At 72.1% G+C, this 55,765-nt stretch carries 51 protein-coding genes and 1 pseudogene (1 of these 52 cut by a window edge); 22 read left to right on the top strand and 30 right to left on the bottom strand.

Going from position 1 to position 55,765, the window contains the following annotated elements:
- The 7 genes from ACIRR8_RS32550 to ACIRR8_RS32520 all read right to left on the bottom strand — a co-directional run.
- Window positions 1-81, bottom strand: partial view of a GNAT family N-acetyltransferase gene (locus ACIRR8_RS32550; RefSeq protein WP_404071616.1) — the beginning only. It extends 510 nt beyond the left edge of the window; the window shows 81 of its 591 coding nt (coding positions 1-81); its start codon is at window positions 79-81; the stop codon falls past the left edge of the window.
- A gap of 63 nt (window positions 82-144) precedes the next feature.
- The gene (locus ACIRR8_RS32545; protein ID WP_404071614.1) at window positions 145-384 is read right to left on the bottom strand and encodes a LapA family protein; all 240 of its coding nucleotides are present in this window, start codon (window positions 382-384) and stop codon (window positions 145-147) included.
- A 109-nt stretch (window positions 385-493) separates the two neighbouring features.
- Window positions 494-2,251, bottom strand: coding sequence for a CocE/NonD family hydrolase (locus tag ACIRR8_RS32540; RefSeq protein WP_404071645.1), 1,758 nt, complete (start codon window positions 2,249-2,251; stop codon window positions 494-496).
- A 160-nt stretch (window positions 2,252-2,411) separates the two neighbouring features.
- The gene (locus ACIRR8_RS32535; RefSeq protein ID WP_404071612.1) at window positions 2,412-3,356 is read right to left on the bottom strand and encodes an LD-carboxypeptidase; all 945 of its coding nucleotides are present in this window, start codon (window positions 3,354-3,356) and stop codon (window positions 2,412-2,414) included.
- A gap of 17 nt (window positions 3,357-3,373) precedes the next feature.
- A complete protein-coding gene (locus tag ACIRR8_RS32530) occupies window positions 3,374-5,389 on the bottom strand; it encodes a prolyl oligopeptidase family serine peptidase (RefSeq protein ID WP_404071611.1) in 2,016 nt (671 codons plus the stop codon).
- Window positions 5,390-5,453: 64 nt separating this feature from the next.
- Window positions 5,454-6,797 carry a M20/M25/M40 family metallo-hydrolase gene (locus ACIRR8_RS32525; RefSeq protein WP_404071609.1) on the bottom strand — a complete coding sequence of 448 codons (1,344 nt, stop codon included), beginning with the start codon at window positions 6,795-6,797 and terminating at the stop codon, window positions 5,454-5,456.
- Entirely contained in the window at window positions 6,790-7,623 is an 834-nt protein-coding gene (locus ACIRR8_RS32520) for a M55 family metallopeptidase (protein WP_404071607.1), read from the bottom strand. Before ACIRR8_RS32520 ends, ACIRR8_RS32525 begins: the two co-directional genes overlap by 8 nt.
- Window positions 7,624-7,905: 282 nt before the next feature.
- On the opposite strand from ACIRR8_RS32520, the gene ACIRR8_RS32515 reads away from it, so the two are divergent.
- On the top strand, window positions 7,906-8,274 hold the full coding sequence (locus ACIRR8_RS32515; RefSeq protein ID WP_404071605.1) for a hypothetical protein: 369 nt from the start codon (window positions 7,906-7,908) through the stop codon (window positions 8,272-8,274).
- A 22-nt stretch (window positions 8,275-8,296) separates the two neighbouring features.
- Here ACIRR8_RS32515 and ACIRR8_RS32510 read toward each other — a convergent pair whose 3' ends face one another.
- The gene (locus ACIRR8_RS32510) at window positions 8,297-9,301 is read right to left on the bottom strand and encodes an aldo/keto reductase (protein WP_404071604.1); all 1,005 of its coding nucleotides are present in this window, start codon (window positions 9,299-9,301) and stop codon (window positions 8,297-8,299) included.
- A 113-nt stretch (window positions 9,302-9,414) separates the two neighbouring features.
- Here ACIRR8_RS32510 and ACIRR8_RS32505 point away from each other — a divergent pair, with 113 nt between their 5' ends.
- Complete coding sequence (locus tag ACIRR8_RS32505) at window positions 9,415-10,341, top strand: LysR family transcriptional regulator (RefSeq protein WP_404071602.1); 927 nt, start codon at window positions 9,415-9,417, stop codon at window positions 10,339-10,341.
- A 52-nt stretch (window positions 10,342-10,393) separates the two neighbouring features.
- Here the strand turns inward: ACIRR8_RS32505 and ACIRR8_RS32500 are convergent, their stop codons facing one another.
- Entirely contained in the window at window positions 10,394-12,796 is a 2,403-nt protein-coding gene (locus ACIRR8_RS32500; RefSeq protein ID WP_404071601.1) for an MFS transporter, read from the bottom strand.
- Window positions 12,797-13,017: 221 nt separating this feature from the next.
- On the bottom strand, window positions 13,018-13,461 hold the full coding sequence (locus tag ACIRR8_RS32495) for an SRPBCC family protein (RefSeq protein ID WP_404071599.1): 444 nt from the start codon (window positions 13,459-13,461) through the stop codon (window positions 13,018-13,020).
- A 149-nt stretch (window positions 13,462-13,610) separates the two neighbouring features.
- Here ACIRR8_RS32495 and ACIRR8_RS32490 point away from each other — a divergent pair, with 149 nt between their 5' ends.
- Window positions 13,611-14,645: an Rv2578c family radical SAM protein gene (locus tag ACIRR8_RS32490; RefSeq protein WP_404071597.1), complete on the top strand. Its 1,035-nt coding sequence runs from the start codon at window positions 13,611-13,613 to the stop codon at window positions 14,643-14,645.
- Between the two features lie 193 nt (window positions 14,646-14,838).
- On the top strand, window positions 14,839-16,431 hold the full coding sequence (locus tag ACIRR8_RS32485) for an alpha/beta hydrolase (RefSeq protein WP_404071595.1): 1,593 nt from the start codon (window positions 14,839-14,841) through the stop codon (window positions 16,429-16,431).
- A 5-nt stretch (window positions 16,432-16,436) separates the two neighbouring features.
- Here the strand turns inward: ACIRR8_RS32485 and ACIRR8_RS32480 are convergent, their stop codons facing one another.
- Window positions 16,437-17,075, bottom strand: a complete 639-nt coding sequence (locus tag ACIRR8_RS32480) for an adenylosuccinate lyase (RefSeq protein WP_404071593.1) — start codon at window positions 17,073-17,075, stop codon at window positions 16,437-16,439.
- Between the two features lie 378 nt (window positions 17,076-17,453).
- Between ACIRR8_RS32480 and ACIRR8_RS32475 the strand changes: the two genes are divergently transcribed.
- Both ACIRR8_RS32475 and ACIRR8_RS32470 read left to right on the top strand, forming a co-directional pair.
- On the top strand, window positions 17,454-19,235 hold the full coding sequence (locus ACIRR8_RS32475) for a 3-hydroxyacyl-CoA dehydrogenase family protein (protein WP_404071591.1): 1,782 nt from the start codon (window positions 17,454-17,456) through the stop codon (window positions 19,233-19,235).
- A gap of 91 nt (window positions 19,236-19,326) precedes the next feature.
- Window positions 19,327-20,142 (top strand): TetR family transcriptional regulator, encoded by an 816-nt coding sequence (locus ACIRR8_RS32470; protein WP_404071589.1) that lies wholly within the window; start codon window positions 19,327-19,329, stop codon window positions 20,140-20,142.
- Here ACIRR8_RS32470 and ACIRR8_RS32465 read toward each other — a convergent pair.
- Window positions 20,129-20,887, bottom strand: a complete 759-nt coding sequence (locus ACIRR8_RS32465; RefSeq protein WP_404071587.1) for a restriction endonuclease — start codon at window positions 20,885-20,887, stop codon at window positions 20,129-20,131. The genes ACIRR8_RS32470 and ACIRR8_RS32465 overlap by 14 nt on opposite strands.
- Before the next feature lie 133 nt (window positions 20,888-21,020).
- Between ACIRR8_RS32465 and ACIRR8_RS32460 the strand changes: the two genes are divergently transcribed.
- From ACIRR8_RS32460 to pssA, 8 genes are all read left to right on the top strand, one after another.
- Window positions 21,021-21,851, top strand: a complete 831-nt coding sequence (locus ACIRR8_RS32460; RefSeq protein ID WP_404071585.1) for a GNAT family N-acetyltransferase — start codon at window positions 21,021-21,023, stop codon at window positions 21,849-21,851.
- 326 nt (window positions 21,852-22,177) lie between these two features.
- Complete coding sequence (gene ccrA, locus ACIRR8_RS32455; RefSeq protein WP_404071584.1) at window positions 22,178-23,515, top strand: crotonyl-CoA carboxylase/reductase; 1,338 nt, start codon at window positions 22,178-22,180, stop codon at window positions 23,513-23,515.
- A 9-nt stretch (window positions 23,516-23,524) separates the two neighbouring features.
- Complete coding sequence (locus ACIRR8_RS32450; protein WP_404071582.1) at window positions 23,525-25,537, top strand: protein meaA; 2,013 nt, start codon at window positions 23,525-23,527, stop codon at window positions 25,535-25,537.
- A complete protein-coding gene (locus ACIRR8_RS32445; RefSeq protein WP_404071580.1) occupies window positions 25,534-26,508 on the top strand; it encodes an HpcH/HpaI aldolase/citrate lyase family protein in 975 nt (324 codons plus the stop codon). The genes ACIRR8_RS32450 and ACIRR8_RS32445 overlap by 4 nt, the downstream gene beginning before the upstream one ends.
- Window positions 26,509-26,510: 2 nt before the next feature.
- The gene (locus ACIRR8_RS32440; protein ID WP_404071578.1) at window positions 26,511-27,014 is read left to right on the top strand and encodes a MaoC family dehydratase; all 504 of its coding nucleotides are present in this window, start codon (window positions 26,511-26,513) and stop codon (window positions 27,012-27,014) included.
- Window positions 27,015-27,056: 42 nt separating this feature from the next.
- Window positions 27,057-28,262 (top strand): acyl-CoA dehydrogenase family protein, encoded by a 1,206-nt coding sequence (locus tag ACIRR8_RS32435; protein WP_404071576.1) that lies wholly within the window; start codon window positions 27,057-27,059, stop codon window positions 28,260-28,262.
- Window positions 28,263-28,442: 180 nt separating this feature from the next.
- On the top strand, window positions 28,443-29,087 hold the full coding sequence (locus ACIRR8_RS32430; protein ID WP_404071574.1) for a phosphatidylserine decarboxylase: 645 nt from the start codon (window positions 28,443-28,445) through the stop codon (window positions 29,085-29,087).
- The gene (gene pssA, locus ACIRR8_RS32425; protein ID WP_404071572.1) at window positions 29,074-29,934 is read left to right on the top strand and encodes a CDP-diacylglycerol--serine O-phosphatidyltransferase; all 861 of its coding nucleotides are present in this window, start codon (window positions 29,074-29,076) and stop codon (window positions 29,932-29,934) included. Before ACIRR8_RS32430 ends, pssA begins: the two co-directional genes overlap by 14 nt.
- Window positions 29,935-30,193: 259 nt before the next feature.
- Here the strand turns inward: pssA and ACIRR8_RS32420 are convergent, their stop codons facing one another.
- From ACIRR8_RS32420 to ACIRR8_RS32410, 3 genes are read right to left on the bottom strand one after another with little or no spacing between them, the layout of a single operon-like run.
- On the bottom strand, window positions 30,194-30,949 hold the full coding sequence (locus ACIRR8_RS32420; RefSeq protein ID WP_404071570.1) for a PIG-L family deacetylase: 756 nt from the start codon (window positions 30,947-30,949) through the stop codon (window positions 30,194-30,196).
- 32 nt (window positions 30,950-30,981) lie between these two features.
- Window positions 30,982-31,593 (bottom strand): papain-like cysteine peptidase, encoded by a 612-nt coding sequence (locus tag ACIRR8_RS32415; protein WP_404071568.1) that lies wholly within the window; start codon window positions 31,591-31,593, stop codon window positions 30,982-30,984.
- 11 nt (window positions 31,594-31,604) lie between these two features.
- A complete protein-coding gene (locus ACIRR8_RS32410; protein WP_404071566.1) occupies window positions 31,605-32,816 on the bottom strand; it encodes a hypothetical protein in 1,212 nt (403 codons plus the stop codon).
- A gap of 431 nt (window positions 32,817-33,247) precedes the next feature.
- Between ACIRR8_RS32410 and ACIRR8_RS32405 the strand changes: the two genes are divergently transcribed.
- The 3 genes from ACIRR8_RS32405 to ACIRR8_RS32395 all read left to right on the top strand — a co-directional run bounded on the left by ACIRR8_RS32405 (window position 33,248) and on the right by ACIRR8_RS32395 (window position 38,878).
- Entirely contained in the window at window positions 33,248-34,096 is an 849-nt protein-coding gene (locus ACIRR8_RS32405) for a hypothetical protein (protein ID WP_404071564.1), read from the top strand.
- A 58-nt stretch (window positions 34,097-34,154) separates the two neighbouring features.
- Window positions 34,155-36,311, top strand: coding sequence for a bifunctional serine/threonine-protein kinase/ABC transporter substrate-binding protein (locus tag ACIRR8_RS32400; RefSeq protein ID WP_404071563.1), 2,157 nt, complete (start codon window positions 34,155-34,157; stop codon window positions 36,309-36,311).
- A 185-nt stretch (window positions 36,312-36,496) separates the two neighbouring features.
- Complete coding sequence (locus ACIRR8_RS32395; RefSeq protein ID WP_404071561.1) at window positions 36,497-38,878, top strand: discoidin domain-containing protein; 2,382 nt, start codon at window positions 36,497-36,499, stop codon at window positions 38,876-38,878.
- A gap of 66 nt (window positions 38,879-38,944) precedes the next feature.
- On the opposite strand, the gene ACIRR8_RS32390 is transcribed toward ACIRR8_RS32395, so the two are convergent.
- From ACIRR8_RS32390 to ACIRR8_RS32370, 5 genes are read right to left on the bottom strand one after another with little or no spacing between them, the layout of a single operon-like run.
- Window positions 38,945-40,195 (bottom strand): ABC transporter substrate-binding protein, encoded by a 1,251-nt coding sequence (locus ACIRR8_RS32390; protein ID WP_404071560.1) that lies wholly within the window; start codon window positions 40,193-40,195, stop codon window positions 38,945-38,947.
- Window positions 40,192-41,376, bottom strand: a complete 1,185-nt coding sequence (locus ACIRR8_RS32385) for a branched-chain amino acid ABC transporter permease (RefSeq protein WP_404071558.1) — start codon at window positions 41,374-41,376, stop codon at window positions 40,192-40,194. The genes ACIRR8_RS32390 and ACIRR8_RS32385 overlap by 4 nt, the downstream gene beginning before the upstream one ends.
- Window positions 41,369-42,259: a branched-chain amino acid ABC transporter permease gene (locus ACIRR8_RS32380; RefSeq protein ID WP_388081908.1), complete on the bottom strand. Its 891-nt coding sequence runs from the start codon at window positions 42,257-42,259 to the stop codon at window positions 41,369-41,371. Before ACIRR8_RS32380 ends, ACIRR8_RS32385 begins: the two co-directional genes overlap by 8 nt.
- Window positions 42,256-43,056, bottom strand: coding sequence for an ABC transporter ATP-binding protein (locus tag ACIRR8_RS32375; RefSeq protein WP_404071556.1), 801 nt, complete (start codon window positions 43,054-43,056; stop codon window positions 42,256-42,258). Before ACIRR8_RS32375 ends, ACIRR8_RS32380 begins: the two co-directional genes overlap by 4 nt.
- Entirely contained in the window at window positions 43,053-43,850 is a 798-nt protein-coding gene (locus ACIRR8_RS32370; protein WP_404071554.1) for an ABC transporter ATP-binding protein, read from the bottom strand. The genes ACIRR8_RS32375 and ACIRR8_RS32370 overlap by 4 nt, the downstream gene beginning before the upstream one ends.
- 318 nt (window positions 43,851-44,168) lie before the next feature.
- On the opposite strand from ACIRR8_RS32370, the gene ACIRR8_RS32365 reads away from it, so the two are divergent.
- On the top strand, window positions 44,169-44,576 hold the full coding sequence (locus ACIRR8_RS32365; RefSeq protein WP_404071552.1) for a helix-turn-helix domain-containing protein: 408 nt from the start codon (window positions 44,169-44,171) through the stop codon (window positions 44,574-44,576).
- Between the two features lie 84 nt (window positions 44,577-44,660).
- Here ACIRR8_RS32365 and ACIRR8_RS32360 read toward each other — a convergent pair whose 3' ends face one another.
- Entirely contained in the window at window positions 44,661-45,776 is a 1,116-nt protein-coding gene (locus tag ACIRR8_RS32360; RefSeq protein WP_404071643.1) for a glycerate kinase, read from the bottom strand.
- 141 nt (window positions 45,777-45,917) lie between these two features.
- Between ACIRR8_RS32360 and ACIRR8_RS32355 the strand changes: the two genes are divergently transcribed.
- Complete coding sequence (locus ACIRR8_RS32355) at window positions 45,918-46,415, top strand: NUDIX domain-containing protein (protein ID WP_404071550.1); 498 nt, start codon at window positions 45,918-45,920, stop codon at window positions 46,413-46,415.
- A 43-nt stretch (window positions 46,416-46,458) separates the two neighbouring features.
- On the opposite strand, the gene ACIRR8_RS32350 is transcribed toward ACIRR8_RS32355, so the two are convergent.
- Both ACIRR8_RS32350 and ACIRR8_RS32345 read right to left on the bottom strand, forming a co-directional pair.
- Complete coding sequence (locus tag ACIRR8_RS32350) at window positions 46,459-46,659, bottom strand: DUF2191 domain-containing protein (RefSeq protein WP_404071548.1); 201 nt, start codon at window positions 46,657-46,659, stop codon at window positions 46,459-46,461.
- A gap of 32 nt (window positions 46,660-46,691) precedes the next feature.
- On the bottom strand, window positions 46,692-47,099 hold the full coding sequence (locus ACIRR8_RS32345; RefSeq protein WP_404071546.1) for a (2Fe-2S) ferredoxin domain-containing protein: 408 nt from the start codon (window positions 47,097-47,099) through the stop codon (window positions 46,692-46,694).
- Window positions 47,100-47,480: 381 nt separating this feature from the next.
- Between ACIRR8_RS32345 and ACIRR8_RS32340 the strand changes: the two genes are divergently transcribed.
- Window positions 47,481-48,065 carry a TMEM165/GDT1 family protein gene (locus ACIRR8_RS32340; protein WP_404071544.1) on the top strand — a complete coding sequence of 195 codons (585 nt, stop codon included), beginning with the start codon at window positions 47,481-47,483 and terminating at the stop codon, window positions 48,063-48,065.
- 68 nt (window positions 48,066-48,133) lie between these two features.
- On the opposite strand, the gene ACIRR8_RS32335 is transcribed toward ACIRR8_RS32340, so the two are convergent.
- From ACIRR8_RS32335 to ACIRR8_RS32315, 5 genes are all read right to left on the bottom strand, one after another.
- Window positions 48,134-48,640, bottom strand: a complete 507-nt coding sequence (locus ACIRR8_RS32335; RefSeq protein ID WP_404071542.1) for a methylated-DNA--[protein]-cysteine S-methyltransferase — start codon at window positions 48,638-48,640, stop codon at window positions 48,134-48,136.
- Window positions 48,641-48,655: 15 nt separating this feature from the next.
- Entirely contained in the window at window positions 48,656-50,128 is a 1,473-nt protein-coding gene (locus ACIRR8_RS32330) for an AlkA N-terminal domain-containing protein (RefSeq protein WP_404071540.1), read from the bottom strand.
- 76 nt (window positions 50,129-50,204) lie between these two features.
- Window positions 50,205-50,741 carry an O-acetyl-ADP-ribose deacetylase gene (locus tag ACIRR8_RS32325; RefSeq protein ID WP_404071538.1) on the bottom strand — a complete coding sequence of 179 codons (537 nt, stop codon included), beginning with the start codon at window positions 50,739-50,741 and terminating at the stop codon, window positions 50,205-50,207.
- A 91-nt stretch (window positions 50,742-50,832) separates the two neighbouring features.
- A complete protein-coding gene (locus ACIRR8_RS32320) occupies window positions 50,833-52,248 on the bottom strand; it encodes a phytoene desaturase family protein (RefSeq protein WP_404071537.1) in 1,416 nt (471 codons plus the stop codon).
- A 122-nt stretch (window positions 52,249-52,370) separates the two neighbouring features.
- Window positions 52,371-53,216, bottom strand: coding sequence for an inositol monophosphatase family protein (locus ACIRR8_RS32315; RefSeq protein WP_404071535.1), 846 nt, complete (start codon window positions 53,214-53,216; stop codon window positions 52,371-52,373).
- A 259-nt stretch (window positions 53,217-53,475) separates the two neighbouring features.
- On the opposite strand from ACIRR8_RS32315, the gene ACIRR8_RS32310 reads away from it, so the two are divergent.
- A complete protein-coding gene (locus ACIRR8_RS32310; RefSeq protein ID WP_404071533.1) occupies window positions 53,476-54,171 on the top strand; it encodes a type 1 glutamine amidotransferase domain-containing protein in 696 nt (231 codons plus the stop codon).
- Between the two features lie 67 nt (window positions 54,172-54,238).
- Here ACIRR8_RS32310 and ACIRR8_RS32305 read toward each other — a convergent pair whose 3' ends face one another.
- Window positions 54,239-54,607 (bottom strand): Zn-ribbon domain-containing OB-fold protein, encoded by a 369-nt coding sequence (locus ACIRR8_RS32305; protein WP_404071641.1) that lies wholly within the window; start codon window positions 54,605-54,607, stop codon window positions 54,239-54,241.
- A gap of 158 nt (window positions 54,608-54,765) precedes the next feature.
- Entirely contained in the window at window positions 54,766-55,494 is a 729-nt protein-coding gene (locus ACIRR8_RS32300) for a TetR family transcriptional regulator (protein WP_404071639.1), read from the bottom strand.
- Window positions 55,495-55,682: 188 nt separating this feature from the next.
- On the opposite strand from ACIRR8_RS32300, the pseudogene ACIRR8_RS32295 reads away from it, so the two are divergent.
- Window positions 55,683-55,765 (top strand): annotated as a pseudogene (locus tag ACIRR8_RS32295) (electron transfer flavoprotein subunit beta); the annotation flags it as partial.

The raw sequence follows: 55,765 nt of genomic DNA, 5'->3' as shown, positions 1-55,765 counted from the left end.
GGAGAAGCGGCGCAGGGCCGTTCGCGGGCCTTCGGTGAGGTACGGGGCGGTCGGCGTCGGGTGAGCGTCGGGATCGGGCATCGCCCCAGCGTACGACGCGTACGAGGGGGCGGCGGGGAGGGACGGTCCCGTCGACACGGGGTGTCACTTTCCCTTGCGGCGGAACAGGTAGCCGCCGCAGACCAGCCCGATCAGGAACATCGCGAGCAGGGCCAGCCAGAGCGGCATGGTCACTTCGGGGATCAGCACCCGGATGGTGACCTTCTGGGTGTTCACGCAGATGAACACGACCACCAGCACGACCAGCACCGCGACGGCGATGCGCCCCGGGGTCCACAGCCCGCTGCCGCGCCTGCCGTCGCTCGTCACGTCCTTGGGACTCATGGTCCGGTCCTTCCGCCGCCGTCCCCCGGGGTGTCCCCAGCATGGATCGTCGCCGGGCCCGGGGGGCGGTGATGTTGGACCGTTCGGGTGAACGCGGGAAGGGCGGCGGTCAGCCGGCCGGGACCACCGGGAGTTCCAGTACGCCGGTGTCCTCGGGCGCGCTGACCACGGTGACGGGCTTGATGCCCCGGTTGCCGAAGTACGCGGTGTCGCTGGCGGCGATCACGAACTCCAGCCGGTGCCCCTTCCCGTACCGGTGGACGATGCCGGGCAGCTCCACCGTGAACGGCCGGGTGACATCGGGGACCCGGACCGGTGAGACGAGGCGGTTCACCAGGGTCCGGGTGCCGTCGGGGGCGACGTCGTACACCTTGGCGAAGAGGACGAGCTTGTCGGAGGCGTCCCCGCTGTTCTGGACCCGCTCGGCCTTCGGTGAGACGACCTTCAGCGTGGCCTTCGGGGCGCCGACGACGTCGAGGGGTGCGGTGAGCGGGGTACTCCGCCAGCCGAGGTAGGTGCCCTTGGTGTCGTACGGCTTCGGGTCGGGCAGTCCGATGAGCGGGGCGATCGAGCTCTCCGAATGGCTCGTCGGGATGAGCCAGTTGGTGTACTGGCGGCTGCCGCGGATCACCTTGGAGCGGTTGTCGACGAGCTTGCCGTCGCCGGAAAGGTACATCTTCCGGGAGAGGGCGGGCAGTTCGGCCGCCGTGCCGTAGCTATCCCGCCAGGAGCGGTAGTAGGAGAACTCGGGCCCGGTGTCGGTGTCCGTCTTCCTCTGGAGGTACCGGTCGAACCAGGCGAGCACCCGTCGGCCCACGTAGCTGCTCTCCAGGTTGCCTTCGCTCAGGTCGAGTTCGCCCGGAACCTGGCCGCCGCTGTGGCCCCAGGACTGCCAGATCATCTTGGCCGTGGTGCCCTGCGCCTTGAGCGTCTTGTACGTGGCGGTGGCCTCGTTCAGGTTGAAGAGGCTGTCGGCCTGGCCCTGGACGACCAGGGTCGGGGCCTTGACCCGGTCGAGGTAGGAGACGGGCGAGACGCTGCGCGCGTACGCCAGCATGGCCTCGGTCTTGTCGGCCGGGTAGCGGCCGGAGTTGAGGAGGCGGATGGTCTCGCAGGCCTGTGTGGCGAAGTGCAGGCAGTCGAGCCGGTTGAAGCGGGAGGGGTCGAGGCTCGGGTTGAGGAGCGGCTGGCCCTCGCCGATCAGGTAGAAGCCGTTGGTCCACTGCCACTTGAAGACGCCTGGCGTGTCGGAGGTGACGCCGGTGCGCGCTCCGGTGTTGTTGGGGGCGAGCGCGTAGGCGAGGTCGTTCCAGGTGATGAGCGGGACGAGGGCGTCGACACGGGGATCGGCGGAGGCGGTGGCGAGCTGGATGGCACCGCCGTAGGAACCGCCGATCATGCCGACGCGCGGGTCGCCCTCGCCGTCGCGGACGACGTAGTCCGCACGGGTGCCGTCGTCGGCGGCCCGGATGCCGCCGAGGAAGTCGAGGAGGCCGCTCGCCGCCTTTCCGTCGACGGCGGGGTCGTCCAGGGTGATCAGGCAGCCGGACCTGCCGAAGCCGAGGCCGGAGTAGACGAGGCCGACGTAGCCCCGGGCGGCGACGGCCTTGCCGATGGCGTCGGTCGACCCGTCGGACTTGGAGCCGCCGAAGCCGTTGGTGGCGAGGACGGCGGGGGCCGGACGGTCCGCGTCGACACCGGAGGGGCGGTAGAGGTCGGCGTCGACCACACAGGAGCGGCCGCCCGCCTGGACGGTGAACTTCAGCGGGGTGACGGTGTACGGGACGGGCTCGGCGTGGGCCGGGCCGGAGAGGACGAGGGGGGCGGCAAGGGCGGCAGCCGCCACCGCGACGAACGGGTGGCGCAAGCCGGAAACAGCACCTGACACGAAGACCTCCACACCGAGGACACCTTACCGACCGGTAAGTACTGGGCCGCGCTCATGGTGTGACACGTGTCATAGCCGTGTCAACGCTCAGGGCGGCGGTTGTTGACGGATGTTCAGACGGGAACGGCCCGGCGTGCGGTCAGGCCGGGAGGAGCGCGGGGACCTCGACGGTCAGCGTGCAACGGCCGCCGCCGGCAGGGGCGTCGACCACGGCAGGCACTCCCAGCGGGACCGTCAGCGTGGTCGGGCCGTGGCCGAACCCCAGCTCCTCGATCACGGGTATCTCCAGCGGGCCGAGCCGGTCGGCCAGCACCGCGCGGATCTGCTCGTACGGCCCGCACTCCTGCCAGGAGCCGCAGACCACTCCGGCCACCCCTTCCAAGGCGCCGGTGCGCAGCAGCCGGGTGAGAATCCCGTCGAGCCGGTAGGGCTCCTCACCGGTGTCCTCGATGACGAGGAGGCCGCCCCGGGCGCCGGTCCGGGCGTGCGGGGTGCCGGTGGCCGCGGCGAGGAGGCTGACGCAGCCGCCGTACAGGATGCCCCGGGCCTGGCCGGGGACGAGGGCCGCGGCCGTGTCCAGGCCGAGGGTCAGGACCGTCTCCGGCTCGAAGAGCGTGGCGCGCAGGTGCTCGCGGGTCGGCGCGTCGGCGAGGAACGTCTCGGTGGCGACCATCGGGCCGTGCAGGGTGGAGAATCCGGCGCGCAGCGCGAACGCCTCGTGCAGCGCGGTGATGTCGCTGTAGCCGACGAAGGCCTTCGGCCCGGCCGCCCGGATCGCCGGCCAGTCGAGCAGGTCCACCATCCGGTGCGCGCCGTACCCGCCCCGGGCGCAGAACACGGCGTCCACCGACGGATCGCACCAGGCCGCCTGGAGGTCCGCCGCCCGGTCCGCGTCCGCACCCGCCAGGTAGTCCAACTCCGGATGCACGTCGAGGACATGAGGCGCCACAACGGGTTCGAGCCCCCAGTCGCGCAGCACCGCGAGCCCCGCCTCCAGCCGGTCGGCGGGAACGGGGCCGCTGGGTGCGACGACGGCGACCCGCGCCCCGGCGCTCAGCCGGGACGGCCGGGCGGGAGGGGCCATCCGTGAAGCGCCCTTCGTCACGTCCGCAGCTCCAGCGGCTCCACATCGCTCCGATCGATACCGAACGTCTGCACGTAGAGGGAGAGTTCGGCCTCCAGCGCCCGGATCAGGGTCTCCGCCCGCCGGAACCCGTGCCCCTCCCCCGCGAAGGCGATGTACGCGTGCGGCACTCCACGTCCCTCGACGGCGGCCAGGAACCGGTCGCACTGGGAGGGCGGGCAGACCAGGTCGTCCAAGCCTTGGAGCAGCAGGAACGGGGCGGTGAGCCGGTCGGTGCCGTTGATCGGCGCGCGATCGCGGTAGCGCTCGGGCACCTCGGCGGCCGGTCCGATCAGCGACTCCAGGTACTGCGACTCGAAGTCGTGCGTGCCCTCCGTCGACCATCCCTCCAGGTCCAGGACCGGGTAGAGGATCGTGCCGCAGGCGTACCGGTCGGTCGTGGTGAGCGAGGCGGCCGCCGTCCAGCCGCCCGCGCTGCCGCCCCGGACCGCCAGCCGGCGCGGGTCGGCCGCGCCCTCGGCGACCAGCGCGTCGGCGACGGCCGCGCAGTCCGCCACGTCGACGACTCCCCACTGTTCGCGGAGCCGTTCGCGGTAACGGCGGCCGTAGCCGGTCGAGCCGCCGTAGTTCACCACGGCGACCCCGATGCCGCGCGAGGTGAAGTAGGCGATCTCCAGGTCGAGGACGAGCGGCGCGTGCCCGGTGGGTCCGCCGTGCGCGGCCACGAGGTAAGGGGGCAGTTCGCCTTCGGGCGCGGTGCGTTCGGGGTGGTGCGGCGGATAGATGTGGGCATGGATCTCGCGGCCGTCGGAGCCGGTGAACGTCCGGTCCTGCGGTTCCGGCAGGAAGGCCGGGTCGACGGCGTCCTGGTGGGCGGAGCCGATGACGCGGGTGCGGCCGGTCGCCGTGTCCAGCTCCACGACCTCGTGGCCGGTGCGCGGGCTCGCCGCGACGCCGACGACCCGGCTGCCGTGCACGGCGAGGGTGTCGGCCCAGGTGGTCCAGTATCCGGGGACGTCGGCGAGTTCGCCGGTCTCCGGGTCGAGGATGCCGAGCCGCTGGGAGCCCCGGCCGTGCAGGACGGCGATCAGCCCGTTCTCCAGCGGATGGAACCAGCGCAGCCCGATCTTCCACAGCGGCCCGCCGAACTCCTCGCCCCGGGGCGGCAGAAGACGGCTGCTCGGGACCGCGCCTCCGGCCACGGCGTCGGGCCGGATGCGCTGGAGCTCCCACCAGTCGGCCAGGTCGGAGACGAACAGGAGGCTGCCGTCGCGGTCCCACTCGATCTGGCAGACCGACTCGTCGACATCGCCCACCAGAGGCCGTACGCCGGTGAATTCACCGCTCTCCGTGATCTCCGCCAGCATCACCACCGTGCCGTCCCACGGCATCCGCGGGTGGTCCCAGGCGATCCAGGCGGCCCGCCGCCCGTCGTCCGAGACCCGGGGTCCGGTGACGAACCGGTGCTGCCCGTCGGAGAGTTCACGTACGGCGGAGCGGTCGTCGGCGGCCGAACCGTCCAGCGGCACGGCGGCGATCACGCGGCGTACGTCGGTGGGACCGGGTCCGGTGAACTCCTCCAGCACGCACCACACTTCACCGCCGGCGCCCTGTTCCGGGCGCACCTGCGGGTCCACCCAGCGCAGCCCGCCGCCGACGTCCGAGAGCGGGGTCAGCGGCCGGGGCGCGTCCGGGCCGTCGGGGGCGTACGCGTACAGCCGCTGGTCGGTGAAGTCGACGAACACGACGAGCGGCCCGCCCTCCGCGCGCGCCACACCGGCCCAGGGCTGTCCGCCGTACTCGATGACCCGGCTGCGCGGGTTCCACGGGGCCGGCAGCACGGGCTCGGTGTTGCCGTCCGGGCGGCGGCGCACCAGGGCGCGGCGGCCGCCTTCGGCCGGGCGCGGCTCGGTCCACCACACCTCGTCGCCGACGGTGGCGAGGTGGTCGGGCCGCCCGTCGTGCGAGGCGGCCAGCGCCGCGTCGATCGGTGACGGCCAGGAGCCGTACGGCGCTTCGGGCACGGTGTTCACGGTGGGTCCCCCCAGGGTCCGGTCGAACGATACCGGTCGGACAGTGCTGGTCAGGCGGTGCTGGTCAAGCGGTACGCAGATAGTGGTCGAGGACGCGGACGCCGAAGTGCAGGGCGTCGACCGGGACGCGCTCGTCCACGCCGTGGAAGAGCGCCTGGTAGTCGATCCCCGGCGGCAGCTTGAGCGGTGAGAAGCCGTAGCCGGTGATGCCGAGCTTGGCGAACTGCTTGGCGTCGGTGCCGCCCGACATGCAGTACGGCACGGTGTGCGCGCCCGGGTCGAACTTCTCGACGGCGGCGCGGAGTTTGGCGTACGTCGGTGAGTCGACCGGGGCCAGGAGGGCCTGCTCGCGGTGGTAGAACTCCCAGGAGACGTCAGGGCCGGTGAGGCGGTCCAGGGTCGCGTGGAACTCGTCCTCGCCGCCGGGGACGAACCGGCCGTCGATGAAGGCGGTGGCGTTGCCCGGGATGACGTTGACCTTGTAGCCGGCGCCGAGCATCGTCGGGTTGCTGCTGTTGCGGACGGTGTTCTGGACGAGCGTGGCGGCCGGGCCGAGCTTGGCGAGGAGCTGCGGGACGTCGAAGCCGGGGTCGTCCAGGTCGACGGAGATGCCGTGCAGGGCAGCGATCTCGGTGATGGCGGCGCGGACGGTCGGGGTGAGGCGGACGGGCCACTCGTGCTCGCCGATCCGGGCGACGGCGGCGGCGACGGCGGTCACCGCGTTCTCCCGGTTGACCTTGGAGCCGTGTCCGGCCCGGCCCTCGGCAGTCAGCTTCAGCCAGCCGGTGCCGCGCTCGCCCGCCGCGATCGGGTAGAGGGAGAGGCCCTGGTCGGCGTGGAAGGTGAACGCGCCGGACTCGCTGATGCCTTCCGTGCACCCTTCGAAGAGCTCCGGGTGCTGTTCGGCGAGGAAGCCGGAGCCGTCGGCGGCGCTGTCCTCCTCGTCGGCGGTGTACGCGATGACGATGTCGCGCGGCGGCCGGAACCCTTCGCGGGCCCATCCCCTTACGACGGAAAGGATCATCGCGTCCATGTTCTTCATGTCCACGGCCCCGCGCCCCCACACCACGCCGTCCCGGACCTCGCCGGAGAACGGGTGCACGGTCCAGTCGGCGGGTTCGGCGGGCACCACGTCCAGGTGACCGTGGACGAGCAGCGCGTCGGCGGACGGGTCGGTGCCGGGGATCCGGGCGACGACGTTGGTCCGGCCGGGGGTGCGCTCCAGCATCACCGGTTCGAGACCGGCCCCGGCCAGCCGCTCGGCGACGTATTCGGCGGCCGGGCGCTCCTGGCAGTCGCCGCCGCCCCGGTTGGTGGTGTCGATCCGGATCAGCTCGGAGGTGAAGGTCACCACCTCGTCGAGCGCCTGCCGGTCAACGGGTCCGAGCGGGTGGGTGGCCTCAGCCATATTGTTCCTCCACGGCGGCCGACACGATCGTCGTCACCGCCTTGAACGTGCGAATACCTTCGTACATCGTCGCGCTGGTGTAGGCGACGCGCCTCTCACCGCTGGGCGCCACGCCGGGCACCACGGTCGCGGCGGCGGCCAGATGCTCGGCGTCGAACTCCAGCTCCACGGCGTACGTCCCACCGGTGACGGGCGCCTGACGGCCGGCGAGCGCGGTGGCCTCCCGCGCGGCGGTGCGGATGTCGGCGGCCGTTCGGGCGGGAGTGCGGCAGACGGCCGCGTACCGCGAGACGTAGTCCTTGACGGCCACCTTGCGGGCCTCTGGAGCGTATCCCCCGGCGTCCACGCAGGTGAGGTCGTCGCCGGTGACGAGGACGACCGGCACGCCGTACTCGGCGGCCACCTGCGCGTTGAGCAGACCCTCGCTGGCGCGGACGCCGTTGAGCCAGACGCCGGTGATGGAGTTGGCGAGGTAGGTGTGGGCGAGGACGCCTTCCGTACCGGCTCCGGTGTGGTAGCCGACGAAGGCGACCGCGTCCACGTCGCCGTGCTGGATGCCCTCCACCATGGAGAGCGACTTGTGCCGGCCGGTCAGCATCTGCACCCGGTCGTCCAGCTGTTCGAGCAGCAGGTTCCGCATCGACCAGTGGGCCTCGTTGATCAGGACCTCGTCGGCGCCGCCGTCGTAGAAGCCGAGGACGGCGGCGTTCACGTCGGAGGTGAACATCGGCCGGCAGCGCTCCCACTGCGGAGTGCCCGGCAGCACATCGGCCGGCCAGGTCACGCCGGTGGCGCCCTCCATGTCGGCGCTGATGAGGATCTTCATGCCGCCTCACCGTACGCCCCGCGAGCGGCGGGGGCCAGGAGAGGGGTCGCTCGCCGGAGGTCGGGGCCGCCGAAGGTCCCTCCAGTGGGCTCTAGCCGACTCGGGGCCGGCCGTCGGGAGCGGCCAGGCTGTCCCCTACGGCCAGGGTGCCGGCGCCGCCTTCGCCGCCCCCGCCGCCCTGGCCCTCGCCGTCTTACTCCACCACACACCGCGGGCCCGCACCCGGGCCATGAGCGTCTGGGGCGCGGCGGTCGGCACCCTCGTCTCCGGGGCCGCGACCGTGTGGCTCTCCTGGCGCTGGACCTTCCTCGTCCCGACGCTGGTGGCGGCGGTCGCCGTGCTGTTGGCGCCGCCCTGCTCGCCGGCATCGCCCTGGCCTTCTCCGCCGCCACCATCACCCTGCTCGACGACGCTCCGGCCGATCAGTCCGGCCTGGCCGGAGGCGTCGTCAACACGGCGCTGGAGACCGGACCGACGATCGGCCTCACCGTACTGGTCTCCCTGGCCGCCTCGCACACCGGCGGCCTCACCGGCGGAGCCACCGCCCGTACGGTGGCGGAGGCGTCGGGCTACGCCTTCGCCTTCACCACCGCGGGCGTCGTCTTCGCGGTCTCGGCGCTCGCGGCCGTACCGCTGCTGCGGTCCCGGTGACCACCGGGCCCGGCGGCACGCGCTACACGCCGGTGCCGGCCTCGCTCAGCAGCTCCTCGATCCGGTCCAGCTCGTCCGCCGTGAACTCCAGGTTCCGCACGGCCTCCACGCTGTTCTCCAGCTGCGTGACGCTGCTCGCGCCGACCACGGCGGAGGTGAGGCGGCCGCCGCGCAGGACCCAGGCCAGGGCCAGCTGGGCGAGGGACTGGCCGCGCTCCTCGGCCGCGGCGTCCAGCGCGCGCAGCCGCTCCACCAGCTCCGGCGTGACCGCGTCCGCCGTGAGGAACGGGCTGGCGCCCGCCGCCCGCGAGCCGGCCGGGATGCCGTGCAGATAGCGGTCGGTGAGGATGCCCTGCTCCAGCGGCGAGTAGGCGATGGAGCCGACGCCCAGCTCGTCGAGCGCGGTGAGCAGCCCGTCCTCGGGACGCCGGTCGAGCATCGAGTAGCGGGGCTGGTGGATGAGGAGCGGCGTGCCGAGGTCCGTGAGGATCGCGGCGGCCTGCCGGGTCTCCTCGGCGCTGTAGTTGGAGAGGCCGACGTAGAGCGCCTTGCCCTGGCGTACGGCGGTGTCGAGCGCGCCCATCGTCTCTTCGAGCGGGGTGTCGGGGTCGGGGCGGTGGGAGTAGAAGATGTCGACGTACTCGACACCCAGGCGCTTGAGGCTCTGGTCCAGGGAGGAGCGCAGGTACTTCCGCGAGCCCCACTCCCCGTACGGGCCGTCCCACATGTGGTAGCCGGCCTTGGTGGAGATGACGATCTCGTCGCGCAGCGCGGCGAAGTCGCCGGCGAGCGCGCGGCCGAGCGTGAGTTCGGCGGAGCCGGGCGGCGGGCCGTAGTTGTTGGCCAGGTCGAAGTGGGTGATGCCCAGGTCGAAGGCGCGGCGCAGGATGCGGGCCTGCTCGTCGGGGGTGCGGTCGCCGCCGAAGTTGTGCCAGAGACCGAGGGAGAGGGCGGGCAGCAGGAGGCCACTGCGGCCGGTGCGCCGGTAGGGCATGGCCGAGTAGCGGTCGGCGGACGGCAGATACATGGGAGAAGGCTCCGCGGGGAGAGGGCCGGAAGGACGGAGTCCAGGCTTCCGCAGATCGATCCAGCAGTCCAACAGGAGATTCCGCTCGGATTCATCGCCTACAGTCCTCAATCATGGAACTGCGTCAGCTGGAGCACTTCGTCGCCGTCGCCGAGGAGCAGCACTTCACCCGTGCCGCCGAGCGCCTCGCCGTCTCCCAGTCCGGCCTCTCCGCCTCCGTACGCGCTCTGGAGCAGGAGCTGCGCACGCCGCTGTTCTCCCGCACCACGCGGTCGGTCCGGCTCACCGAGGCGGGCCGGGCGCTGCTGGTGGAGGCCGAGCGCACGCTGGCGGGCGCGCGGGCGGCGCGGGACGCGGTCGATGCCGTACGGGGGTTGCTGCGCGGGACACTGACGGTGGGGGTCGAGCAGTGTGTGGCGGGGGTGAGCCCGGCGCGGCTGCTGGCCGCGTTCCACCGGGAGCACCCGCAGATGGAGCTGCGGCTGCGCCAGGAGGGGACGAGCAGCCTGCTGGACGGTGTGGCGGGCGGGCGGCTGGACCTCGCGTTCGCGGCCACCGTCGGTCCGGCGGAGTGGCGCGGGGAGTTGGTGGAGCTGGCGCGGGAGCGGATGGTGGTGCTGTGTGCGGCGGGCCACCGGTTCGCCGGGCGGGCCGAGGTGGCGTGGGAGGAGCTGCCGGGTGAGTCGTTCATCGACTTCCACCCGGACTGGGGGCCGCGGCGTGCGGCGGACCAGGCGTTCGCGGCGGCGGAGGCCCGGCGGACGGTGGGCCTGGAGGTGAACGACGTGCACAGCCTGCTGGAGCTGGTGCAGGAGGGGCTGGGGATCGCGGTGGTGCCGCACCACTTCTCCCGCAAGCCGGAGGCGGCCCGGCTGGTGGCGGTGGAGGTGGCGCCCGCGGGTGCGCGGCGGGCGGTGTACGAGAGCGTGGTGGTGCTCCCGGTGGCGCGGAGCCTGAGCCCGGGGGCGCGCGCGCTGATGCGGCTGGTGCGGGAGGACGCGGTACGGGAGGCGGCGGTGCCGAGGGCTGTGGTGGGCTGAGCCCGTCCGGAGCCCGTACCGGACTCGTAGGCTCAGCTCACCCCCGTACGCCTCAGTCCTCGTGGCCCAGCTGGAGGTCCCGTTCCGTGCGGCCGCCGCCCGCCACCTGGAGCACGGTGGCGACCGGCGGGTAGCCGGCGGCGATCACCGTGTACTCGCCGGACGACAGGTCGACGAACCGGAACGAGCCGTCGGGCCCGGTGGTGAGCGTGTCCACCACGTTGCCCGCCGCGTCCAGCAGCGTGACCCGGGCGTCCTCCACCGGCCGGCCGCCGGTGGCCCGGACGACGCCGCGCAGCACGGCCCCGCCCGCCAGCTCGATGTCCTGCCGGGTCTCGCGGGCCGCCTGGACGCTGACCGGGAGCGCGGTGGGGCGGTAGGCGGGGGCGCTGGCGGCCAGGGTGTACTCGCCGGCGACGAGTTCGCCGATGACGTAGCCGCCCTCGCGGCCGGTGCGGGTGGAGGCGACGACCTCGCCGCGTACGTCGGTGAGCGTGACGGCCGCGTCCGGTACGGGCACACCGTCGGCCGTCAGGACGGATCCGGCGAGCCGTCCGGCGCCGCCGAGGACCAGGTCCAGCTCGACCGGCCGGTCGCCGACGGTGACGCTGACGGCCTGCGGCTGGTGGCCGCCCGCCGCCGCGATGAGGACGTAGTTCCCGGCGCCCGGGACGCTCAGCGCGTACCGCCCGTCGCCACCGCTGGCACCGCGTCCGATCTGCCGGCCCTGGACGTCGATGAGCGTGAGGGCGGCCCGGTCCACCGTCGTACCGTCCGGGTGCTGGACGCTGCCGCGGACGGGCACGCCGGAGAGCCCGGCAGGTGCGGTGCGGGCGGCGGGAACGGGCGAGTGCTCGGTGGCGGCTTCGGGGCTGTGGTGGGACACCAGCGGTTTCTCCTTGAGGAAGAAGGCGAGGACCAGGCCGAGGACGAGCACCGGCACGAGGTAGAGGAAGATGCGCGGCATCGCGTCGACATACGCCTGCACGTAGGCGTCCCGCAGCGCCGGTTCCATCGCGTGGACGAGCTGCGGAGTGATCGACTCCGGCGGAGGCAGCTCCACGCCGGTCGGCAGGCGGACGCCGAGGGAGTCGGAGAGCCGGCCGGCGAAGAGCGTGCCGAAGATGGCGGCGCCGACGCTGCCGCCGATCTGCCGGAAGTAGTTGTTGGCGCTGGTGGCGGTGCCGAGGTCGGCCGGGCGTACGGAGTTCTGCACGGCGAGTACGAGCACCGACATGACCAGGCCGATGCCGGTGCCGAGGACGGCTTGCCAGAGGCTGTACTCCAGGCGCGAGGTGCCCGCCTCCAGACCGGAGAGCAGCCACATGCCGACGACGGAGACGGCGCCGCCGACGATGGGGTAGATCCGGTAGCGGCCGGTACGGGTGATGAGCTGGCCGGAGACGATGGAGCCGCCGACGATGCCGAGCATCATCGGGAGCATCAGCAGCCCGGACTCGGTGGCGCTGGCCCCGTCCACCATCTGGAGGTAGGTCGGCAGATAGCTGGCGGCGCCGAAGAGCGCGATGCCGACGACGGCGCCGATGAGGCCGGTGATGTTGAAGATCGAGTCGCGGAACAGCCGCAAGGGGATGATGGGTTCGGCCGCGCGGTGCTCGACGGCGACGAAGAGCAGCGTCGTGACGACGGCCCCGGCCGCCAGGCCGAGGATCGTCCGCGAGCCCCACGCGTACTCCGTTCCGCCCCAACTGGTCACCAGGACCAGGCAGGTGGAGGCGGCGGCCAGCAACACCGCGCCCAGCACGTCGAGTCGGGGCCGTACGGCGGGCTTCGGAAGCTTCAGCACCACCGCGATCACGGCGAACGTGACCAGTCCGAACGGCACGTTGATGTAGAAGCACCAGCGCCAGGAGGCGTGGTCGGTGAAGAAGCCGCCGAGCAGCGGCCCGGCCACCGAGGCGAGGCCGAAGACCGCGCCGATGAGCCCCATGTACCGGCCGCGCTCCCGGGGCGGGACGATGTCCGCGATGATCGCCTGGACGCCGATCATGAGCCCGCCGCCGCCGATGCCCTGGAGCGCGCGGAAGGCGATCAGCTCGTCCATGGTCCGTGACCATCCGGCCAGCGCGGAGCCGATGACGAAGACGACGATCGCGAACTGGAAGACGCCCTTGCGGCCGAAGAGGTCGCCGAGCTTCCCGTAGAGCGGCAGGACGATGGTGGAGGCGAGGAGGTAGGCGGTGACCGCCCAGGACATCTTCTCCAGGCCGCGCAGCTCACCGACGATCCTCGGCAGGGCGGTGGCGACGATCATCTGGTCGAGCGCCGCGAGGAGCAGGGTGAGCATCAGCCCGAGGAAGACCATCCGGACCCGTCGGGGGCTGATCTCCTCGGCCGCCGGGTGCGGTCGGGCGTCGGCCGGTGGCGGCGGATCTCCCACGGCAGCCGCCGTACGGTCCGGCTCGTCCTTCAGCAGCGTGATTCCGCCCACCACGTATCGCTCCCCTTCGTCGCACCTGCGCCGCCCATTTCTCGCACCGCGCGGCAAGGCGGGGCAAACGGGATGCGGGGCGCGCAGGCGCGTACGGAGGGCTTATGCGCCGGTGGGAGCCACTACGGCGCACAACCGGCCGGACCGGAAAACCACCCGTTCCGGTGAGGCCGGCAGAACCGGAGCACGCCGGGCCGTCCGACGGCCCGGCGCAGGCGGATGAGCTACTTCTCGACCTCGGTGGCGAGGTTCTGCAGCAGCTCGTCGTAGATCCGGCCGAGGCCCTTGGGTGCGAAGGTGCGCTCGAAGAAGCCGCCGATGCCGCCGGCGCCGTCCCAGACGGTGGTGACGACGGCCTTGGACCTCCCCTCACCGGCCGGGGTGACGGTCCAGGTGGTGACCATGGAGGAGTTGCGGTCCTTCTCGACGAGCTGTCCGTCGGTCGGCTCGGTGACCTCCAGCAGGCAGTCGCGGACCCGCTTGCTGGTCGCCTGGAGCTTCCAGTGGACGAGGGTGCCCTCGCCGTCGCCGCCCTCCCGGACCTCGTACTCGCTGTAGTGCGGGGTCAGCACCTTGCCGCGGACGTCCTTGTAGTCGGCCAGCGCGTCGAACACCGCCTCTGCGTCCGCCGCGATGATCCGCTCCGTGGTGGCCTCGACCTGCGCCATGGCTGTTCCTCCAGCAGTCCGTGATTCCGGGGGGTGAGCTGAGCCAACCACCTCAGGTGCGCCGTTCAAAATCGGGGCCGTCGGACCGGTTCGCACGATCAAGGGAACAAGTGTTCTATTCTGTGGCCAGTGCTACCGAGGAGGCGTCCATGCGCTGGAACAATCTGGTCGAAAACCGCCCCATGACCGGCAACAGCGCGCTCTTCGCCGCGGACGCGGTGACCACGCGCACCTTCGACACCCCGGAATTCCGGGGCATCACGTTCCACGAGATCCGGGCCCGTTCGATCCTGAACCGGGTGCCCGGGGCCTCGCGGATGCCGTTCGAATGGACGGTGAACCCCTACCGGGGCTGCTCGCACGCCTGCGTGTACTGCTTCGCCCGCAAGACGCACAGCTATCTGGACCTGGACACCGGCATCGGGTTCGACTCCCAGATCGTCGTCAAGACCAACGCCGCCGAGCTGCTCCAGCGGGAGCTGGCCTCGAGGCACTGGCAGGGCGAGCACATCGCGATGGGCACCAATGTCGACTGCTACCAGCGGGCGGAGGGCCGCTACCGGCTCATGCCGGGCATCATCACCGCCCTGCGCGACCGCGCGAACCCCTTCTCGATCCTGACGAAGGGCACGCTGATCCTCCGCGACCTGGAGCTGCTGCGGCAGGCCGCCGAGGTCACCGAGGTCGGCGTCTCGGTCTCCGTCGGCTTCACCGACCGCGATCTGTGGCGCACGGTCGAACCCGGCACCCCCTCCCCCGGTCGCCGCCTCGACGTCGTCCACGCGCTCACCGAGAGCGGGATCGGCTGCTCGGTCCTGATGGCCCCGGTGATCCCGTTCCTCGGCGACAGCCCCGAGCAGTTGCGCGCCACCGTCTCGGCCATCGCGGCGGCCGGGGCGACCTCGGTGACCCCGCTGGTCCTGCATCTGCGCCCCGGCGCGCGCGAGTGGTACCTGCGGTGGCTCGGGCTCCACCATCCGCATCTGGTGCCACGGTACGAGCGGATGTACGCGGACGGCGCGTACGCCCCCACCTGGTACCAGCGCCGGATCACCCGTCAGGTGCACGAGCTGGCGGACGAGTTCGGGATCGGCCCGGCGCACCGGGGCGAGGCCCGCCGGATCACCCCGGTACGGACACCGGAGGAGCCGGAGCCGGGACCCACCCAGCTCACCCTGCTCTGACGCCGTGAAGCTCTGACGACACCAAGCACGCCCTGCACGCCCCTGCACTCCCTCCGCACGCCTCCCGCAGACCCGATCGCGTGACCGTACGGGTCAACTCCGCGCGGAATCGGCTCCCGGCCGGTGGATCTCGGGGACCATGCGGCGGGGACCGGCCGACCGCCGCCGCGTCCCCTCCACCTCGGGAGGCCCCATGACGAAACGTGCAGGAATCCTGGTCGCCGCCGGTGCGACGGTCGCCGGTCTGCTGGCCGCCGCTCCGGTACCGGCCGCCGCCTCGCAGGCGAGCGCGCCGCCCGCCCCGGAGCTCGCCTGGACCGACTGTCCGACGGAGAACCATCCGACGCTCCAGTGCGCCAAGGTCCGCGCCCCGCTGGACCACACCGACCCCGCGGGCCGCCAGGTCACCCTCGCCCTGTCCCGGATCCCGCACACCGCGAAGACCTACCAGGGCCCGCTGCTGGTCAACCCGGGAGGGCCGGGCGGCAGCGGCCTGTCGATGGCCGGGTTCGTGGCGTCGGCGCTGCCGAAGAAGGTGGCGTCCCAGTACGACGTGATCGGGTTCGACCCGCGCGGGGTCGGGAAGAGCGGCCCGCGCCTTGACTGCCTGCCCGGCCACGCCGACCCGGTCCGCCCGGACTCGGTGCCCGCCTCCTACCGCGACGAGCGGATCAACCGCGACCGGGCTGCCGCCTTCGCCCGCGCCTGCGGCGAGAAGCACGGCGATGTACTGCCGTACATGGACACGGTCAGCGCCGCGAAGGACCTCGATGTGATCCGGCGGGCGCTGGGCTCGGAGCAGATCAACTACTTCGGCTACTCGTACGGTACGTATCTCGGCGCCGTCTACGCGAAGCTGCACCCGGAACGGGTGCGGCGGCTCGTCCTGGACTCGGTGGTCGGCCCGGACGACGTCTGGTACGAGGGCAACCTCAACCAGGACTACGCCTTCGACGACCGCCACAAGGCCTTCGCGGCGTGGGTGGCGAAGCACGACGCGGCGTACGGGCTCGGCACGGACCCGGCGGAGGTCGAGGCCGCCTGGTACCGGATGAGGGCAGCCGTCGCGGCGGAGCCGGTCGGCGGCAAGGTCGGCGCGAGCGAGCTGGAGGACACCTTCCTGCCGGGCGGGTACTACAACGGCTACTGGCCCTACCTCGCCGAGGCGTTCGCCGCGTACGTGAACGACCGGGACGACCAGGCGCTGGTGAAGGCCTTCGAGAACTTCGGCGCCACCGGCACCGGCGGCGGCAACAGCTACTCCGTCTACACCGCCGTCCAGTGCCGCGACGCCGGTTGGCCCCGCCACTGGTCCACCTGGCGCAACGACACCCGCCGCATCCACGACAAGGCGCCCTTCATGGCGTGGAACAACACCTGGTACAACGCGCCGTGCGCCAGCTGGCCGGTCGGGCCGCTCACCCCGGTCCAGGTCACCAACCACCGCCTCCCGGCGACCCTGATCCTCCAGGCGACCGGCGACGCGGCGACCCCGTACGCGGGCGCGGTCTCGATGCACCGCAAGCTCAAGGGCTCCAGCTTCGTGGTGGAGGAGGGCGGCGGCAACCACGGCATCACGCTGAGCGGCAACGCCTGCCTGGACCGGCACCTGACGGCCTATCTGACCGACGGGACCGTCCCGCGCGGCCGGGGCGAGGGCGAGGCGGACGCGGTCTGCGCCGCGCTCCCGGACCCGAAGCCGCTGCCGGCCGCGAAGGCGGCGGCCCAGTCGGTGGACAACAGCGCGGGCAGCCGTCTGCACGGGCTGCTGGGGCCGCGCCACTGAAGGCCTTACGGCAGCCGCTCCAGCGCCTGCGCCGCCGCCTTCGCCAGGCGCGGGTGCGGGAGGGCCGCCGTGAGGACCGGTCGGGCCCGCCGGTCGCCGAGCTGGCCGAGGCCCTCGACACAGGCCAGCGCCACCCTCCAGTGCTTCTCGCCCGGGGCCAGCAGGCGGTGGAGGGTGGCGACCAGCGCGGGGACCGCCTCCGGAGCGCGCAGCGTGGTGAGCAGACGGACCGGGTGCAGGGCGTACGCGGTGCGCAGCGTGTTGGTGGCGAGCGCGGCGGCGGCCCGGGGCGTACGCGGGTCGTTCAGTCGGGCCAGGGCGTGGGCGGCGGAGACGCAGCGCTCGGGGTCGCGGTGGTTGAGCAGGAGCACCAGCGCCTCGAAGGCCCGCCGGTCGCCCGCGCAGCCGAGCCGGAAGGCGGCGATCTCCCGGGCCCAGAGCGGACGCCCGGGCTCCACCAGGATCCGAGCCAGCAACTCGTGGTCGTGGGTGGCCACCAGCACGTCGTACACGGCCAAGGCGTGCGCGGCCGGGTCGCACGTGGCCGAATCGTGCGCGGCCGACGCCTGCGTGGTCCACTCGGCCGGCGTGGCCGCCGCCTCGTCCCGCAACCGGTCCACGAGCGAACGGAGTTCCTCATCCATGACGCTCAGCGTATCCATGGACACGCTACGTGCGGGACGGGCCGGTGGAGCCGATGTGGTCCAGCGCACAAAGACTCAGGGGTGGCGCGCTCGTTACTCGCCGGTTACTCTCATCTGAGCGGGAACACACTCCCCGCGACTCCGGTGGCCTGGTGACGCAGCCATCCGGAGTGCTTGTCGGTTCGGCAGTTCTCCGTGCGACGCGGCTCCGGGACAGAGTCGCTCACCTATCACGGCCAGGCGTGCTTCCCGCGCCCCGGCCTCATGCTCCACGACACGCATCGCGCCGTACGCCACGCGCCCCGCATGCCTCGCGCCGCTCCCTCATCGCCGCGCGCCGCCTGCTCCCACAGTCGTCACTCACCCTGGAGTCCCGTGATGGACACCCCGCTCTCCACCATTGCCGTCGTCGGCCTCGGCACCATGGGCACCGGCATCGCCGAGGTCCTGGCTCTCGCGGGCCGCGAGGTCATCGGCATCGACATCAGCGAGGCGGCCGCCCGGCAGGCCGTCACCTCTCTCGAAGCGTCCACCGCACGGGCCGTCGGACGCGGTCGGATCACCGAGCAGGAGCGGGCCGACGCGCTCGCCCGGTTCCGTACCCACGACACCCTCCAGGCCGCCGCCGAGGCCGAACTGGTCATCGAGGTCGTGCCGGAGACGTACGAGATCAAGCAGCAGGTGTTCCGGGAGCTGGACGCCGTCGTCTCCCCCACCGCGATCCTCGCCACCGGGACGAACGCGCTGTCGGTGACCCGGCTCGCCGCGGAGTCGCAGCGGCCCGAGCGCGTGCTCGGCCTGCACTTCTTCAACCCGGCGCCCGCGATGAAGCTGGTCGAGGTGGTCTCCTCGGTGCTCACCGCGCCGCCGGCCGTCGAGGCCGTCACCCGGCTGGCCCGGGAGCTGGGCAAGGAGCCCGTCGCGGTCGGGGACCGGCCGGGGTTCGTCGCGGACGGGCTGCTCTTCGGCTATCTCAACCAGGCCGCCGCGATGTACGAGGCGAACTACGCGTCCCGCGAGGACATCGACGCGGCGATGAAGCTGGGCTGCGGCCTGCCGATGGGCCCGTTGGCGCTGCTGGACCTGATCGGGATCGACACCGCGCGTACGGTCCTGGAGGCCATGTACGCCGCCTCCCACGACCGCCTCCACGCCCCGGCCCCCGTCCTCGGCCAGCTCAGCGAGGCGGGCCTGACCGGACGCAAGGCCGGCCGCGGCTTCTACACGTACGACGCACCCGGCGGCCAGAGTGTCGTGGCCGACGCGCTGACGCCGTCCGCCGGGGCGGCGGCCGGTGACGGGCGCTCCATCGCCTCCGTCGGCGTCGCAGGTTCCGGAACCATGGCCTCCGGGATCGCCGAGGTCTTCGCCAAGGCCGGATACACCGTGGTCCTGGCGGCCCGTGGCCAGGAGAAGGCGGACCTCGCCAAGGCCCGGATCGCGAAGTCGCTGGAGCGCTCGGTGACCAAGGGGCGGCTCACCGCCGAGGCGCGGGACGAGACGCTCGGCCGGATCACGGCGGCCGGTTCGCTGGACGCCTTCGCCGAGGTCGACCTGGCCGTGGAGGCGGTCGCCGAGGACCTGGAGATCAAGCAGCAGCTCTTCGCCACGCTGGACAAGGTCTGCCGTCCGGGCGCGGTCCTCGCCACCACCACCTCCTCGCTGCCGGTCATCGCGATCGCGCGGGCCACCGGGCGGCCCGAGGACGTCATCGGGATGCACTTCTTCAACCCGGCGCCCGCGATGAAGCTGGTCGAGGTCGTCCGTACGGTCCTGACCGCCGAGGACGTCCACGCCACGGTCCGTACGGTCTGCACGAAGATCCGCAAGCACCCGGTGGACTGCGGGGACCGGGCCGGGTTCATCGTGAACGCGCTGCTCTTCCCGTACCTCAACAACGCGATCAAGATGGTCGAGGAGCACTACGCCTCGCTGGACGACATCGACGCGGCGATGAAGCTGGGCGGCGGCTACCCGATGGGCCCGTTCGAACTGCTGGACGTGGTCGGGCTGGACGTCTCGCTCGCCATCGAGAAGGTGCTGCACAAGGAGTTCCGCGACCCGGGACTGGCTCCGGCGCCGCTGCTGGAGCACCTGGTGGCCGCGGGCTGCCTCGGCCGCAAGACGGGCCGTGGCTTCCGCGAATATGCCCGTCGCTGACCGGGGAGCCGGGTGGGGCGGGCTGCTGGGACCCTCCGGCGGTCCGCCCCCGAAGGCGCGCTCTCCTGCACCGATGCGTTACGTTCATGCCATGTCCCAGCCCGCCAAGTCACCCCGTGCCACCGCCGCGCCCGACGCCCCGGAGACCACCGCGGGAACGCGTGCGGCCGCCCAACGGCTCAAGATGCGCCGTGAACTGGCCGCAGCCGCGATGGAGCTCTTCGCCACGAAGGGGTACGAGGCGACGACCGTCGACGAGATCGCGGGCGCCGCGGGCGTCGCCCGCCGGACCTTCTTCCGCCACTTCCGCTCCAAGGAAGAGGCCATCTTCCCGGACCACGACGACACCCTCGTCAGGGCCGAGGCCGTCCTCAACGCCGCACCCGCGCACGAGCATCCGCTCGACACGGTCTGCCGCGGCATCAAGGAGGTCATGAAGATGTACGCGGCCAAGCCCGCCGTCTCCGTGGCCCGTTACAAGCTCACCCGGGAGGTACCGACCCTCCGCGAGGCCGAGATCGCGTCGGTGGCCCGCTACGAGCGGCTGTTCACCCGCTATCTGCTGGGCCACTTCGACGAGCGCGACCACCACGTGGGCAACGACGACCCGCTGCTGGCGGAGGTGGCCGCGTCCGCCGTGGTCACCGCGCACAACCATGTGCTGCGGCGCTGGCTGCGGGCGGGCGGCCAGGGCGACGTGGAGGCCCAGCTCGACCGGGCCTTCGCCATCGTGCGCGACACCTTCGGCACCGGCATCGGGGCCGGCCGCACCGCCCAGGCCGAGCCCGCCGCTACCCCGGCGGCGACGGTGGCGACCGAGGGCGAGGTGCTGGTCGCGGTGGCGCGTACGGACGCTCCGCTGGACGAGGTCATGCGGACGATCCAGCAGGCGCTCAAGGAACGCTGAGCCCGGAGACCGCCGCCGTCTCCCACGGCGGCGGTGCGCCGCCCCCGCTCCAGCCGGCCAGTTCCTCGGGGCCGTAGCAGAGGATGGCGCACCGCTCGGCGTACTCCAGCGCGGGTTCGGTGAAGCCGCCGGTGGAGACGACGAGCGCGATGTCCGCCTCGTGCACCGCGTAACAGGTGCCGCCGAAGCGCTGGAGGTCCTGCGATCCGGCCCGGTTGTCGGCCCCGTACCGCTTGCACTGGACGACCAGGCGGCGGCCGTCCGGCGTGGTGGCCAGCACATCGGCACCCAGGTCCCCGGCGCCGCCCACCACCGCGGCGTCCGCGCAACCGTCACGCCGGCAGAGCTCGGCCACGGCCTCCTCGAAGGCGTACGGGTCCAGCTGCGCGTAGTCGACCGGGTGGGCGGCCTCCGGGGATGCCGAGCGCCGCTCCGCGCGCGCCGCCTCGGCGGCGTCCAGCTCCGCGATTCCGGCGTCGACGATCCCGTACGCGGCATCCGTGACGGTCTCCGCGATCCGCCGGGCCCTGCGGCGGCGCAGCACCTGGAGAGCCGCAGGGACGAGCAGGGCGATCACCAGCCCGGTGACGACCGGATGGCGGCCGGCGCTCTGCCAGGCGGCCCGCAGCGCCATGCCGCCGCTCGCGAGGATGAGCGCGACCAGGGCGAAGCCGAAGGTGGTGCGGCGGATGTCGAAGGGGCCGCGGCGCCGGTGGACGCTCCCTCTGCGGATCGGTATCGCCATCGGTGCCCCACCCCTTGTCTTCCGGACCACTTCAAGATCACTTGGTTCCGCACACCTGCCCCGGGCCGGTCTTTCGACGCGCGCGGGCCGAAAACCGCTGGTCCGCCGGTCACCGCTGTGCTGAGGTGCGCGGATGCCGCATACAGAGACACGTGACCTGTTCGACCGCGAGATGCGGGAGCACGCCCGCCCCGACGGACCCGGCGTACGCGTGGAGCGCGCCGGTCCCGTCGTACGCCAGGTGGGCGGGCCGGATGACTGGAACGGGGTGGTGTGGTCGGACCCGGGACTGGACGCGGCCGGGGCCGATGCCGCCATCGCCGCGCAGATCGAGCACTGCACGGCGCTCGGCCTGCCGGATTTCGAGTGGAAGCTGTACGCCCACGACCGCCCCGCCGACCTCGGCGACCGGCTGCGGGCGGCCGGATTCGTGCCGGAGGAGCCGGAGACGCTGCTGGTGGCGCCGGCCGGGCTGCTGGCCGGGCCGGTCGAGCTGCCGGAGGGGATCACCCTGCGGCCGGTGACCGACGCGGCGGGCGCGGAGCTGATGGCCCGGGCCCATGAGCGGGCGTTCGGGACGGACGGGACCCGCCTCCTCCACCAGGTGGTGCGGCGGCTGGAGGAGGCGCCGGAGGACTTCGTGGCGGTGATGGCGGTGGACGGCGAGGGGGAGCCGGTCTGCTCCGGGCGGATGGAGCTGTACCCGGGCACGGGCTTCGCGGGGCTCTGGGGCGGCGGGACGGTGGCCGCCTGGCGCGGGAGGGGCGTCTACCGGGCGCTGGTGGCGTACCGGGCCCGGATCGCCGCCGAGCGCGGCTACCGCCACCTCCAGGTCGACGCGACCGACATGTCCGCGCCGATCCTGCGCCGGCTCGGCTTCACGGAGCTGGGGACGACGACGCCGTATGTGTACCGACCCGAGCACCTCCCCTGTCGCACGCCAGCAGGACAGAACGTCTCGTAACGCCCATCGTGTTGCTCATGCGTGCCTACGAGATGACAAGTGAGAGAAATTGTTGGCACTGGGTGCCTTGTCAGGTGTCACGGAGTGCCATACGTTGAAGGTGTCCGGGCGGCCGGCGTGCTGGGATCTCACGTACGCCGGCTGTCCCCGCAACCACCGTGCTGCGCGCCCGGACGCCTGCGTCACAGGCACCCTTCCGCTCCACCCGAGCGAAGCCGAAGCTCCACCCGCCGAACCGACGGCAATACACCTCCACACCGCACCGCTCCCCTGCCAGCAGGGCCCCTCAAGCGTTCCCTCGACGCCGCATCACCGGAGGCAACACCGTGAAGGAAATCCTGGACGCCATCCAGTCGCAGGACAGCACGGCCGCGGACTTCGCGGCCCTGTCCCTCCCCGAGTCCTACCGCGCGATCACCGTGCACAAGGACGAGGCGGAGATGTTCGCGGGTCTCGAATCCCGCGACAAGGACCCGCGCAAGTCGATCCACCTGGACGAGGTCCCGGTCCCCGAACTCGGCCCCGGCGAGGCCCTCGTCGCCGTGATGGCCAGTTCGGTGAACTACAACTCCGTCTGGACCTCCATCTTCGAGCCGGTCTCCACCTTCGGCTTCCTGGAGCGGTACGGACGGCTCAGCGAGCTCACCAAGCGCCACGACCTCCCATACCACGTCATCGGCTCGGACCTCGCGGGCGTCGTCCTGCGGACCGGCCCCGGAGTGAACGCCTGGAACCCGGGCGACGAGGTCGTCGCGCACTGCCTCTCGGTCGAGCTGGAGTCCTCCGACGGCCACAACGACACGATGCTCGACCCCGAGCAGCGCATCTGGGGCTTCGAGACCAACTTCGGCGGCCTGGCGGAGATCGCACTCGTCAAGTCCAACCAGCTGATGCCGAAGCCCAAGCACCTCAGCTGGGAGGAGGCGGCGGCTCCGGGCCTGGTCAACTCGACCGCCTACCGCCAGCTCGTCTCCCGCAACGGCGCCGGTATGAAGCAGGGTGACAACGTCCTGATCTGGGGCGCCAGCGGCGGACTCGGCTCCTACGCCACGCAGTTCGCGCTGGCCGGCGGCGCCAACCCGATCTGTGTCGTCTCCTCCCCGGAGAAGGCCGACATCTGCCGGGCCATGGGCGCCGAGGCGGTCATCGACCGCAACGCCGAGGGCTACAAGTTCTGGAAGGACGAGCGCACCCAGGACCCGAAGGAGTGGAAGCGCTTCGGCAAGCGCATCCGCGAGTACACCGGCGGCGAGGACATCGACATCGTCTTCGAGCACCCGGGCCGCGAGACCTTCGGTGCGTCGGTCTACGTCACCCGCAAGGGCGGCACGATCACCACCTGCGCCTCCACCTCGGGCTACATGCACGAGTACGACAACCGCTACCTGTGGATGTCGCTCAAGCGGATCATCGGCTCCCACTTCGCCAACTACCGCGAGGCGTGGGAGGCCAACCGCCTCATCGCCAAGGGCAAGATCCACCCGACGCTCTCCAAGACGTACACGCTGGAGGAGACCGGCCAGGCCGCCCACGACGTCCACCGCAACGCCCACCAGGGCAAGGTCGGCGTCCTGGCCCTGGCACCCCGCGAGGGCCTGGGCGTCCGCGACCAGGAAATGCGCGAGCAGCACATCGACGCCATCAACCGCTTCCGCAACGTCTGAGGTTCTCCCATGACCGAACGTCAGAAGGACCGGCCCTGGCTCATGCGGACGTACGCCGGTCACTCGACCGCCGAGGCGTCCAACGAGCTGTACCGCCGCAACCTCGCCAAGGGCCAGACGGGTCTCTCGGTCGCCTTCGATCTGCCGACGCAGACCGGATACGACCCGGACCACATTCTCGCCCGCGGCGAGGTGGGCCGTGTCGGTGTGCCCGTCTCACACCTCGGTGACATGCGCCGGCTGTTCCAGGACATCCCCCTGGAGCAGATGAACACCTCGATGACGATCAACGCGACCGCCATGTGGCTGCTGGCGCTCTACCAGGTGGTCGCGGAGGAGCAGGGGGCCGACCCCCGCAAGCTCCAGGGGACCACGCAGAACGACATCGTGAAGGAGTACCTCTCGCGCGGGACGCACGTCTTCCCGCCGGTGCCCTCGCTGCGGCTGACCACGGACATGATCACGTACACGGTCAACCGCATCCCCAAGTGGAACCCGATCAACATCTGCAGCTACCACCTCCAGGAGGCGGGGGCCACCCCGGTCCAGGAGATCGCGTACGCCATGTCGACCGCCATCGCGGTGCTCGACGCGGTCCGCGACTCGGGCCAGGTGCCGCAGGAGAAGTTCGGTGACGTGGTCGCCCGCATCTCGTTCTTCGTGAACGCGGGCGTCCGCTTCATCGAGGAGATGTGCAAGATGCGCGCCTTCAGCCGCATCTGGGACCGCGTCACCCGCGAGCGGTACGGCGTCACCGACGCCAAGCAGCGCCGCTTCCGCTACGGCGTCCAGGTCAACTCCCTCGGCCTGACCGAGGCGCAGCCGGAGAACAACGTCCAGCGCATCGTCCTGGAGATGCTGGCCGTCACCCTCTCCAAGGACGCCCGTGCCCGTGCCGTACAGCTGCCGGCCTGGAACGAGGCGCTGGGTCTGCCCCGGCCCTGGGACCAGCAGTGGTCGCTGCGGATCCAGCAGGTGCTGGCGCACGAGAGCGATCTGCTGGAGTACGAGGACATCTTCGCCGGGTCGCACGTCATCGAGGCCAAGGTGGACTCCCTGGTCGAGGAGTCGCTGGCGGAGATCGACCGGATCCAGCAGATGGGCGGCGCGATGGCGGCCGTCGAGTCCGGCTACCTGAAGTCGGAGCTGGTCTCCTCGCACGCGGCGCGGCGGGCCCGGATCGAAGGCGGCCAGGAGAAGATCGTCGGCGTCAACATCTACGAGACGACCGAGCCCAACCCGCTCACCTCCGACCTGGACGGCGCGATCATGACCGTCGACCCGGCGAACGAGGCCCGGGTCGTCGCCGCCCTCCACGAGTGGCGCGACAACCGCGACGAGGCCCGCGCGACGGAGGCGCTGGCCGCGCTGAAGAAGGCCGCCGCGGGCACCGAGAACATGATGGAAGCCACCGTCGAGTGCGCCCGCGCGGGCGTCACCACCGGCGAGTGGTCCTGGGCGCTGCGGGACGTCTTCGGCGAGTTCCGCGCGCCCACCGGAGTCTCCTCGGCCCCGGTGGCGGTCACCGCCGAGCCGGGCAGCACGCTGGCGCTGGTCCGCGAGAAGGTCACCCGTACCGCCGGCGACCTGGGCGTGGGACGGCTGCGTCTGCTGGTCGGCAAGCCGGGTCTGGACGGGCACTCCAACGGGGCCGAGCAGATCGCCGTACGAGCCCGTGACGCCGGGTTCGAGGTGGTCTACCAGGGGATCCGGCTGACCCCGGAGCAGATCACCGACGCGGCGCTCGCCGAGGACGTGCACTGCGTGGGGCTCTCCATCCTCTCCGGCTCGCACGCGGAGCTGGTGCCCGACGTCCTGCACCGGCTGCGCGAGGCCGGGGCGCCGGACATCCCGGTGATCGCGGGCGGCATCATCCCGCCGGCCGACGCCGCGGCGCTCATCGAGGCCGGTGTGGCCGCCGTCTTCACCCCGAAGGACTTCGGTATCACGGAGATCATCGGCCGTATCGTCGACGAGATCCGGAAAGCGAACAAGCTCGACCCTCTGGAGGTCTCCGCATGACCACGCCCACCACCCCCGTGAACCGGCTGCGCCCCCGGCGTTCGTGTCTGGCCGTGCCGGGCTCCAACCCGCGCTTCCTGGAGAAGGCCCAGGGCCTCCCGGCCGACCAGGTCTTCCTGGACCTGGAGGACGCCTGCGCGCCGCTCGCCAAGGAGGGCGCCCGCCACCACATCGTGGACGCGCTGAACAACGGTGACTGGAGCGGCAAGACCCGGGTCGTGCGGGTCAACGACTGGACGACGCACTGGACGTACCGGGACGTCATCACGGTCGTCGAGGGCGCGGGTCCCAACCTCGACTGCATCATGCTGCCGAAGGTCCAGGACGCCCAGCAGGTCGTGGCGCTGGACCTGCTGCTGACCCAGATCGAGAAGACGATGGGCTTCGAGGTCGGGAAGATCGGCATCGAGGCCCAGATCGAGAACGCCAAGGGCCTGGTCAACATCGACGACATCGCCGCCGCCTCGCCCCGCCTGGAGACGCTGATCTTCGGCCCGGCCGACTTCATGGCCTCCATCAACATGAAGACCCTGGTCGTCGGCCAGCAGCCGCCCGGCTACCCGGCGGACGCCTACCACTACATCCTGATGCGCATCCTGATGGCGGCCCGCAGCCACGACCTCCAGGCGATCGACGGCCCGTTCCTCCAGATCCGTGACGTGGACGCCTACCGCGAGGTGGCCGGCCGCGCCGCCGCTCTCGGGTTCGACGGCAAGTGGGTGCTGCACCCCGGCCAGGTCGACGCCGCCAACGAGGTGTTCTCGCCCTCGCAGGAGGACTACGACCACGCCGAGCTGATCCTCGACGCCTACGACTGGTGCACCTCGGAGGAGGGCGGCAAGAAGGGCTCCGCGATGCTCGGCGACGAGATGATCGACGAGGCCAGCCGCAAGATGGCCCTGGTCATCGCGGGCAAGGGCCGGGCCGCCGGAATGCAGCGTACCTCCAAGTTCGAAGCCCCGGAGGCCTGATCATGCAGTTCGGACGCACTTTTGAGGAGTTCGAGGTCGGTGCCGTCTACAAGCACTGGCCGGGAAAGACGGTCACGGAATACGACGACCACCTCTTCTGCCTGCTGACCATGAATCACCACCCGCTCCACATGGACAGCAACTACGCGGAGAAGACGACCGATTTCGGGAAGAACGTCGTCGTCGGCAACTACATCTACTCGCTGCTGCTCGGCATGTCGGTGCCGGACGTCTCCGGAAAGGCCATCGCCAACCTGGAGGTCGAATCGCTCAAGCACATCGCGCCGACCTTCCACGGCGACACGATCTACGGCGAGACGACCGTCCTGGACAAGACCCCGTCGAAGTCCAAGAACGACCGCGGGATCGTGTACGTGGAGACCAGGGGCTACAAGCAGGACGGCACTGTGGTCTGCGTGTTCCGCCGCAAGGTGATGGTCCCCACCGAGACGTACATCGAGGAGCGGGGCGGCGAGCAGCCGGGCCGCCCGACGCCCGCCATCTAGGCGCGATCAACCAACCCGCGTGAAGCCACAGGAGAAGCAGCCATGACGCGACTCGCCCAGACCGCCGGTCTGAACGACATCCAGCGGGAAATCCTTTCCACGGTCCGGGATTTCGTCGACAAGGAGATCATTCCGGTCGCGACCCAGCTGGAGCACCGCGACGAATACCCCACGGAGATCGTGGAGGGGCTCAAGGAACTCGGCCTGTTCGGGCTGATGATCCCCGAGGAGTACGGGGGCCTGGGAGAGTCGCTGCTCACCTACGCGCTGTGCGTGGAGGAGATCGCGCGCGGCTGGATGAGCGTGTCGGGGATCATCAACACGCATTTCATCGTGGCCTACATGCTCAAGCAGCACGGCACCCAGGAGCAGAAGGACACGTTCCTGCCGCGCATGGCGCTCGGCGAGGTGCGGGGCGCGTTCTCGATGTCGGAGCCGGCGCTCGGCTCGGACGTCTCGGCGATCTCGTCCAAGGGCGTCAGGGACGGCGACGAGTACGTTCTCAACGGCCAGAAGATGTGGCTGACGAACGGCGGAACCTCTACATTGGTGGCCGTTCTGGCCCGAAGTGACGAAGGCCACCCCGAAGGCACCGCGCCGCACAAATCGATGACGACCTTCCTCATCGAGAAGGAGCCCGGCTTCGGAGAGGTCCGGCCCGGCCTGACCATCCCCGGAAAGATCGACAAGATGGGGTACAAGGGCGTCGACACGACCGAACTCATCATGGACGACCTGCGCATTCCGGCCAATCGGGTTCTGGGGGGCACGACCGGCCGAGGGTTTTACCAAATGATGGACGGTGTCGAGGTCGGCCGGGTGAATGTCGCAGCGCGTGGCTGCGGCGTCGCACAGCGTGCATTCGAGCTGGGTGTTTCGTACGCCCAGCAGCGCCACACCTTCGGCAAGCCGATCGCGCAGCACCAGGCGATCCAGTTCAAATTGGCCGAAATGGCCACCAAGGTCGAAGCCGCCCATGCGATGATGGTCAATGCAGCTCGCAAAAAGGACTCCGGGGAGCGCAACGACCTGGAGGCAGGGATGGCGAAGTACCTCGCCTCCGAGTACTGCAAGGAAGTCGTCGAGGACGCCTTCCGCATCCACGGCGGCTACGGCTTCTCCAAGGAGTACGAGATCGAGCGCCTCTACCGTGAGGCACCGATGCTGCTGATCGGTGAAGGTACCGCCGAGATCCAGAAAATGATCATTGGCCGGCGACTCCTGGAGGAGTACCGATTCCAGGGCTGATTGTCCCCTTCCTGGTGATTTGGTGGCGAAGAACATCACACCGGGTCACCTTCGGCGGGGGTCGTCCGACAGTCCGACTCGGCTGCTGGCTTGCCCAGTTGCGCCCGGCAACCGATACCATCTACGGAAAGCCGCCGTCCCCCGTTGCCAGCGCGGCATCATCCGCTACGAAGGTCATTCATGCCCGACAGCCCTATCTCCGCCCGCGGCGGGGTCCGCATCGCACGCGGAGCATCGCCGTGGCTCCTCCCGACCGTCGCCACCGCGGCCCTCAGCCTGGTCCGCGCCCGCAAGTCCGGGCGCTGGGCAGCAGCGGCCGTGCCTACCACCGCGCTCGCGGCGGGCATGCTGTGGTTCTTCCGTGACCCCGAGCGCGAGATCGCCGAAGGCCGGGTCATCTCCCCGGCCGACGGTGTGGTGCAGAGCATCATGCCGTGGAAGGACGGGCGCACCCGGGTCGCGATCTTCATGAGCCCGCTCAACGTCCACGTCAACCGCGCGCCGCTGGCGGGCACCGTGACGTCGGTCGAGCACATCCCGGGCGGGTTCGTCCCGGCGTTCAACAAGGAGAGCGAGAACAACGAGCGCGTTGTCTGGCACTTCGACACCGAGCTCGGCGACATCGAGATGGTGCAGATCGCGGGAGCGGTCGCCCGTCGGATCGTGCCGTACCTCCCGCAGGGCACGAAGGTGGAGCAGGGCGAGCGCATCGGCCTGATCCGCTTCGGCTCGCGCGTCGACATCTACCTTCCGGAAGGTATCGATGTCGCGGTCGAGGTCGGCCAGGCCACTACCGCGGGGGTGACTCGAATTGACCGTAGTTGATCCCAATACCCAGGCCGACTGGGTTCCGGAAGCCGACGAGGCGAGCGACAACGACGCGGAGGACATGCCGCTGTCGATGCGGCTGTCGATAGCGGACACGCTCACCCTCGGTAACGCCACGTGCGGATTCATGGCGGTGTACTTCACCACCACCGGGATCCTCATCCCGCACCTCACGGGCAGCGAGGAGACGGGCATGGCCCGTCACTCGGCGGCCACCGCCGTGATCCTCATGCTGATGGCGGCGATCTTCGACCTCTTCGACGGGCTCGTGGCACGGAAGCTGCGCTCCTCGCCGATGGGGGCCGAGCTGGACAACCTCTCCGACCTCATCAGCTTCGGGCTCGCCCCGGCCTACTTCGTGCTCGTGTACGGGATGGTCGCGGACGACGCCCACCAGCGGGTGTCGGCGCTGGCGGCGATCGTCGTGCTGCTCGCGGTGGTGCTGAGGCTGGCGAGATTCTCCTGTGTGACCTTGAAGGACGGCGTGTTCCAGGGCATGCCGAGCCCCTTCGGAGCGCTGACGGTCGTCTCGATCGTGCTCCTGGAGCTGCCGTTCGTCCCGACGCTGCTGGCGATCATCGGGGTGGCGTGGCTGATGGTGAGCCGGGTCGAGTACCCGAAGCCGCGGGGCATCCTCGCGGTGGCGATGCTCAGCTGGATCGTAGGTGCGATGGGGCTGCTCGCGGCGTGGGCGTTCGACGCGCCGGGCGGTCAGCTGCTGCTCCAGACCGGCTGCGCGCTCCAGGTCGTCCTCGGTGCGGTGATCCCGCTCTTCGCCACCGCGCGACGGGTCAACACGTTCCGTGACAACCGGCGCGAGGCGCGGGCGGCGCAGCACCCGTAGCGGTACGGACGCGGCGTCACACATGCAGGACGAGGCGAAGGCCCGGATGCTCCCCGGCATCCGGGCCTTCGTGCGTCTGCGTCACCGGTCCGCCGGAGCACAGGTGACCGCCAGGATCGCCATGTCGTCCCGGTGGCCGTCTCCCGTCCACCGCCCGACGTCCGCCGCCAGATCGGCCGGCCCGGGTCCGTCCGGCCGCTCCCTCCGCAGGGCCCGGGTCCGTCCGGCCGCTCCGTCCGCACGCTCCGGGCGGGGGGCCTCACTCGCCGGGGCGCGGCTCCCACGGCTCCAGGCTCCAGATCAGTTCGGCGCGTAGCGGGCCGGAGCGGGCGAGGAAGGTGCCGTGGTCCGGGGCGAGGGCGGCGAGCTGCGAGGCGTGGCTGAGGACCACCGCGCGTTTGGCGGCCCACTGCTCGTCGGAGAGCACCAGCTCGCGCTCGACGGTTACCCGGTGGCGGCGGGTGAGCTGCTGGTAGGCGGTCCCCCACTTCTGGCCCGCGGCCAGCGCCCCGGATGCCTTGGGCGTGCCCCACTCCGGCAGGTGCCCGGTGTAGGGCAGGTCGGCGTAGACCCAGGGAGCGGGGGCTCCGGCGGCGGCGAGGGCGCGTTCGGTGCGGAGGCGTACGGCCTCGTGGTCGGGCTGGTTGGTGCCGAGCGGGACGAGGACGCGGGTGGTGGGGGCGAGCGTGCGGAGGAGGGCGTCGAGCGCGTCGGGTCCGTCGCCGTCGGTGACGTACGGGCCGTCGGGGTGGTCGATGAGGAGCTGCTCGGCGCCCAGCAGCTCGCAGGCGCGGGCGTCCTCGGCGCTGCGGACCCGGTGGGCCTCGGCGGCCGTGGTGAAGCCGCAGACGGAGTCCCACCAGGAGACGGGCGCGCCCGGCGGTGGCGGGCCGCCGTGGACGGTGACGATCGCGAGCGGGCCGGGCAGGGTGGGCAGGAGCCCGGCGAGGGAGAGCGCGGCGTCGTCGAAGTGCGGTGAGACGACGAGGGTGCGCCAAGGGGGCGGTACGAGCACGGTTCCTCCGGAAGGAGCGGGTCAGGGTGCGTTCAAGCCCTGGGGATGTCCAGGGCGGCGAGGGCGGTGTCCCAGGCCGCGTCGTCGCCCTCCCAGCGGCCGGGCCGCGCGGCGACGGTGGACCAGGTGATCCCGGGCGGGAGTGCGGCGGTGGTCTCCGGTGGCGTACGGCGCAGCCAGAGCAGGTCGCCGTCGTGGTCCGGGTAGCGGGAGCGCAGGAGGTCGTGCAGGGCGGCCAGGTCGTCGGCGCCGCTCTCGTCGAACGCGTCGTGGTGCACGTACAGGACCCGGGAGCGGGAGGCCGTCAGCGTCCGCCAGCGGTCGGCGAGGTACGCGAACTTCTCCCGGACCCGCGGATACTGCTCGGCAACGATGTCAGGGGTCAGCGGGGTGCCCTCGGGGGCGTGGAAGTCGTGGAAGAAGCGGATGTCCGAGCCCCGGTCCCTTACGCAGAGGCCGTCGCTGAACGGCTCGCACAGGCCGGGCCGCAGGACATTGGCGAAGTCGGCCGCGATGGTCTCCCGTACGGCGACGAGGTCGAGGTCGAGCCAGTCGAAGAAGTGGGCCCGGTCCTGGCCGGTGATGCGGCGGAGCTGGTAGGTGGACTCGCAGTGGTAGCCGAGGCCGACGCAGACGTCGTACATGGCGGACGCCGTCAGGCGCCGGTGCGCCGCAGCAGGACGCCGACGCTGCCGCGTTTGCCCAGGTAGGCGCGGCCGCCGCAGACGGTCTCCAGCGCGGGCGCGACGAGTCGGGTCTCGTCCGCCTTCTCCCAGTGCGGGGTGCTCGTGAGCCACGGGGTCAGCCGGGCGGCGAGGGTCTCGGGTTCGAGGGCGACGAAGACCAGGTCGGCCGGGAGCCGGTCGAGCAGGGCGAGGTCCTGGCCGTAGTAGAGCATCTCGATCAGGAGGTAGGCCGCTCCCGGCAGCGTCCGGCCGGCGGCCAGCTCCTCCAGCGAATCGGGCCGGACCCGGGCGGTGTCCGCGACCCGCTCGGTCAGTCGCCGGCGGAAGGCGGCGTTCGGTTCGGTCGCATGGACGGTGAAGCCCTTGTCCACGAGCCGGGTGGTGAGCGCCCCTTCGCAGGCGCCGGCCTCGACCAGGGGGCCGCTGCCGGGCGGACAGTGCCCGGCGATCCACGCCACGGTGGCGTCCAGCCGCTCGGCCTCGTACGCGGAGGTGGCGAACTCCCACGGGTCGGCTACCGTGGCCGCGTCCTCGTCGAGGCTGGCCAGCAGCGCGAACAGCCGCTCGCGCTCCTCCGCCGGTCCGGCTTCGAAGAACCGCTCGGTGGCATGGACGCGCCCAGTCTGTACGACGTGCTCGGCGGACCCGGTACGCAGCAGGTGCCCGCAGTTCCGGTTGACGAAGCCGAGCTTGGCTCCCACTTCCTCCCGGTCCAGCGGCCGGTCCACGTCACTGATGAACTGGAGGTACGGCGAGTGGCCGACGGCGTGCAGGACGGCCGGCCCGCCCGGAGCGACGGCAGCGGCGGCGTCCCGGCCGAGGCGGCCTCTGCTGCGCCGGGTGTCGGCGGGCGAGTGGGTCCAGAGCCGGGCCTCGACGCCCTGGGCCGCGGCCTCGATCAGTGCGGCCAGCGTCTCCGGTCCTGGCGATGCGGCGCTCTCGTCGACGGGCCGGACGTGCCGGCCGAGGGCGGCGAGGCGGTCGGTGAGCGGCAGGTCCGCCGGAAGCACCAGGTGTTCGGCGGTGTCGCCCAATAGGACGTGGACCTCGCGGCTCCACTCCTGCCGGTCGGCGGGCGCGGAGCCGGCGGCCCCGAAGTCGGCGGTTGCGGAGCCGGCGAGCACGGAGAGGAAGTCGAGTACGGCGTCCTCGGCCCTGAGTACGGCCACGATGTCGATCAAGGGATGGACCTCCTCAGCGGGACGCGGGCAAGCAGCGGATACAGGGAGCTGAACGGAACGGCCCGCGGCTCGGCGGCCCCTCGTCCGGAGTCGAGCCAACCATCTCCACTCCAGGTGGTCCAGACCAATTTTCCGCCGAACACGGAACCCGTACGCGGTGGTTGCGAGGCGTCCGACGCCCCGATACGGCCCCTGCCGCACGGGACCGTCGCCCGCGCACCAGCACCCGATTTCAGCCACCGGCCCAGGCTCCTACCACGTCCCGTCCGCCCGCGCCAGAGGCGAACCCCTCCCGGTGGCTGAGAAGTTCCGGCAGGAGGCTGAGTACGGGGTGGCCGTCAAACCGGCGCGCCGGGCTTCTAGAATCACCTCGCATCCGACGCTCCGACGACCCGGTCGGAGACGCGGAGCAGGGGAACGACGGGGGTCCGATGATGGCGAAGCACAGGTTCGGCGCGGTACGTGCGGTGGCGGTCGCGGCGGCGGGCGTACTGCTCGCGGGCTGCGGAAACGCGGGATCGAAGGCCGGGGACGACCCGGATCCGAAGCCCTCCGCCTCGGCGCGGCAGGCCGGCGGTTCCACGGAGCCCTCCGGGTCGCCGGAGCCGGAGAAGTCGCAGGAGTCCAAGGAGCCGGGCGCGCTGCCGAGCGCGTACGACTTCACGCCCGCGCCGGACCGGGTCCCGAAGACGGCGGCCGAGGCCCGCAGGCTGACGCGCAACGCCGCACTCGGAGAGGCCGACTGGACGGCGGGCATGGTGCGCGGGACGCCGTACGAGACCGCCGGGACCTGGACCGTACTGGCCGATTCCTGTGTCTGGAGCCGGAGCACGCTGCCCGACGGCGTGCTGGACTCCTTCACCCGGCGGCTCGACGTCCCGGCACAGGACGGCAAGGAGCGGGTGAAGGGGTCGGTGACCGTGACCGTGCACAAGACCGTCGAAGGTGCCGACCGGGAGATCAAGGACACGGTGCAGGAGAGCTTCCGGTGCCCCGCGCAGGAGTTGGGCGGCGGGCAGCGGCTGAGCGGGCTGATGTCGCTGCAGTTCGACCAGAAGGACGTGCGCAACGCGGACGCCTCGCTCTTCGAGGCGGGCAAGTACACCGGTCCCGGTTCGGACGGCACGCAGGACTACGTGTGGTCCAAGTCCCGGATCGGTTCGGTGACGACGGCCGTCTCGGTCAAGGGCGCCAAGGGGTACGAGACCACCGATCTGCTGCGGATCGCGGCCGAGGGCGGCGCCAAGGTGCTGTACCGCGTCGAACTGGAACTGAAGTAGGCCCGGAGCGCCTCCGGACGGACGACGACACGATCACGACGCAGGGACGTAACCGCTGATGGAACCGCTCCGCTCCACCGACCCGGCACGCATCGCCGGGTACCGCGTCCTCGGCCGGCTCGGTGCCGGGGGCATGGGTGTGGTCCTGCTGGGGCGGTCGCCCGGCGGTGCGCTGGTGGCCATCAAGCTGATCCGCGCCGAGTACGCGGACGACCCCGGGTTCCGCACCCGGTTCCGGCGCGAGGTGGCGATCGCCCGGCAGGTGCGCAACCGGTGGGCGGTGCCGGTGGTCGACGCCGATACGGAGGCGGCGGCTCCATGGCTGGCCACCGAGTTCGTGCCGGGTCCGCCGCTGAGCGAGGCGGTGGGCGGTGGTGCTCCGCTGCCGGAGCGCAGTGTGCGGGCGCTCGGCTCGATGCTGGCGGAGGCGCTGGAGGCCGTCCACCGCGCGGGGCTCGTTCACCGGGACGTGAAACCCGGCAACGTCCTGCTCGGCCTCGACGGTCCCCGGCTGATCGACTTCGGGATCGCGCGGGCCCTGGACGACACGGTGCTCACGGCGACGGACGCGATCGTCGGCTCCCCCGGCTTCCTCTCTCCGGAGCAGGCGCAGGGCCGGCGGATCGGCCCGGCGAGCGACATCTTCTCGCTGGGCTGTGTGCTGGTGTACGCGGCGACCGGCGGGCGGCCGTTCGGCAGCGGCCCGGTCGAGGCGATGCTCTTCCGTACGGTGCACGACCCGGCGGACCTCGGCGCGCTGCCGCCGGGGCTGCGGCCGGTGGTGGAGGCGTGCCTGTCGAAGGAGCCGGAGGGACGGCCGACGGCCGCGGACATCCGGCGCGCGTTCACCGAGGACACCTCGGGCGGCAGCTGGCTGCCCGGCCCGGTGACCCACCTCATCGCCGAGCGCTCGGCCCGGATGCTGGCCCTGCCCGACATCGAGGCGACCAGCCTGGACGCCGGTGCCACGGTGGAGACCGGCGCCGCGAGCCGGGACACCACCGCCGTGCCTGCCGCTCCCGGGCGGCGGCGTTTCCTCGCGTACGTCACCGGCGGCGCGGTCCTCGCGGCGGCGGGCGGGACCACCGCCTGGCTGGCCACGGCGTTCGGCGGTGAGAAGGACCCGGGCGGCGAGAGCGAAGGCGACAAGGCGACGGCCCGGCCCGAGCTGCGCATCGGGCTGCAGGCCGACCTCAGCGGTCCGTCGGCGGCCACCGGCGAGGGCCAGGAGCGGGCGGCGCTGCTTGCGGTCGAGGAGCACAACGCCCGCGAGGACGCGCCGTTCACGCTGCGCCTGGTGGTGGCCGACGACGGCGGCGCGGAGGAGAAGGCGACGGCGGCCGTGCGGCGGTTCGCCGAGGATCCGCTGCTGGTGGCGGCGATCGGGGCGACCGGCGCGGACGCGGCGCGCGAGGCGCTGGTGGCGTACGACGAGGCGGCGCTGCCGCTGCTCAGCGTGGTGGACGGCGACACCCGCAACCTGAACCGGATCTTCCTCTGCGCCCGGCCGCGCAACGACATGCAGATGCTGCCGGTGGCGCAGTTCCTGGGCGCGCGCGGGATCGACACGGTGGCGCTGGTGGACGACGGGACCGAGTACGGCCGCCAGACCACCCGGTTCCTGGACGCGGGGCTGCGGGGCAACGGGCGGACGGTCCTCGCGGAGACGGTCCGGGAAGGCACGGCCGATCTGGACGCCGAGGCGGAGCGGATCGTGGCGAAGAGGCCGGGGGCGGTGGTGTACGGGGGCGGGTGGCGGGATGCGGGGCGGTTCGCGCGGGCGCTGACGAAGGCGGGGTTCCGCGGGCCGAAGATCGGCACCCAGGCCGTGCACGATCCCCGGTTCCTGGCGGAGGCGGGCGAGGACGCGGCGAGGTGGCTGGTCGTGTCGACGGCCGCCGACCCCGCCTCCGTACCCTCGGTGCACCCGTTCGCCGCCGCGTACCGGGGGCGCTTCGACAGCGCACCGCCACTGCTGGCCGCCGAGGCGTACGACGCGGTCGGGCTGATCGCGGCCTGCGCGGAGGGGATGGGCCGGGAGCGCGTGACGCGGCAGGACATGCTGCCGGTGCTGCGGTCGACGCGGTACAAGGGCGTGTCCAAGAGCTACGCGTTCGAGGCCGCCAACGGGATGTACACCGGCACCGGGGTCTTCATCTACCGCGTGGAGCGGGGTCGTTTCCGGTACATCGGGATGGACGGGCGCAAGGTCTGATCAAGTCGGCCCATTTCGGGACCTTATGAGATCTCGTCCGGTGTGACAGCGCGCCACATCCCGCTCTGAGTCGCTAATTTGAGCTTCCAAGGCAATATTTTGCGCAGCGGCATAGACGCCCTTGCGGGGTCTCTCCTAGCCTCAGGGCGTCCGCAGAGCCCCCGAGCCGCAAGGACGGACCTCCCGTGACCCCTCCCCCACCACCTCCACGCCCCGGCCGCATCCTGCGGCGCTCCCTCGCCGCCTCCTTGGCGCTGACCCTCACCGCGCTGGCCGCCGCCACCTCGATCGTCGTGGCCGGCGCGCCGCCCGCCGCTGCCGCCGCCGTCCCCGCACCCTCGCCGCTGAACGTGCCCGGACGCGGGGCGACCGTCCCGTTCAAGGAGCACGAGGCCGAGTACGCCGCGACCAACGGCACGCTCATCGGCCCGAACCGGCTCTACGGCTCGCTGCCCTCGGAGGCCTCGGGCCGCCAGGCCGTCACGCTCGACGCGGTCGGTGAGTACGTGGAGTTCACCCTCACCGCACCGGCCAACGCCATGACCTTCCGCTACTCGCTGCCGGACAACGCCGCCGGGACGGGCCGGGACGCCGCGATCGACGTGCGGGTCAACGGAACACAGCTCAAGAGCGTGCCGGTGACCTCCAAGTACGGCTGGTACTACGGGGGTTACCCGTTCAACAACAACCCCGGCGACACCAACCCGCACCACTTCTACGACGAGACCCGGACCATGTTCGGCTCCACCCTGCCGACCGGCACCAAGGTCCGCCTCCAGGTCTCCTCCACCGCCCAGTCCCCCACGTTCACCATCGACCTGGCCGACTTCGAGCAGGTCGCCGCACCGATCGGCAGGCCTTCCGGAGCACTGGACGTGGTGAGCGACTTCGGCGCCGACCCGACCGGCGCGGCGGACGCGACGGCGAAGATCCAGGCAGCGGTGGACGCGGGCCGCACGCAGGGCCGGGAGGTGTACATCCCGCAGGGCACGTTCAAGGTCCAGGACCACATCATCGTCGACAAGGTGACCTTGCGCGGCGCGGGCCCCTGGTACAGCGTACTGACCGGCCGGCATCCCACGGAGCGCCACAAGGCCGTCGGCGTCTACGGCAAGTACGCTTCTCAGGGCGGCAGTTCGAACGTCACACTCAAGGACTTCGCGATCATCGGCGACATCCGCGAGCGGATCGACGACGACCAGGTGAACGCCATCGGCGGGTCGCTCTCGGACTCGGTCGTCGACAACCTCTGGCTCCAGCACACCAAGTGCGGCGCCTGGCTGACCGGCCCGATGAACAACTTCACCATGAAGAACACCCGGATCCTGGACCAGACGGCCGACGGGGTGAACTTCCACTACGGCGTCACCAACTCCACCGTCACCAACACCTTCGTCCGCAACAGCGGTGACGACGGCCTCGCCATGTGGGCGGAGAACATCCCGAACGTGAACAACAAGTTCACGTTCAACACCGTCATCCTGCCGATCCTGGCGAACAACATCGTGACGTACGGCGGCAAGGACATCACGATCTCCGACAACGTCATGTCGGACACCATCACCAACGGCGGCGGCCTGCACATCGCCAACCGCTATCCCGGGGTCAACTCCGGTCGCGGAACCGCCGTCTCGGGTACGCACACCGCCGCCCGCAACACGCTCATCCGGACCGGGAACAACGACTTCAACTGGCAGTTCGGGGTCGGAGCGGTCTGGTTCAGCGGCCTCAACGAACCGATCCAGGGCGCGACGGTCAACGTCACCGACACCGAGATCCTGGACAGCTCCTACGCGGCGATCCACCTCATCGAAGGCGCGAGCAACGGACTGAACTTCAACCGGGTGAGGATCGACGGGGCGGGGACCTACGCGCTCCAGATCCAGTCGCCGGGCCGGGCCACGTTCACCGATGTCGTCGCCAGGAACATCGCGCAGTCCAACCCGATCCACAACTGTGTCGGCGCGGGCTTCCAGATCACCCGGGGCTCCGGCAACTCCGGCTGGTACGCCGATCCGCCCGCCTGCACGGGTGTCTGGCCGCCTCCGGTGTGGACCAACGGCGGAGTGCCGGGCGGCGGCCCCGGTGGCCCGACCGACCCGCCCGGACCCACGGACCCGCCGGGCCCGACCGACCCGCCGGAGGAGACCGGCAACCTCGCGCAGGGCCGTGCGGTGACGGCGAGCAGCCATGTCGACGTGTACGGCGCCGGCAACGCGGTGGACGGCAACCCGAACACGTACTGGGAGAGCCGCAACAACGCCTTCCCGCAGTCGCTCACCGTGGACCTGGGCTCGGCGAAGGCGGTCAGGCGGGTGGTGCTGAAGCTGCCTCCGGCGGCCGCCTGGGCGACGCGCTCCCAGACCCTGAGCGTGCTGGGGTCCACCGACAACTCCACGTACAACACCCTCAAGGCGTCGGCGGGTTACACCTTCAACCCGTCGAGCGGGAACACCGCCACGGTCACCCTGCCGGGGACCTCGGCCCGCTATCTGCGGCTGGCGTTCACCGGCAACACCGGCTGGCCGGCCGCGCAGCTCGCGGAGGTGGAGGCGTACACGAGCTGAGCATCCTGACGAGGCCGGGCCCGGCCGCGTCCCTCGCGGCCGGGCCCGACTCACCTGCTCAGGACGTCACTTCACCGTGAACGACTTCGCTGCCTCGGAGACCGACGCCGGGCTGATGACCTTCAGGCCGCCGGGGACCGTGTCATCCGGCTTCATGATGACGCTCTCCCGGGTGGACGGCGCCGCCGGGTCGGAGAAGTCGTGCGTGACGCCGAACTCCGTTCCGTACCCCTTGATCGTGAGCAGCGCCTTGTCCACGCCCTCGCGGGTGAGGTCCTTGTCGTCGCACGCCTTGTCCAGCGCCTCGCCGAAGATGGAGGCCGCCGTCCAGCCCGCGACGACGCCGTTGTCGAGGACGTCGTTCGGGTACTGCGAGGCGTACTCCTTCGCCAGCAGCGACGGACCGTCGCCGGGGTCGCCGATGGGGAGGGTGGAGGAGGCGATGTAGTAGTCCTTCAGCAGCGCCGGGCCCGCCTGGGTCTTCAACAGCTGCGGTGCGTAGGCGGAGTTGTTGCCGACGACCGGGACGTCGAAGCCGGTGGCGGCGGCGACGCCGACGAGCGAGGCCGCCTGGCGCGGACCGGCGCTGACGACGACGGCCTTCACTCCGGCCTGCTTGAGGGCGGCGACCTGGGCCGTCATGTCGTTGTCGGTCGGCTTGATCTTCTGCTCGACGACGGTCAACCCGGCTTCCTTCGCGGCGTGCTTGGAGCCGGTGAGCGCGTTCTCGCCGTAGTCGCCCTCGAAGTACACGTGGCCGATCTTGTCGCCCTCGGCGATCCGCTTCTCCCTGAGCAGGTGGTCGATCAGGTTGATGGTCTCGATGTCGTAGGTGGCGCCGACGACGCGGATGTACGGCGAGCCGAGCAGGTTGGCCGACCAGGCCTGCGGCAGCACAAGTCCCTTGTCCTTGCCGTCGATCCGCTGCTCGACCGCGGCGACGAACGGCGAGCCGATGAACTGCGCGAAGCCGAGCACCTTCGGTTCCAGCTCGGTGTATCCGGCGATGGCCTTCTGCGGGTCGTAGCCGTGGTCGCGTACGGTCAGTTCGATCTTCCGGTCACAGATGCCGCCCTTGGCGTTGATCTGCTTCGCCCACAGCTGCTGGGCCTGGGTGACGCTCTTGCCGAGCGAGGCGTACACGCCGGTCATGTCGGTGAGGACACCGAGCGAGATCGTCGAGGAGGAGACACCGGGACCCGTCTTGATCCCGCCCTCGTCCTGCCCCTCGCCCTTTCCTTCGGTCGCCTTGCCGCTGCACCCGACGAGAGTGACGGCGAGGGCCGCGACCACGGCCGTGAGCGCTCTGAGTTTCATTTCTTCTCCCCTGATTTCTTCGGACGCGTGAAGCGACGCGGGCGCCCGGCGCCGGAGCGCGGGCGTGCGAGGCCGAGGCGGGCGAGGCCGCCGGGCAGGAACAGGACCACCGCGACCACCGCGGCGCCGTACAGATAGCGGGACGCCTCACCGGGTGCCAGACCGCCCGTACCGGGAGCGGAGACCAGCGGGAGGGAGTCGCTGTAGTGCGTCAGCACCTGCGGGAGCAGGGAGACGAAGAAGGCGCCGACGACGGCTCCCGCGACGCTGCCGAGCCCGCCGATGACGATCATGGCGAGGTATTCGAGGGACAGGATCATGCCGAAGTACTCGGGCACGGTCCGCTGGAAGACCAGTGCGAGCAGGACGCCGGCGAGGCCCGCGTACATCGAGGACAGGACGAAGACGCCGGCCCGGTAGCGCGCCACCGGCACGCCCATCACGCCTGCCGCGATCCGGTGGTCGCGGATCGCGTTCATCGCCCGGCCCGGCCTGCCCCGCAGGATGCCGCGGGCGAACAGGGCGCTGAGCAGCAGCGCGGCCAGGCCCACGTACCAGAGCTTCTCCGAGGAGCCGAACGGCACGGCGGCGATGACGACTTCGGTGTCGTCGAAGGTGAACCCGAGGAGGGAGAGCGGCGGTACCTCCCGGCCGTTGTAACCCCCGGTCAGCGAGCCCGCGTTGAACAGGACGTGCTGCCCGATGAAGATCAGCGCGAGGGTCGCGATACCGAGGTACGCACCGCGCAGCCGTCCGGCGATCGGACTGAACAACCCGCCCGCAGCTCCGGCCAGCGCCACGGCGAGGATCGCGGCCAGCCAGGTGGGCAGCCCGAGTCCGGTCAGGGTGTGGCCGTTCTCGGTGCTGGACTCGCCCGCCAGGATGCAGTAGCCGTACGCACCCACGGCGAGGAAGAAGGCGTGGCCCATGGAGAGTTGGCCGGTGGCGCCGGTGAGCATGTTGAGCCCGATGGCACCGATCGCCGCCGCCATCGCGAACAGTCCGGCCTGGAGCCAGAAGCGGTCCAGGTAGAACGGGAGGGCGAGGAGCAGGACGGAGGCGATGAGGACGGCGTACGTACGGGGTCGGCGCAGCCGGCCGGTGAGGCTCGAAGCGCCGGCAGGTGCGGGAGTGGGCGCGGTTGTCGCCTCGGGCGCGGCTTCGGCGGTGGTGTCAGACACGGGCCAGCTCCTTCGTGCCGAAGAGTCCGGCCGGCCGGATGAGCAGGACCGCGACCATCACCAGATAGGGCGCAAGGTCGCCGATGCCCCGGCCGAGGAAGGAGAGGTCGCTCTGGTAGCCGGTGGCGAGCGACTCGGTGACACCGACGATGAGTCCGCCGGCCAGCGCCCCGGTGGTGGAGTCGAGTCCGCCGAGGATGGCTGCGGGGAACGCCTTGAGCGCGGCGAGCGAGGTGGCGCGTTCCAGGCCAGGGGTCGGGAAGACCGTGAGGAAGAGCGCGGCGACGGCGGCGAGGGCTCCGGCGACGGCCCAGGCGGCGAGCGAGACCCTGCCGAGCTTGATGCCCATGAGGGCGGCGGTCTGCGGGTTCTCGGCGGCGGCCCGCATGGAGACGCCCCACGAGGTGTAGCGGAAGGCCAGCAGGAACACGGTGATGAGGAGCCCGGCGGCGAGGAACGCGGCGATCCTGGTCTGGGCGAGGGTGATCCCCCCGATCTGGACGACCTCGTTGCCCCACGGGTCGCCGAGTGCGAGGACGTCCGTGCCCATGCGGCGGGTGAGTTCGGTGATGAGGAGGATGTCGACGCCGATGGTGACGATGGCCAGGACGCTGTGGTCGCTGCCCCGGTAGCGGCGCATCACGAAGAACTCGATGGCCGCGCCGACGGTCGCCGCTCCGGCGATGCCGACGAGCAGCGCGGGCCAGAACCCGATGTCGTCGTGGAGGACGGCGGTGACGTAGCCGCCCGCCAACAGCAGGGAGGCGTGGGCGAAGTTGACGACCTCGGTGGCCTTGAAGATGACGACGAAGCCGAGCGCGATCAGTGCGTAGACCGAACCGATCGACAGGCCGCCGAGGAGGAGTTCGATGAACGTGGTCATTGAGGTGCTCCCAAGTAGGCCTGGACGACGGCCGGGTCGTTCTGGACCTCGGCGGGTGTGCCGCCCGCGATCCTGCGTCCGAAGTCGAGTACGGTCACCGCGTCCGCCAGCCGCATCACGACGCCCATGTCGTGCTCGACCAGCACGATGGAGATGCCGAGGCTGTCGCGTACGTCGGCGACGACGGCCGCGGTGCGGCGGCGTTCGTCGGCGGTCATCCCGGCGATCGGCTCGTCCAGGAGCAGGACCCTCGGCTCCATGCAGAGCGCGCGGCCGAGCTCGACGAGCTTCTGCTGCCCGTACGGGAGGGAGCCCGCCGGGCGTTCCAACGCCGCCTCCAGGCCGATGAACGCGGCGATCTCGCGGACCCGGTCCAGGTGGCGCCGCTCCTCGCGGGCGGCGGACGGCAGCCGGAGACCGGTGGCGAGGAAGCCGGAGCGGGTGAGCCGGTGGCGGCCGAGCAGCAGGCTGTCGGCGACGGTGGCGTGCGGCGGGAGCGCGATGTTCTGGAAGGTACGGGCGACGCCGAGTGCGGCGATGGCGTGCGGCGCGAGTCCGGTGAGCTCGGTGGTGCCGAGGTGGACGGTGCCGGCGGCGGCGCGGTAGACGCCGGAGAGGACGTTGAAGCAGGTGGACTTGCCCGCGCCGTTGGGGCCGATGACGGCGTGCACGCTGCCGGGCTCCACGGTGAAGGAGACGGCGTCGAGAGCGGTGAGGCCGGCGAAGCGTACGGTCACGTCGGTGACGGTGAGCGCGGCCGTGGTGGTGCCGGCCGCGGGTGCCGGTGCGGTCGTCACGCGGACCACCTGCTCAGGGTGCGCCGGTTGCGGGAGGCCACGTCCGCGTCGGCGGCGGCCTCCTCGTCGACCACGCCGAGATAGCGGCGGCGCACCTCGTCGGAGGCGGCGAGTTCATCGGCCGGCCCGTGCAGGGCGACCTCGCCGACATCGAGGACGTACGCCGTCGAGGCCAGCCGCAGCGCGATGGCCGCGTTCTGCTCGACGAGCATGACGGAGGTGCCGCTCGCGTTGATCTCCTGCACGGTCTCCGCGATCCGGGCCGCCATCAGCGGGGCGAGGCCGAGCGAGGGCTCGTCCAGCAGGAGCAGCCGGGGCCCGGCCATCAGGGCGCGGCCCATCGCCAGCATCTGCTGCTCGCCGCCGGAGAGCAGCCCGGCCCGCTGGTGCGCGCGGTCGGAGAGGACCGGGAACAGCGCGTGGACGCGGGCCAGCGCGGCGCTCGTCCGCTGGCGCCCGCCGCGCGCGCCGAGGGCGCCCGCGCGCAGGTTGTCGGCCACCGTCATCCGGGCGAAGACCTGCCGGCCCTCCGGTACCTGGACCACACCCGCGGCCACCACCTGGGCGGGCCGCAGCCCCTCCAGGGGGCGGCCGTCGAACCGGATGGTGCCGGTGCCCGTACCGCGGTGGAAGCCGAGGGTCCGCGATACGGCCCGCAGCAGCGTGGTCTTGCCCGCGCCGTTGCCGCCGAGTACGGCGGTGATCGCGCCGTCCGGCACATCGACGGAGATGTCGCGCAGAGCGCGGACCGGGCCGTAGCCGACGGACAGTGCGCGGATCTCTAGCGTTGCCATGCGTCCTCCTCCTTCCGCCTTCTCATGTCGTGCTGGTCTGTGGGGTGTGGCTTCGTGTGGTGCCACAGACCAGCACCGGGCGGAGCGCGCGTCCACGGGGCGGGGCGGAGTCGATGCGGGTGACCAGCGAGCGAAGGGCCTCGTTGTGCACGCGCACAGAGGCGGCGCCGGGCGGGGTCCGGTCCGTGCGGCCGGTGGCATCCTCATCGGTCACCGGCGGGACCGGCCCGGACGGCCCGCCTCCGCGGCGGTGTCCCGTCGGATGTCCCGGCAGCGGGCGAGTGGCGCCGGTCACCGGTCCGGCGGACGGAGGCGGGGATGCGGCGGGAGACGCGGGACGGGGAGCGGACGCCGGCGCAGGTGCGGCCCTCGGCCGGGGAGCCGGCGGCGCGGGAGACCGTGGCGCCGGAGGAGCGGTGGCCGGCGGCCCTGGTGGCGGCCGCCCCGGAGCTGTCCGCGCGGCTGGTCGCGGAGGTGTTCGGCCCGCTGCTGGCGCTGGCCCCGGCGGAACGGGCGCTGCTGGTGGGGACGTTGGAGGCGTGGCTGGAGTGCGGAGGCTCGGTGGGGCGGGCGGCGGTACGGCTGCGGTGCCACCGGAACACGGTGTTCAACCGGCTGCGCCGCCTGGAACGCCTCACCTCACGGTCGCTGTCGCACCCGCGCGAACTGGTCGAGACGGTGCTGGCGCTGGACGCGCTGCGGCTGTCGGCGGCGGGGCGGGGGTGAGGGGCGGCCGGCGCGGGAGGGAGAAGGGCTGGTCGTACGTGGCGTACGACCAGCCCTTCTCCGGCGGTCGGCCGGGAAGGCTGATCAGCTCAGGAAGTCCCGCGCGATCGACTCGGCCGCCCGTTCCAGCAGCGGACCTGCCTCGGCCATCGAGCGTGCCGGGTCCGGTTCCAGCTCGGCCAGGGCGTAGGCGCGCGCGATGCCCGCCCCGCTCAGAGCCTCCTGCGACAGCGCGAGGCGGCCGCAGACCGCGACGGTCTCGATCCCGGCATCGCGGGCGGCCGCGGCGACGCCGGCCGGGGCCTTGCCGTGCAGGGTCTGCTCGTCGAGCGAGCCCTCGCCGGTGATGACCAGCGTGGCGCGGGCGAGCGCGGGGGCGAAGCCGAGGACGTCGAGCATGACCTCGATGCCGGGCCGGAAGCGGGCACCGAGGGCGACGAGCGCCCCGTAGCCGATGCCGCCGGCGGCTCCGGCGCCGGGCAGGGCCGCCGTCTCCGGCCCCAGGACGGAGGCGTAATGGCTCAGGGCCGCGTCGAGGACCGCGATGTCCTCCTCGCTCGCGCCCTTCTGCCGCCCGTACACCTCGGGTGCGCCCTTGGGCCCGGTCAGCGGGTTGTCCACGTCGCTGGCCAGGACCAGGTCCACGTCCTTCAGCCGCGGGTCGAGCCCGGACAGGTCGGCCTCGGCCAGCTCGGCCAGTGCCCCGCCACCGGGGCCGACGGGCTTGCCGCCCGCGTCCAGGAAGCGGGCCCCGAGGGCGGCGAGCATGCCCGCGCCGCCGTCCGTGGTCGCGCTGCCGCCGACCCCGAACACGATGGTCGTCGCACCGGCGTCCAGCGCGGCCGCCAGCAGTTCGCCGGAGCCGTACGTGGTGGCCGTGAGCGGGGCGAACACCCCGTCGGGCAGGTGCTGGAGGCCTGAGGCCTCGGCCATCTCCACCACGGCGGTGGACTGGCGCAGCGCGTACGCCGCCGTCACCGGGTCCCCGAGGGGGCCGGTCACCCGTGCCTCACGCCGCTCGAACCCGGCGGCCACCGCCGCCGCGACCGTGCCGTCGCCGCCGTCCGCGACGGGCAGCGTCTCCACCCGTACGCCGGGGACGACGCGCCGCAGCCCGGCCGTCACCCGCTCCGCGACCTGTACGGCCGTGAGCGAGCCCTTGAACTTGTCCGCCGCGACGAGCACGCGGGCGGTCTCCACATCTGCTCCGTCCGTCACCTTGCATCCCTTGCCTTCGAACAGAGTCGCGCCGCCCCGACCCTATCCGCATGCCCCCTGATCTGCCCATGGCCGTCCGGAACGGCCCGCCCCGCCCTCCGCTCCCCCACTACGCTGACGCCCGTGACGACTACCGATGCCGACTACGCCACGTACATCGCCGGGCTCCCCAAGGTCCTGGCCGGAGCCGCGTGCCTCTTCCGGGACGCCGAAGGCCGGGTCCTGCTCGTCGAGCCGAACTACCGCGAGGGGTGGGCGCTGCCCGGCGGGACGATCGAGTCGGAGACGGGCGAGGGCCCCCGGCAGGGCGCCCGGCGCGAGACGGCGGAGGAGGTCGGCCTCGATCTGGCACCGGGCCGCCTGCTCGCCGTGGACTGGGTGCGCGGCCCGGGCCGGCCGCCGATCGTGGCGTACCTGTACGACGGCGGCGTGCTCGGCCCGGAGCAGCTCGCGGCGATCCGGCTCCAGGAGGAGGAGCTGCTCTCCTGGAAGCTGGTCGCTCCGGCCGACCTGGGCGGCTACCTGCTCGGACGGCTGGAGGGCCGGGTGCGGGCGGCCCTGGACGCGCTGGAGTCCGGCGGCGGCACGGTGGAACTGGAGGACGGGGAGCCGGTGGCCTAGGGCCAGAAGGCCTCGGAGGCGTCAGCCCCGGGCCCGAGGACCGTCAGCCCTGCTGGGCCTGCGGCTTGGGCTCCACGTCCCGTACCGACTCCTCGCGCTCGGCGACCAGCGCCTCGGTGCGGTGGCCGCGGGCGACGTAGTCGCGCACCACGAGCTCCACGGCGTCCTGCGGGCTGCCCGCGCCCGCGAGGACCATGACTTCGACGACGAGTTCGGCGTCCAGACTGACGCTCACCTTGGCCATGGCCGGACCCTACACGGCGGGGCCGCGCCCCACTACGGGGTCTCCAGCCCCGCCCGGACCCGGCGCGAGGGCTGGAACACGTACAGGTCGAGGATGTCCGGCGCATCCACGAGCCCCGGGCCGCCGGCCGCCGCCCAGGTGATGACGTCCTGCTCCGCGTGCTCGTCGTTGACCAGGCCCAGCCAGACCGGTCGGCCTCCGGAGCGGCGGCCGTCGGCGGAGGGCTGGACGACGATCACATTGCCCTGCTCACAGGCGTCCAGGCACTCGACGGCCCGCACGGTGGCAGCCCCCTCCAGGCCGGAGCGGAGCCGGGCCAGCTGAGCGGCGTGGTCGACGCCCGGGATCTTCTCCGTACCGCAGCAGCAGCCACGGCAGACGCTCACGGTGGGCCGGGAGGCTCCTTGGGCGGGCACGTCCTTGCGGGGGCGGCGGCTCATTCGGGCACTTCCGGTCGGCGGGAGAGGGGAAGGGGAACTGTACGACCACCGCTGGTCACCGGTGATCACGGGTGACTCTACCGAGGCGGTCCCGTCTCGAACACCCGCGCCCCTTCTGAGGCCGATGGGGTATCGTTGACGGCTGCGAAGGGGAGTAGCCCCGCAAACCGGTCGTCGACACACTGGAGCCCTCGGGTTCCCGGTGGCCGGGCTCGTGAGACCTTGACAGGGTTTCTCGCGGGCGGGCGAGACCTTCGGTCCTGTATGACACGTCCACGCCCTGTGGGCGCTGCCGTCATGCCGGGCCGAGTGGTCCTCCGAAAAGCCCGAGCGGCGCTTCGCGAAGATCCGGGGCCCGGCTCGCACAGAAAGCCACCCGGAATGCACCTCGACCCTCTGGCGATCATCACCGCCTTCGGGCTGATCTTCCTCGCGGAGCTCCCCGACAAGACGATGTTCGCTTCGCTGGCCATGGGCACGCGGATGCGCCCGCTCTACGTGTGGTTCGGCACGTCGTCCGCGTTCATCGTGCATGTCGCCATCGCCGTGGGCGCGGGTAGCCTGATCGGGCTGCTGCCCGACTGGACCGTCAAGCTCGTCTCGGCCTCGCTCTTCGCGCTCGGCGCGTTCATCCTGCTGCGCGGCAGCGGCGGGGACGACGATGACGAGGCCGAGGTGAAGACCGTGACCGGCTTCTGGCCGGTCTACTCGACCGCGTTCATGGCCGTCTTCATCAGCGAGTGGGGCGACCTGACCCAGATCACCACCGCCAACCTGGCCGCGAGCAACGGCACCTGGTCCACCGCGATCGGTTCGGCCGCCGCCCTGATGTCCGTGTCGGCCCTGGCGCTGCTCGCGGGCAAGTTCATCGCCAAGCGCGTACCGCTGAAGACCGTGCAGCGCATCGGCGGCATCTGCATGCTGGGCCTGGCGATCTGGACGGCGGTGGAGATCTTCACGGGCTGAGCGGTACGAGGAGGAGAGGGGGGGGGGGGGGCCCCCGGGGGGGCCCCCCCCCCCCCCTCTCCTCCCGCTCAGAACAGCGCCTGCACCCCGTCCCGTACGCCTCCGCTCTCGAACGCCAGCAGCCGCTGCTTGCGGTCCAGGCCGCCGCCGTATCCGGTGAGGCTGCCGGAGGCTCCGATGACCCGGTGGCACGGCACGATGATGGAGACCGGGTTCTTGCCGTTGGCCAGGCCGACCGCTCTCGACGCGCCCGGCCTGCCGAGTTCCTCGGCGAGTTCGCCGTACGTACGTGTCTCGCCGTACGGGATCTTCCGCAGCTCCGCCCAGACGCTCCGCTGGAACGGGGTGCCGTGCAGGTCCAGCGGGAGGTCGAAGGCGGTGAGGTCGCCGGCGAAGTACGCCGTGAGCTGGCGGATCACTTCCGGGAAGGGTTCCGGGTCGGGGACGCCGAAGGTCTCCTCGGGTGGGCGGTGGCGCTGGTCGGTCATGTAGAGCGCCGAGAGGACGCCGTCGGTGGCGACGAGCGTCAGCTGGCCGTAGGGGCTGTCGACGACCGTGTGCTGCTTGGCGGGCATGGGGAGCTTCCTCCGTCAGGCGGGCAGGTGGTTGATGGGGTGGTCGTCCACGGTCCAGAGGTACTGGACGGCGTACGCGCGCCAGGGGCGCCAGTCGGCAGCCCGTGCGGTGAGGGCGGCCGGGGTGGCCGGGAGGCCGAGGCGTTCGGCGGCGCGGCGGATGCCGAGGTCGGTCGGGAGCAAGGCGTCGGGGTCGCCGAGCGCCCGCATGGCGATCACCTCGACCGTCCAGGGGCCGAATCCGGGGAGTGCGGAGAGTTCGGTGCGGGCTCGCTCCCAGTCGGTGCCGGGGCCCAGGCGGAGCGTGCCGTCGGCGAGGGCGGCGACCAGGGTGGTGAGTGTGGTGCGGCGGGTGCGGGGCAGGGCCAGGGTCTCGGGGTCGAGCCCGGCCAGCGCCTCGGGGGTCGGGAAGAGGTGGGTGAGCCCGCCTTCGGGGTCGTCGACGGGCACGCCGTGCGCGGTGACCAGCCGGGCCGCGTGGGTGCGGGCGGCGGCGGTGGAGACCTGCTGGCCGAGGACCGCGCGTACGGCGAACTCGGCGCCGTCCACCGTACGCGGCACCCGGCGACCGGGCCCGGCCGCCACCAGCGGCGCGAGCAGCGGGTCGGTGCGCAGCCGGTCGTCGACGGCGACCGGGTCCGCGTCCAGGTCCAGGAGCCGGCGGCACCGGCTGATCGCCCGCGTGAGGTCGCGCGGGTCGGTGAGGGAGAGCCGGGCGGCGATGTGGCCGGGCTGCGGGGTGAGGGCGACGATGCCGTGGCCGTACGGGAGGGTCAGCGTGCGGCGGTAGGCGCCGTCCCGCCACTCCTCGGTGCCGGGGACGGCGGTCGCGGCGAGGTGGCCGAAGAGGTTGCTGGGGTTGAGCGGGGCCCGGTACGGCAGGCGGAGCGCGATCACGCCGGGGGTGGTGGGGGCGAGAGGGGCGCGGGCGGCGCGGGTGCGCAGTTCGCCGGGGGCCAGGGCGAAGACCTCGCGGACGGTCTCGTTGAAGGTCCGGATCGAGGAGAACCCGGCGGCGAACGCCACCTCAGCCAGCGGCAGGTCCGTGGTCTCGATGAGGAGGCGGGCGGTCTGGGCCCGCTGGGCGCGGGCCAGGGCCAGCGGTCCGGCGCCGAGTTCGGCCAGGAGCTGGCGTTCGATCTGGCGGGTGGAGTAGCCGAGGCGGACGGCGAGGCCGGCGACGCCCTCTCGGTCGACGACGCCGTCCCGGATGAGCCGCATGGCGCGCGCCACCGAGTCGGCGCGGGCGTTCCACTCGGGAGAGCCGGGGCTGGTGTCGGGGCGGCACCGTTTGCAGGCCCGGAATCCGGCCTGCTGGCAGGCGGCGGCGCTCGGGTAGAAGGTCATGTTGCGGACCTTGGGCGGCACGACGGGGCAGCTGGGGCGGCAGTAGATCCGGGTGGTGAGGACCGCGGTGAAGAACCAGCCGTCGAAGCGGGCGTCCTTGGACTGGACGGCCCGCACGCAACGCTCGGTGTCGGTGTGCATGGTTCCAGGATGAGGCACCGGTCAGCGGCCTGGCTGGCGGAAATCCGACATGGGCCTCGGGGCGCCCCGGACGGTGTCAGCCGCGCATCGCGAGGACTTCCTCGAACTCCACGTACGCGTGCGCGTCGAAGAGCACGAACCGCACCTCCTCGACGGGGGCCACGGTCTCCGCGAACACCGTACGCACCGCGATCCGCGCGCCGTCGTCCATCGGCCAGCCGTAGATACCCGTCGAGATCGCCGGGAACGCCACGGTTCTGGCCCCCAACTCAGCTGCCAGAGAAAGCGATTCGCGGTAACAGGAGGCAAGCAGCGCGGAGCGGTCCTGGGCTCCGGAGAAGACCGGGCCGACCGTGTGGATCACCCAGCGGGCGGCCAGGCGTCCGGCGGTGGTGGCGACGGCCCGGCCGGTGGCCAGGCCCTTGCCGTACTGCGAGGCGCGCAGCTCCCGGCAGGCGGCGAGGATCTCGGGGCCGCCGCGGCGGTGGATGGCGCCGTCGACCCCGCCGCCACCGAGGAGCGAGGAGTTCGCGGCGTTGACGATGACGTCGACGGACTGGTCGGTGATGTCACCGCGGACCAGGCGGACCGCGGGGGTGACGGAGGTGCTCATGCGGACATCATGCCGCGCTCCGCCTGCCCGCGCCGCCCGCTCGGGCGGACCGGGCCCCGGCGACGGCACAGCGCCGCCCCCTGCGGCTGGTTCAGGAGGCGCGCAGCTGACGCCATACGGCCTTGGCGGCGTGGTGGCCGGACATGCCGTGCACACCGGGGCCGGGCGGAGTGGCCGATGAGCAGAGGAAGACCGCCGGGTGGGCGGTGGCGTACGGGACGCGGGCGAGCTTGGGGCGGATCAGGGTCTGCAGGCCGGCGAAGGCTCCGCAGGCGATGTCGCCGCCGACGTAATTGGCGTTGCGGGCGGCGAGTTCGGGCGGACCGGAGACCGCACGGGCGAGCACCAGATCACGGAACCCGGGGGCGAACCGCTCCAGTTGGCGCTCGATGACGTCCGTGGCGTCGCCCTCCCAGCCGGCCGGGACGTGTCCGTACACCCAGAAGACGTGGCGTCCCTCGGGGGCGCGGGAGGGGTCGGTGAGGCTGGGCTGGGCGGTGATGAGGAAGGGGACGCTCGGGTCGCGGCCCTCGACGGCGGCCTTGAGCGCGGTGTCGATGGTGCCGGCGTCGGGGCCGAGGTGGACGGTGCCGGCGCGGCGGGCGGCCTCGGCGGTCCAGGGGACGGGGCCGGAGAGCGCGTAGTCGATCTTGAAGGCGGAGGCGCCGTAGCGGTAGTGGCTGTAGGCGGAGCCGAGGCCGGCGATCCGGGCGAGCGCGGAGGGCGAGGTGTCGAAGATGTAGGCGCGGGCGGGCGGGAGTTCGTCGAGCCGCTTGACCTCGCTGCCGGTGCGGATGGTGCCGCCCTGTTCGCGGAGGTGGGAGGCGAGGGCGTCCGCGATGGCCTGCGAACCGCCGCGCGGCACGGGCCAGCCGTTCTCGTGGGCGGCGAGCGCGAAGACGAGGGCGATCGCGGAGGTGGCGAAACCGCTGGTGGGAGCTATGGCGTGGGCGGCGAGCCCGGCGAAGAGGCCGCGCGCCTTCTCGCCCTGGAAGCGCCGGGCGACCCAGGTGGCGGGCTGGAGGCCGAGCAGACCGAAGCGGGCCAGCCGGTACGGGTCGCGGGGCAGGCCGTCCCAGGGGGTGCGCAGGAAGTCGGCGGCCAGGGTGTCCCAGCGGCCGGTGAAGGGGGCGACGAGGCGGCGGTAGGCGCCCGCGTCGGCGGGGCCCAGCGTCATCGCGCTCGCGCCGACGGAGCGGGTGAGCGCGGCGGCGGTGCCGTCGGGGAAGGGGTGGGCGAGGTCGACCTCTGGGTGCAGCCACTCCAGGCCGTGCCGGGCCAGCGGCATGGCCCTGAAGGCGGGCGAGCCGATGCCGAGCGGGTGCACGGCGGAGCAGGGGTCGTGCCGGAACCCCGGCAGCGTCAGCTCCTCGGTGCGGGCGCCGCCGCCGACGGTGTCGTGCGCCTCGTGGACCTCCACGGCGAAGCCCCTGCGGGCCAGTTCGGCCGCGGCGGTCAGCCCGTTGGGCCCGGCCCCCACGACGACCGCATCGAGCATCGAGGTCACCTTGGGACTCCTTCGTCGGCCGGCAGGCGGAACCCCAGGGTATTCGGGCGCACCGACAGCGCGGACGCGGGGACCCCGGGGGTCCGGCCGGGACACGGGCCGGCCGGACCGCCCGGGGCGGGTCAGCCGCCCGTCCGCAGCGCCGTCAGGATCCGCTGCGCGGTGGCTTCGTCGCGGGCCGCCGTGAACGGCAGGTCGTTGCCGCCCGCGATCCGGTACGGGGCGCCGGACAGGGTCGCCTGGGCGCCACCGGCCTCGGTGACCAGGAGGAGGCCCGCCGCGTGGTCCCAGGCGAGCTCCCAGTTGAAGGCGACGGCGTCCTGCGCGCCGCGCGCGACGGCGAGGTATTCGAGCCCGGCCGATCCGCAGGGGCGGGGGGCGATGCCTTCGGTGCGCAGGCCGAGCAGGGCCCGCTTCTGCGCCTCTGTGGTGTAGTCGGGGTGCGACATCGCCACGTTCAGCACATCGCCGGGCGCGGGCGAGCCGGACCGTATCGGCGCGCCGTTCAGCGTGGCGCCCCGGCCGCGTACGGCGACGGCCATCTCGCCGAGGACCGGTGCGTACGTCCAGGAGGCGTGGACCTCGCCGTGCAGGGCGAGGGCGACCAGGGTGCAGAACCCGGTCTCGCCCCGGACGAACTGGCGGGTGCCGTCGACCGGGTCGACGATCCAGACGGGCGCGTCGCCGCCGAGGGCGTCGTAGACCGCCGGGTCGGCGTGGACGGCCTCCTCGCCGACGACGACCGAGCCGGGCAGCAGCTTGGTGAGCGCGGCGGTGAGGTGCTCCTCGGCCAGCCGGTCGGCGGCGGTGACCAGATCGTGCGGGCCGCTCTTCTCGACGATCTCGTGCGCGGCGAGCTTCCGGTGGCGCGGCATGATCTCGGCCGCGACCGCGGCGCGCACGGCCGCCTCGACCTCGGGCGGCGGTCCGGTCAGCCCGGCGGTCCCGTACAGGAAGTCATCGATCATGGCTCCAGCTAAGCACGGCCCGCCGGAACCCTTCCGACCGGAGCGTCACCGGGACACCGGCGCACGGCCCGCCGGCCGTGCGGTGGCGTCTCCGGATGGTTCGGGGCGGTTGTCGGGGGCAGGCGATCCGCCGGACGGCCGAGCGCCGCCGACCCGTCGGGAGCCTCTGTTCCGGCGCGCGTCGGCGGGACGCGGTTCCCGGCCGGACCGGGCCTACCGTCGGCCTGGTCAGCCACCCCGACCAACGGAGATGTACGACATGGCAAAGATCCTTTTCGTGGTGACCGGCGCGGACCACTGGACCCTGGCGGACGGCACCGCCCACCCGACGGGCTTCTGGGCCGAGGAGGCCGTGGCCCCGTACCAGGTGTTCACCGGCGCCGGTCATGAGGTGGTCGTCGCGACCCCGGGCGGCGTCGTCCCGACCGTGGACCGGGGCAGCCTGGCTCCCGACGTCAACGGCGGCCAGGAGGGCGCCGACAAGGTGGCGGCCGGACTGGAGGCGTTCGCGGAGCTGCGGCGGCCCCTCGCGCTGGAGGACGTGGAGCTGGACGCGTACGACGCCGTCTTCTACCCCGGCGGCCACGGACCGATGGAGGACCTCGCGGTGGACCCGGCCTCCGGGCGGCTGCTCACCGAGACCCTGGCGTCGGGCAAGCCGCTCGGCGTCGTCTGCCACGCCCCGGCGGCGCTGCTGGCCGCCACGGGGCCCGACGGCACCAACGCGTTCGCCGGCTACCGGCTGACCGGCTTCACCAACACCGAGGAGGCCCAGGCGGGCTTCGCGGACAAGGCGAAGTGGCTGCTCCAGGACCGGCTGGTGGCGCTCGGCGCGGACTTCCAGGAGGGCGAGCCCTGGGCACCGTTCGTGATCACCGACCGGAACCTGGTGACCGGTCAGAACCCGGCCTCCTCACAGCCGTTGGCCGAGGAACTGCTGAAGCGCATCGGCTGACCTGCGACCGCTCCGGAACGCCCGCGCGTCGGCCCTTTCGGCCGTGAGCGCGGGCGTCACGGCCGCCTCAGACCCAGTCCCGCCGCACCGGCGGCTCGCAGAGCTCCAGGACCACCGCCCCGGTCTCCGGCTCCTCACCCGCGAGGGGCTTCACGCGGGCGCCGACCGTCACCATCTGCGGTGCGGCGCCGACGACCTGGCAGCGGAAGACGAAGCCCTCGGGGAAGCGGACCAGGGACTCGTTGCGCGCGTCCTCGGTGTAGCGGTGGACCACGGCGGTGCGTACGACCACTCCGTGGCCGGTGGTGCGTTCGGGCTCCAGTTCACTGGACGCGCACACCGGGCAGAGCAGCCGCCGGAAGGAGGCGGTGCCGCACCAGCGACAGCGGTTGTAGGAGAGGCCGCACTCCTCGTGCGCCTTCTGGACGGTGCCCATTCCTGCCTGAGACACGGATCGACCCCCTGCGCTCGACTCGGACGCGCCGCACCTGGCTGACGGCGCGTCCGCACCATATGGCACTGAGTGCCGGAGAGTAAAGGCACTGAGTGCCGATTATTACCGAGTCTTCTGTGTGGGGCCGGGGGCGCGGCCGCTCAGCTCTCGCCGACCGCCGCCTCGATCTGCTGCACGACCCGCCACATCGGCGTGCCTCTGGACGCGACCATGACGATCACCTCGCTGTCACCCGACCCGGTGGTGACCTGCGACGCACCGAGCGCCGGCAGGCCCGGTCCCTCCCGCACGACCTCCCGCGCGGGCACGTGCTCGGCAGGACGCTCCCACACGCCCCGCACCAGGTCGAGCGCGTGGTCCACCGCCTCCTCGGGATCGCCGGAGCCTCCCGAACGCAGCCACAGCCGCAGCCCGTTGTTGTGCGCGGCGACCACCGAAGCGGCGATCACCTCGGCCCGCAGCTCCCCGTCGCCGTCCGCCTGGAACCGGCCCCGGAGGTGACCGGCGAGCGTCTGCTCGTAGCGGCGCACCACGGAGAGTTCGTACGTCCGCAGCCCGGGCACCTCGCGGGTGAGCTTGTAGCGCTGCACGGAGAACTCGGGGTCGGCCGCGTACATCCGCAGCACGATCCGCGCCGCGTCGCACACCGCGCCCACCGGATCGGCGCCGTCCACCGCGGCGAGGAACTCGGTCATCTCGGCGAGACAGCGCTCATGGTCCGGGAAGACCACGTCCTCCTTGGAGGGGAAGTACCGGAAGAAGGAGCGCCGCCCCACTCCGGCCCGCGCCACGATGTCGTCGACCGTCGTCCGCTCGAAGCCCCGCTCCAGGAAGAGCTGGAAGGCCGCCTGTGCGAGCACCTCCCGCATGGGTGCCTTCTTCTCGGGTCCGCGTGCCTCGCTCATGCGGCGAAACGTAGCACCGGAGAGGCACTTTTGGCACTGGGTACCTTTACAGAGGGTACTGAGTACCATAAGGTCACCCTTACGAAACCGCACCCAGGTGGGACCGGCCCCGATCGGCATGGGACCACACCCAGGTAGGCAGGAGAGCCGGCGTGAGCTTGAGGATCGTTGTCTGTGTGAAGTATGTGCCCGACGCGACCGGTGACCGGCATTTCGCCGATGACCTGACGTTGGA

Source organism: Streptomyces sp. NPDC101178, from assembly GCF_044767965.1.
In the GTDB taxonomy this organism is placed as follows: Bacteria; Actinomycetota; Actinomycetes; order Streptomycetales; family Streptomycetaceae; genus Streptomyces.
Note: the sequence above shows the minus strand (reverse complement) of the source record. Positions and strands in the feature narration are given on the sequence as shown.

Coding starts and splice junctions, on each gene's coding strand:
- ACIRR8_RS32440 (WP_404071578.1), top strand. CDS start 26,511: ATGCAGTTCGGACGCACTTTTGAGGAGTTCGAGGTCGGTGCCGTCTAC.
- ACIRR8_RS32495 (WP_404071599.1), bottom strand. CDS start 13,461: ATGGCGCAGGTCGAGGCCACCACGGAGCGGATCATCGCGGCGGACGCA.
- ACIRR8_RS32335 (WP_404071542.1), bottom strand. CDS start 48,640: ATGCCCGCCAAGCAGCACACGGTCGTCGACAGCCCCTACGGCCAGCTG.
- ACIRR8_RS32445 (WP_404071580.1), top strand. CDS start 25,534: ATGACCACGCCCACCACCCCCGTGAACCGGCTGCGCCCCCGGCGTTCG.
- ACIRR8_RS32350 (WP_404071548.1), bottom strand. CDS start 46,659: ATGGCCAAGGTGAGCGTCAGTCTGGACGCCGAACTCGTCGTCGAAGTC.
- ACIRR8_RS32315 (WP_404071535.1), bottom strand. CDS start 53,216: ATGATCGATGACTTCCTGTACGGGACCGCCGGGCTGACCGGACCGCCG.
- ACIRR8_RS32485 (WP_404071595.1), top strand. CDS start 14,839: ATGACGAAACGTGCAGGAATCCTGGTCGCCGCCGGTGCGACGGTCGCC.
- ACIRR8_RS32345 (WP_404071546.1), bottom strand. CDS start 47,099: ATGAGCCGCCGCCCCCGCAAGGACGTGCCCGCCCAAGGAGCCTCCCGG.
- ACIRR8_RS32430 (WP_404071574.1), top strand. CDS start 28,443: ATGCCCGACAGCCCTATCTCCGCCCGCGGCGGGGTCCGCATCGCACGC.
- ACIRR8_RS32415 (WP_404071568.1), bottom strand. CDS start 31,593: ATGTACGACGTCTGCGTCGGCCTCGGCTACCACTGCGAGTCCACCTAC.
- ACIRR8_RS32340 (WP_404071544.1), top strand. CDS start 47,481: ATGCACCTCGACCCTCTGGCGATCATCACCGCCTTCGGGCTGATCTTC.
- ACIRR8_RS32310 (WP_404071533.1), top strand. CDS start 53,476: ATGGCAAAGATCCTTTTCGTGGTGACCGGCGCGGACCACTGGACCCTG.
- ACIRR8_RS32465 (WP_404071587.1), bottom strand. CDS start 20,887: ATGGCGATACCGATCCGCAGAGGGAGCGTCCACCGGCGCCGCGGCCCC.
- ACIRR8_RS32480 (WP_404071593.1), bottom strand. CDS start 17,075: ATGGATGAGGAACTCCGTTCGCTCGTGGACCGGTTGCGGGACGAGGCG.
- ACIRR8_RS32450 (WP_404071582.1), top strand. CDS start 23,525: ATGACCGAACGTCAGAAGGACCGGCCCTGGCTCATGCGGACGTACGCC.
- ACIRR8_RS32330 (WP_404071540.1), bottom strand. CDS start 50,128: ATGCACACCGACACCGAGCGTTGCGTGCGGGCCGTCCAGTCCAAGGAC.
- ACIRR8_RS32390 (WP_404071560.1), bottom strand. CDS start 40,195: ATGAAACTCAGAGCGCTCACGGCCGTGGTCGCGGCCCTCGCCGTCACT.
- ACIRR8_RS32400 (WP_404071563.1), top strand. CDS start 34,155: ATGGAACCGCTCCGCTCCACCGACCCGGCACGCATCGCCGGGTACCGC.
- ACIRR8_RS32380 (WP_388081908.1), bottom strand. CDS start 42,259: ATGACCACGTTCATCGAACTCCTCCTCGGCGGCCTGTCGATCGGTTCG.
- ACIRR8_RS32535 (WP_404071612.1), bottom strand. CDS start 3,356: ATGGCCCCTCCCGCCCGGCCGTCCCGGCTGAGCGCCGGGGCGCGGGTC.
- ACIRR8_RS32545 (WP_404071614.1), bottom strand. CDS start 384: ATGAGTCCCAAGGACGTGACGAGCGACGGCAGGCGCGGCAGCGGGCTG.
- ACIRR8_RS32505 (WP_404071602.1), top strand. CDS start 9,415: ATGGAACTGCGTCAGCTGGAGCACTTCGTCGCCGTCGCCGAGGAGCAG.
- ACIRR8_RS32490 (WP_404071597.1), top strand. CDS start 13,611: ATGCGCTGGAACAATCTGGTCGAAAACCGCCCCATGACCGGCAACAGC.
- ACIRR8_RS32435 (WP_404071576.1), top strand. CDS start 27,057: ATGACGCGACTCGCCCAGACCGCCGGTCTGAACGACATCCAGCGGGAA.
- ACIRR8_RS32405 (WP_404071564.1), top strand. CDS start 33,248: ATGATGGCGAAGCACAGGTTCGGCGCGGTACGTGCGGTGGCGGTCGCG.
- ACIRR8_RS32300 (WP_404071639.1), bottom strand. CDS start 55,494: ATGCGGGAGGTGCTCGCACAGGCGGCCTTCCAGCTCTTCCTGGAGCGG.
- ACIRR8_RS32325 (WP_404071538.1), bottom strand. CDS start 50,741: ATGAGCACCTCCGTCACCCCCGCGGTCCGCCTGGTCCGCGGTGACATC.
- ACIRR8_RS32305 (WP_404071641.1), bottom strand. CDS start 54,607: ATGGGCACCGTCCAGAAGGCGCACGAGGAGTGCGGCCTCTCCTACAAC.
- ACIRR8_RS32510 (WP_404071604.1), bottom strand. CDS start 9,301: ATGTATCTGCCGTCCGCCGACCGCTACTCGGCCATGCCCTACCGGCGC.
- ACIRR8_RS32370 (WP_404071554.1), bottom strand. CDS start 43,850: ATGGCAACGCTAGAGATCCGCGCACTGTCCGTCGGCTACGGCCCGGTC.
- ACIRR8_RS32475 (WP_404071591.1), top strand. CDS start 17,454: ATGGACACCCCGCTCTCCACCATTGCCGTCGTCGGCCTCGGCACCATG.
- ACIRR8_RS32365 (WP_404071552.1), top strand. CDS start 44,169: ATGCGGCGGGAGACGCGGGACGGGGAGCGGACGCCGGCGCAGGTGCGG.
- ACIRR8_RS32470 (WP_404071589.1), top strand. CDS start 19,327: ATGTCCCAGCCCGCCAAGTCACCCCGTGCCACCGCCGCGCCCGACGCC.
- ACIRR8_RS32525 (WP_404071609.1), bottom strand. CDS start 6,797: ATGGCTGAGGCCACCCACCCGCTCGGACCCGTTGACCGGCAGGCGCTC.
- ACIRR8_RS32460 (WP_404071585.1), top strand. CDS start 21,021: ATGCCGCATACAGAGACACGTGACCTGTTCGACCGCGAGATGCGGGAG.
- ACIRR8_RS32520 (WP_404071607.1), bottom strand. CDS start 7,623: ATGAAGATCCTCATCAGCGCCGACATGGAGGGCGCCACCGGCGTGACC.